Here is a 57,671-nt window from a genome sequence, read left to right on the forward strand (position 1 = left end):
TCCGTCTCGTCGGCGGGCACCACCAGCAGCCAGGTGCCGGACAGGTTCCCGGCAGGTGTCTCCACCCGCTGCCAGGTGACCCGGTAGCGCCACGAGTCGACGGTGGCCTTGTCGGTGCTGCCCCTGCGCCAGGCGGTGAGGGCGGGCAGCACGGCGTCCAGGCCGTGGTCGGCGGGCAGGCCGAGGGTGTCCGCGACGGCCGCCAGGTCCGCCGCCTCCACGGCCGCCCAGAAGCTCTCCTCCGCGGAGCTCCGCACGGCGGGGACGCGCGTGCCCTCCGCCGCGGCGGCGTCGGGCAGCCAGTACGGCTCGCGCTGGAAGGCGAGGGTGGGCAGCGCGACGCGGCGGCCGCCCCACGGGCCGAAGACGGCCTGCCAGTCGACGGGCCGGCCGGCCAGGTGCACGCCCGCGAGCGCCTCCAGCAGGGCGCGCGGCTCGCTGCGGTCGGCGCGCAGCGACGGCACGGCGCGGAGGGTTTCCAGCGGGGCGGTCTCCTTGGCCAGCGCGGTGAGTTCGGTGCCGGGCCCCAGCTCCACGAAGGTGGTGACGCCCGCGGCGCGCAGGGCGCCGACGCCGTCCGCGAACCGGACCGCCTCGCGGACGTGCCGCACCCAGTACTCGGGGGTGCACAGTTCGGCGGGGTCGGCGAGCTCGCCCGTGACGTCGGAGACGATCGGGATCCGCGGCTCGTGGAAGGTCAGCTTCCGTGCGACAGAGGCGAATCCGTCGAGCATCGGAGTCATCAGCGGCGAGTGGAAGGCGTGCGAGACCGTCAGCCACTTGACCTTGCGGCCCCGGCCGAGCCAGTGCTCGCGCAGTTTCGCGGCGGCGTCCTCGGTGCCGGACAGCACGACCGAGCGGGGGCCGTTGACGGCGGCGATGTCGATCTGTGCCACAAGGCCGGCCAGTGATTCCCGGGCCTCCGCCTCGCCCGCCTCGACGGCCAGCATCGCGCCGCCGGACGGCAGCTCCTGCATCAGCCGGCCACGGGCGGCGACCAGCGTGCAGGCGTCCTCCAGCGAGAGCACGCCCGCCACGTGGGCGGCGGCCAGTTCACCGACGGAGTGGCCGAGGAGCAGGTCCGGGGTGACGCCCCAGGACTCCCAGAGCCGGAACAGGGCGACTTCGAGGGCGAACAGCGCGGGCTGGGTGTAGACGGTGCGGTCGACCGGCTTCTCGCCGTCACGCGGCACTCCGCCGTCGAACAGAATCTCATTGAGCGGGCGGTCCAGCTCCGGGTCGAGCAGAGCGGCGACGTCGTCCAGCGCCCGGGCGAACGCCGGGAAGGTCTCGTACAGTTCCCGGCCCATGCCCGCGCGCTGCGCGCCCTGGCCGGAGAAGAGGAAGGCCAGGCCGCCGTCGGCCCGCTCGCCGCGCAGCGCGTCCGCGCCGGTGCGGCCCGCCGCGAGGTCGCGCAGGCCCTGCAGGAGGGTCTCGCGGTCACCGGCGAGCACGACGGCCCGGTGCTCCAGGGCGGCGCGGGTGGTGGCGAGGGAGAGGCCGGTGTCCAGCAGTGCGGGCGCGTCGTCGGCCCGTACGAACTCCAGGAGCATCACGGCCTGTTCGGCCAGTCCCCGCGGTGTGCGGCCGGAGACCAGGAACGGCAGCAGGCCGGGGGCGGTCCCGGTGGGGACGCCCTGCGCGGGCTCCTGCCGCGGGGCCTGCTCCAGGATGGCGTGTACGTTGGTGCCGCTCATGCCGAACGAGGACACACCGGCTCGGCGGGGACGCCCCGTCTCGGGCCACGGCCGCTCCTCGGTGAGGAGTTCGACGGCGCCGGACGCCCAGTCGATGTGAGGGGAGGCCTCTTCGGCGTGGAGGGTCCGCGGCAGTGCGCCGTGGCGCATCGCCATGACCATCTTGATGACGCCGGCCATGCCGGCGGCGGCCTGAGTGTGCCCGATGTTGGACTTGACCGAGCCCAGCCACAGCGGACGGTCCTCGTCCCGCTCCTGGCCGTACGTGGCGAGCAGCGCCTGCGCCTCGATCGGGTCACCGAGGGTCGTGCCGGTGCCGTGCGCCTCGACGGCGTCGACCTCGGCCGCCGACAGCCGCGCGTTGGCGAGTGCCTGGCGGATGACCCGCTCCTGGGACGGCCCGTTGGGGGCGGTGAGGCCATTGGAGGCGCCATCGGAGTTGACGGCGGTGCCGCGGATCACGGCCAGGATCTCGTGGCCGTTGCGCTGTGCGTCGGAGAGCCGCTCCAGGAGCAGTACGCCGACGCCCTCGCCCCAGCCGGTGCCGTCGGCGGCGGCGGAGAACGCCTTGCAGCGGCCGTCGGAGGCGAGTCCGCCCTGTCGGCCGAACTCGCTGAACAGGCCGAGGCCGGCCATCACGCTCACGCCGCCGGCCAGTGCCATCGTGCACTCGCCGCCGCGCAGTGCCTGCGCGGCCAGGTGCAGGGCAACCAGCGAGGACGAGCAGGCGGTGTCCGTGGTGATGGCGGGGCCCTTGAGACCGAAGGTGTAGGCCGCGCGCCCGGACAGCACGCTGCCGGCGCTGCCGGTGAGCAGGTGCCCCTCGGCTTCCTCCGGAAGGTCCGCGCCGAGCGCGTAGTTGGAGGCGCCCGCGCCGATGAAGACGCCGGTGTCGCTGCCCCGGGTGGAGCGCGGGTCGATACCGGCCCGCTCGAACGCCTCCCAGGACGCCTCCAGCACGAGCCGCTGCTGCGGGTCCATGGTCAGCGCCTCGCGGGGGCTGACCCCGAACAGCGGGGCGTCGAACCGGTCGGCGTCCGGGACGAAGCCGCCCCTGAGGCCGAGCGCGTCGCCGCGAGCGGTGTCCCAGCCGCGGCCCTCGGGCAGGCCGCCGATGGCGTCCCTGCCCTCCTTGACGAGGTTCCACAGCTCTTCCGGCGACTTTGCCCCTCCGGGGAAGCGACAGCTCATGCCGATGATCGCGATGCTCTCCGGCGCCCCCTCCTCGGCTTCGCGCAGCCGCTGCCTGGTTTCCGACAGGTCGGCCGTCACGCGCTTGAGGTATTCGAGGAGCTTGTCTTCGTTGGCCATCGGGTCCTGTCCTTCAATCCGTCCGTCGCCGCGGCTGTCGTGGCCGGCTCTCACGAGACACCGAGCTCGTTGTCGATGAAGTCGAAAAGGTCGTCGGCAGACGCACGGTCGATCCGGTCCGCCACAGGGCTGTCCGTGGTGCCGCTGTCCACGGTGCTGTCGTTCTTGCTGCTGGCGGCTGTTCTGCCGCCGAGTGCGCCGAGGCGCCGGACGAGGGCCTGGAGGCGTTCACCGAGCAGTGCGGGATCGCCCTCCTCCTCGATGAGCGAGTCGAGCCGTTCGGTGAGCCGCTCGACCTGGGTGAGTACGTCTCGTACGTCCCGGGCGGGTGCGGCCGATGGTGCGACGGGCAGCCTGGTCAGCAGGTACTCCGCCAGCTCGCCCGGCGTCGGGTGGTCGAACGCCAGGGTGGCCGGGAGCCGTAGTCCGGTCGCCGAGGCGAGTCGGTTGCGCAGCTCGACCGCGGTGAGCGAGTCGAAGCCGACTTCCCTGAAGGGCCGTTCGGCGCCGATCGCCGCAGGCGTGGAGTGCCCGAGGACTCCGGCGGCATGGGCCCTGACCAGCTCGGTCAGTGCGCGGCGCCGCTCGCGCTCGGGCAGCCGGGCCAGCCGGTCGGCCGTCGATTCCCGGGTCCCGGGTGCCTTCTCCGCCGTCCGGCGGACGGGGGGCCCGACCAGGCCGCGCAGCAGCGCCGGGATCGCGTCCGCCCCGTCGGCCCCGGCGCGCAGGGCGGCCAGGTCCAGGTGGGTCGGCAGCAGGTGCGAGGCGCCGTGCGCGAGGGCGCGGTCGAAGAGCGCCAGCCCGTGTTCCGTGGTGAGCGAGCGTCCGGCCCGGCCCGCCCGGGCGAGGTCTCCGCCGGTCAGGTGCCCGGTCATGGCGCTGGCCTGTTCCCACAGCCCCCAGCCGAGCGAGGTGGCGGGAAGTCCCCAGTGCCTGCGGTGCTGGGCGAGGGCGTCCAGGAAGGCGTTGGCGGCGGCGTAGTTGGCCTGTCCCGGCGAGCCGAGAGTGGCCGAGAAGGAGGAGTACAGCACGAACATCGCCAGATCCGCGTCGAGCGTCAGCTCGTGCAGGGCCAGCGCGGCATCGGCCTTGGGGCGCAGCACCCTGTCGATCCGGTCGGGGCTCATGGCATCGAAGACACCGTCGTCGAGCGCTCCCGCCGCGTGGACCACACCGGTCAGCGGGTGCTCCGTCGGGACGGCCGCGAGGAGGTCCCGCAGCGCCTCCCGGTCCGCGACATCGCACGCCACCACGCGGACCTCGACCCCCATCTCGCCCAGTTCGGCGGCGAGTTCGTCAGCACCCGGGGAGGCGGGCCCCTGCCTGCTGACGAGCAGCAGATGCCGTACCCCGTACGCGTTCGCCAGGTGCCGTGCGAGCGCTCCGCCCAGCACCCCGGTGCCACCGGTGATCAGCACGGTGCCGTCGGCGTCCACCGGGGGCGGCAGGATCAGCACGTTCTTGCCGATGTGCCGGCCCCGGCTGATGAAGCGGAACGCCTCCGGCGCCTCCCGCAGGTCCCAGCCGGTCACCGGCAGGGTCCGCAGTGCGCCCCTGTCCAACAGGGCGAGGATCTCGTCCAGCATCGCGCCGATCCGCTCCGGCCCGGCCTCGCTCAGGTCGAACGCCCGGTAGGAGACCCCGGGGTACTCCTCGGCCAGTTCGGTCGCGTCGCGGATGTCCGTCTTGCCCATTTCGATGAGCCGCCCGCCGGGGGCCAGCAGCCGCATCGAGGCGTCCACGAACTCCCCGGACAGCGAGTTCAGCACGAGGTCCACGCCGCGTCCGCCGGTGGTGACTCGGAAGTGCGGTTCGAAGTCGGTGGTCCGGGAGGAGGCGATGTGCTCGTCGTCCAGGCCCCAGGAGCGCAGGACGTGCTCCTTGCCGGGGCTCGCCGTGCCGAAGACCTCCAGTCCGAGGTGGCGGCCGATCTGTACGGCGGCCATGCCGACCCCGCCCGCCGCCGCGTGGACGAGCAGGGACTCGCCCGCCTTGGCCCGGCCCAGGTCGACCAGCCCGTAGTACGCGGTGAGGAACACCGTCGGCACCGACGCCGCCTCCGCGAACGTCCACTCGGGGCGCATCCGCACCAGGGCCCGGCGCTGGGCCACGGTCACCGGGGCGAAGCAGCCCGCCAGCAGGCCGAACACCCGGTCACCGACGGCGAGGTCGGTGACCGCCGAGCCGGTCTCCACGACCACGCCCGCGCCCTCGGTGCCCATGACCGTCTGGTCCGGCACGATGCCGAGGGCGATCGCGACGTCCCGGAAGTTCACCCCGGCCGCGCGGATCGCGACCCGTACCTCGTCGGGGGCGAGCGGGGCTTCGGCGGCGGGCGCGGGCAGCAGCGCCAGGTCGTCGATGCCGCCTCCGCCCGTGGTGTCGAGGCGCCAGGCGTCGTCGCCGGCGGGCTGGACGAGCGGAGGCTCACCGGCCCGCGCGAGCCGGGGTGCCAGCACCTCCCCCGCGCGGACGGCCAGCTGGGGCTCGTCCAGGGCGAGGGCGGCGGGCAGCGCCCGCCAGGACTCCGGGCGCTGGTCGATGTCGACGAGGCGGAGGCGGCCGGGGTGTTCCGACTGGGCGGACCCGAGCAGGCCACGGGCCGCCGCGGCCGCCAGGCCGGGTACGTCCTCGCCCGCGCCGACGGCGACCGCGCCGCTGGTCAGCACGGTGAGCCGGGAGTCGGCCAGCCGCTCGTCCCGCAGCCATTCCTGGGCGGCGCCCAGGGTGTCGTACAGGGTGCTCCGCAGGTCACCGCCGGCCGTCTCGGGCAGGCACCACACCACGTCGCCGGGTGCGGGCGTCCCCGTCTCCAGCGCGGTGCGCAGAGCGTCCCGGTCGGCGTACCAGGACACCAGGAGGTCCGCCGGGAGCTCGCGGCGGACACCGACGACGGTCAGGAGGGAGGCGGCGGGCGCGTCGGCGGCCAGTGGCGTCCACTCGACGCGGAAGAGTGAGCCCGCCACGTCGCCGCCCCTGGCCTGCCGCAGCTGTCCGGCGGTGACCGGACGCAGGGTCAGCGACCTGGCCTCGGCCACCGGTGCCCCGGTGGCGTCCGCTACGGCGACGGCGACGGTGTCGGCACCGACGGCGGTCAGCCGTACGCGCAGGGTCTGTGCCCCGGTCGCGTACAGCGACACTCCGCTCCAGGCGAAGGGCAGTCCGGCCCGGCCGTCGGCGCCGAGCAGTCCGCCGAGTCCGGCGGCGTGCAGGGCGGCGTCCAGCAGCGCCGGGTGGAGCGCGAACGGTGCGGCGTCGGCGCGCGCTTCCTCGGGCAGGGCGACATCGGCGTACACCTCGTCGCCGTGCCGCCAGGCGGCGTGCAGGCCCTGGAAGGCGGGGCCGTACGCGTAACCCGCTGCGGCGAGCGCCTCGTAGAAGCCCTCGACGGGCAGCGGCTCCGCGCCCGAGGGGGGCCAGGCGGCCAGGTCGAAGGCGGGCCGCACGGCTTCCGCGGTGAGGGTGCCGCGGGCGTGCCGGGTCCACGGCCGTCCCGCCTCGGCCCCTTCGGCGCGCGAGTGGACGCTGACGGTGCGGCGTCCCTCGGCGTCCGGCGCGCCGACGGCGAGCTGGAGCTGCACGCCGGTGTGCTCGGCCAGGGTCAGCGGTGCTTCGAGGGTCAGTTCCTCCAGCACGGGGCAGCCGGCCTGTTCGCCCGCCTGCAGGGCGAGTTCCACGAACGCGGTGCCGGGCAGCAGGACGGTGTCCAGGACCGTATGGTCCGCGAGCCAGGGCTGGGCGGCGAGGGAGAGACGGCCGGTCCACAGTGCGCCGTCACCGTCCGCGAGCTCCACGGCGGCGGAGAGCAGCGGGTGGTGCACGGCGACCAGTCCGGCCGAGGCCGGGTCGCCGGCGCCCGTACCGGCCTTGGGCCAGTAGGTCCGGTGCTGGAAGGGGTAGGTGGGGAGGTCCACCGGACGGCCACGGTAGGGGGCGAGGACGGTGGTCCAGTCCACCGGGAGGCCTTGGACATGTGCCTGGGCGAGGGCGGTGAGCCACTGCCGCTGATCGCCATGGCCGCGGCGCAAGGTGGCCAGGACAGTGGCGGCACGCCCGGTGTCGTCGACGATCTCCTCAAGACCCATGGTCAGGACGGGGTGGGCGCTGACCTCGATGAAGGTGGTCAGCCCCGCGTCGAGGAGGGCGCGAGCGGTGTCCTCGAAGCGGACGGTGCGACGCAGGTTCTCATACCAGTAGCGGGCGTCGAGGGCGCTGGTGTCGATCGGTTCGGCGGTGACCGCCGAATAGAAGGGAACACGGGCCGAACCCGGGGCCAGCTCGGAAAGCTCGGCCAGTACGCGGGCCTCGATCTGCTCGACGTGGTGGGAATGGGAGGCGTAATCGACCGGAATGCGACGAGCCCGGATCCCACCCTGCTCACAAGAGGCCAGGAGGTGTTCCAGAGCACCCGCACTGCCGGAGACCACCGTAGCGGTGGGGCCATTGACCGCCGCGACCGAGATTTCACCACCCCAGGACGCGATCAACTCCTCGGCATCCGAACAGGAGAGAGCGAGAGAGACCATGCCACCCTGCCCCGCCAACACCTCCGCGATGGCCCGACTACGCAGGGCCACCACCCGGGCACCGTCCTGAACGGACAGGCCACCCGCAACGACCGCAGCCGCTATCTCACCCTGCGAATGCCCGACAACAGCGGCCGGAGCGACTCCCGCCGCACGCCAGGTCTCCGCCAGCGCCACCATCACCGCCCACAACACCGGCTGAACGACATCCACCCGCTCGAACCAGCCCACCCCCGCCTCAGCCCGCAGAACATCGGTCAGCGACCAGTCCACGAACCCCGACAGAGCACGCTCGCACTCCTCGATCCACCACGCGAACACCGGCGAGGACTCCAGCAACCCGACCGCCATGCCCACCCACTGCGACCCCTGCCCCGGGAAGACGAACACAGCACCCGAAACCGGCCGGGCCACTCCGCTCACGACACCCGGCGCCGGGTCAGCACCCTGCGCCAGAGCCGTCAGTCCGGCCTTCAGCTCCGCAGCGTCCCCGCCCAGCACCACCGCGCGGTACTCCAGCGTCGCCCGCGACTTCACCAGTGACCACGCCACGTCGGCAGGCCGGACGTCCGTCTCCGGCATCTGGAGGAGCTGCTCGGCCTGCGCGCTCAGGGCCTCGGCCGAGGCGCCCGACAGCGTCCAGGGCACGGGGCCGGAGTCCTGAGCGACTGCCGGCTCCGCCGGCTCCTCGGAGCGTTCGATGCCTTCGAGGATGATGTGGGCGTTGGTTCCGCTGACGCCGAAGGACGAGACACCGGCGCGGCGCGGGCGGTCGGCTCCGGGCCAGTCACGGGCCTCGGTCAGCAGCTCGACCGTGCCCGCGGACCAGTCCACGTGCGGGGTCGGGGCGTCCACGTGCAGCGTCTTGGGCAGGACGCCGTGCCGCATCGCCATGACCATCTTGATCACGCCCGCGACGCCCGAAGCTCCCTGGGTGTGACCGATGTTCGACTTCAGCGAGCCGAGCCACAGCGGCCGGTCGGCCGGGCGGTCCTGACCGTACGTGGCGAGCAGCGCCTGCGCCTCGATCGGGTCACCGAGGGTGGTGCCGGTGCCGTGCGCCTCGACGGCGTCGACGTCGGCGGTGGTCAGACCCGCGTTGGCGAGCGCTTGGCGGATGACGCGTTCCTGGGAGGGTCCGTTGGGGGCGGTGAGCCCGTTGGACGCGCCGTCCTGGTTGACGGCGGAGCCCCGCACGACCGCCAGGACCTCGTGACCGTTGCGCCGGGCATCCGACAGGCGCTCCACGAGCAGCACGCCGACACCCTCGCCCCAGCCGGTCCCGTCGGCCGCCGCGGCGAACGCCTTGCAGCGGCCATCGGTCGCCATGCCGTTCTGGCGACTGAACTCGCTGAAGATGCCCGAGGACGCCATGACGGTGACGCCGCCGGCGAGTGCCATGTCGCACTCGCCGTTGCGGAGGGCCTGCACGGCGAGGTGCAGCGCCACCAGCGACGACGAGCAGGCGGTGTCGACGGTGACGGCCGGGCCCTCCAAGCCGAAGGTATACGACACGCGGCCGGACACCACGCTGCCGGAGCTGCCGGTGGCGATGTAGCCCTCGGTCCCCGCCGGGGCTTCCGCGATGAGGGAGAGGTAGTCGTGGCTGTTGAGGCCGGCGAAGACGCCGGTGTTGCTGCCGCGCAGCGACAGCGGATCCAGTCCGGCGCGTTCGAAGGCCTCCCAGCTGGCCTCCAGCATGAGGCGCTGCTGCGGGTCCATGGCGAGGGCCTCGCGGGGCGAGATGCCGAAGAGCTCACTGTCGAAGCCGGTGGCGTCGTGGACGAAGCCGCCCTCGCGGGAGTCGGAGCCCGCCAGGTTGTCGGGGTCCGTGTCGTACAGGGCCGCCAGGTTCCAGCCGCGGTCCTCGGGGAAGCGGCCTATGCCGTCGCCACCGGTGGCGACGAGCTGCCACAGGTCCTCGGGGGAACGGACGTCACCGGGGTAGCGGCAGCTCATGCCGACGATGGCGATGGGGTCGTCCTGAGCCGCCGGGCCGCCGGCCCGGGGTGCGGTGTCCCGCGTCGCGGCGTCGTCGAGGCCGAGCCGGTCGGCGAGGTGCCGGGCCAGGGTCGCGGCGTTCGGGTGGTCGAAGGTGAGGGTGGCGGGCAGGGTGAGGCCGGTCACTCCGGTGAGGTGGTCCCGCAGTTCGACGGCGGTGAGCGAGTCGAAGCCCAGGTCCTTGAACGGCCGCTCCGGCTCCACGGCTTCTGCCGTGCCGTGGCCGAGAACGGTGGCGGCGCCGGTCCTGACCAGGTCGAGCAGGATGCGGTGCCGGTCGTCGACGGTGGTCGCGGCGAGTTGCTGCCGCAGCCGCGAGGTGCCGGTCCGCTCCTCGTGAGCCTCGGGCTCGGGTGCGACGGCGCCGGGGAGCTCGGCGAGGAGGGGGCTGGGCCGTGCCGAGGTGAACGCGGCGGCGAAGCGCGGCCAGTCCACGTCCGCGACCGTCACGCACCCGGTGTCGTGGTCGATGGCGTCGCCCAGCGCCCGCAGTGCGAGCTCCGGGTCCATGGCGGCCAGGCCGCGCCGCCGCAGGTAGTCCTCGCCGTCCTCCGCGGCCAGCATGCCGCCGCCCGCCCAGGGGCCCCAGGCGACGGAGGTGCCGGTCAGGCCGCGGGCCCGCCGGTTCTCCACGAGGGCGTCGAGGTGGGCGTTGGCCGCGGCGTACGCGGCCTGGCTGCCGCTGCCCCAGACGCCGGCGATCGAGGAGAACGTCACGAACGCTTCGAGGGGGGCACCGTCGAGCAGTTCGTCCAGGTGGGTCGCGCTGTCCGCCTTGGCCCGCAGGACGTCCGCGAGTTCGGCGAGGCCCGTGTCGCGCAGGGAGACGGCGTCGATGACACCGGCGGTGTGCACGACGGCGGTGACGGGGTGTGCGGCGAGCAGTGCCGCGAGCGCGTCCCGGTCCGAGACGTCGCAGGCCACCACGGTGGCTTCCGCGCCCAGTCCGGCCAGTTCCGCCGCGAGTTCCGCCGCCCCTGGGGCGTCCGGGCCGCGGCGGCTGGTCAGCACCAGGTGCCGGGCGCCGCGTCCGGCGAGCATGCGGGCCACCCGGGCGCCGAGTGCGCCGGTGCCGCCGGTGACGAGGACCGGTCCCTCGGGGCGCCACTCGGTGGCCATGTGGGGGCCGAGGGGTGCGGGGGTCAGGCGTCGCACGAAGGCCCCGGAGCCCCGTACCACGATCTGGTCCTCCGTGCCGTCGGCGAGCAGCGCGGCGAGCCGGGTGCCGGCCCGTCGGTCGAACCGCTCGGGGAGGTCGATCAATCCGCCCCAGTTGCGCGGGAATTCGAGTGCCGCGGTGCGGCCGAGGCCCCACAGCTGTGCCTGGGCCGGGGAGACGGTCCGGTCGGCGCGACTGACCGATGCGGCGCCGCGGGTGGCCGCCCACAGCGGTGCGTCGATTCCGGCCGCGTGCAGCGCCTTGACGAGCACGACCGTGGCGGCGAGGCCGGAGGTGAGTCCCGGGTAACCGGGGTGAGGGTGTTCGTCGAGTCCGGCCAGCGACAGCACTCCGGCGAGTCCGTCGGCGGCGGCCTGGTGCAGCCGGTCCGCGACGGGCCAGGGGTCGGTGTCGTCCGTCGTGTCGAGGACGAGGACGCTCACGTCGGCGCCGGCCGCGCGCAGGGCCGCCTGGACGGAGGTGGCGTCGTCGCCGCCGTCCTGTCCGGTGGCCAGCACCAGCAGCCAGGTGCCGTGGAGGGCACCGTGCGGGAGGTCGGTGAGGGGCTGCCAGGTGGTGCGGTAGCGCCAGCCGTCCACGACGTGCCGGTCCCGCCCCTTGCGGCGCCAGGTGGAGAGCGAGGGCAGGACGGCCTGTACGGCGTCGGGGGCCAGGTCCAGCGCGTCCGCGACGGCCGTCAGGTTCTCGCCCTCGACGGCGGCCCAGAAGGCGGCGTCGTCGGCGCTTCCGGCGTCGGCCGCCACGGCGAAGGTGTCGAGCCAGTAGCGTTCCCGCTGGAAGGCGTAGGGCGGCAGGTCGGTGCGTACGCCGCCCAGCCCGTCCAGCATCCCGGCCCAGTCGACGGGGGTACCGTGCGCATGGGCGGTGGCCGCCAGGCGCAGCAGGGTGTCGGGCTCGGCGCGGCCCGGGCGCAGGGCGGGGAGGAGGGTGACGCCCTCGCCGTCGGCCAGGCAGTCCTTCGCCATGGCGGTGAGGACGCCGTCGGGGCCGAGTTCGAGATACGTCGTGACGCCCTGGGCGTCGAGGGTGGCGATGCCGTCGGCGAACCGTACGGCCTGGCGGACGTGCCGCACCCAGTACTCGGGGGTCCGGATCTCGTCGGCGTCCGCGAGCCGTCCGGTCACGTTGGAGACGACCGGGACGCCGGGTGAGTGGAAGGTCAGCCCGGCCGCCACAGCGGCGAACTCGTCGAGCATGGCGTCCATGCGCGGCGAGTGGAAGGCGTGCGAGACGGTGAGGCGCCGGGTCTTGCGCCCGGCACGACGCCAGCCGGCCTCCAGGGCGGTGACGGCATCGGCGTCGCCGGAGACGACGACCGAGGAGGGGCCGTTCACGGCGGCGACGGCGACCTGGGTCCCATACGGTGCGAGGGCCTCGGCGACCTCCTGCTCGGTGGCGGCGACAGCGAGCATGGCACCGCCGGCGGGCAGTGCCTGCATGAGCCTGCCGCGGGCGGCGACGAGGGTGCAGGCGTCGTCGAGCGAGAGGACCCCCGCGACGTGCGCGGCGGCGAGTTCTCCGACGGAGTGGCCGAGGAGGAAGTCGGGCGTCAGGCCCCAGGATTCCAGCAGCTGGAAGAGGGCCACTTCGAGAGCGAAGAGCGCCGCCTGGGTGTACAGGGTCTGGTCGAGCGGCTCCCCCTCACCGAAGAGCACGTCGCGCAGCGGCCGGTCCAGCTCGCCGTCCATACGCGCGCACACCGCGTCGAGCGCGTCCGCGAAGACGGGGTGGGTGTCGTACAGCTCCCTTCCCATTCCGGCGCGTTGTGCGCCCTGGCCGGTGAAGAGGAAGGCGACGCGGCTGTCGCGGACGGAGCCCCGCACCGCGTGCGGGGGCAGTTCGCCGACGGCGAGGGCGTCCAGGGCGGCGACGCAGTCGGCGGTTCCGGCGGCCAGGACGACCGCCCGGTGTTCGAGGTCGGCTCGCGACACGGCCAGGGAGTGGGCCACATCCACCGGTCGCAGCCCGGGGGGGGACGTCAGGTGGGCGCTGAGGGCGGCGGCCTGGGCCCGGAGTCCGGCGGGGGTCTTGGCGGAGACGGTCCAGGGGAGGATGCGGTCGGCGGCGGGCTCGACGGGCGCGGGGACTTCGGACGCCTGCTCGGGTGCCTGCCCGGGTGCCTGCTCGATGATGACGTGGGCGTTGGTGCCGCTGACGCCGAAGGAGGAGACGCCCGCACGACGCGGGCGGCCTTGCTCGGGCCAGTCCCGGGCCTCGGTCAGCAGCTCGACCGCACCGGCCGTCCAGTCGACGTGCGCCGACGGCTCGTCCACGTGCAGCGTCTTGGGCAGTACGCCGTGACGCATCGCCTGCACCATCTTGATGACACCGGCGACGCCCGAAGCGGCCTGCGTGTGGCCGATGTTGGACTTCAGCGAACCGAGCCACAGGGGCCGGTCCGCCTCCCGCTGCTGCCCGTACGTGGCGAGAAGGGCCTGTGCCTCGATCGGGTCACCGAGGGTGGTCGCGGTTCCGTGGCCCTCGACGGCGTCGACGTCGGCGGTGGTCAGCCCGGCGTTCTCGAGGGCCTGACGGATGACGCGCTGCTGGGAGGGACCGTTGGGCGCGGTCAGCCCGTTCGACGCGCCGTCCTGGTTGACGGCGGAGCCCCGTACGACCGCCAGGACCTGGTGGCCGTTGCGCCGGGCGTCCGAGAGCCGTTCCACGAGGAGCATGCCGACACCCTCGCCCCAGCCGGTGCCGTCGGCGGCGGTGGCGAAGGACTTGCAACGGCCGTCGGCGGAGAGACCGTTCTGGGTGCTGAACTCGGCGAAGATGTCCGGGCTCGTCATCAGGGCGACACCGGCGACCAGCGCCATGGAGCACTCGCCGCCGCGCAGCGCCTGTCCGGCGAGGTGCAGGGCGACCAGGGAGGAGGAGCAGGCCGTGTCGACGGTGACCGCCGGGCCCTCCAGGCCGAAGGAGTAGGCGACGCGGCCGGACATCACACTGGCGGAGGTGCCGGTGATGTAGTGGCCGCTCAGCCCGGCGGAGAGCCGCATGCCGACGCCGTACCCGGAGGTGGAGGCGCCGACGAAGACACCGGTCCGGGTGCCGCGCAGCGACTGCGGGTCGATGCCCGCCCGTTCCAGGACCTCCCAGGACGCCTCGAGGAGCAGGCGCTGCTGCGGGTCCATGGCGACGGCTTCGCGCGGGGAGATGCCGAACAGTCCGGCGTCGAAGGTGGTGGCGTCGTGGACGAAGCCGCCCTCGGGGGTGTACTCGCCCTCGGCGGCCGTCAGGTCCCAGCCACGGTCGGTGGGGAAGCCCGCGATGCCGTCGGCGCCGGTGGCGACGAGGTCCCACAGGTCGTCGGCGGAGCGGACGCCGCCCGGGTAGCGACAGCTCATCGCGACGATGGCGAGGGGCTCTCCGGGGCCGGCGGCGGTGGACGCGGCCGGATCCCCGGACCCGGTCGTCGCACCGGAGGCCCCGAAGTCCGCGTTCGCGTCGGACGCGCCGGATCCGCCGGTGAGCTCGCCGGTCAGGAACCGGCCCAGCCCACGCGGCGTCGGGTGGTCGAAGAGCAGGGTGACGGGCAGCCGGAGCCCGGTCGCGGCCCGCAGTCGCTTACAGACCTCCATCGCGGTCAGCGAGTCGAGGCCGAGCTCCTTGAACGGGCGGTCGGAGTCCACGTCGTCCGGGCCTTGGTAGCCCAGCACCGAGGCGGTCTCCGCACGGACCAGCTCCAGCACGCGGTGGGTGCGTTCGCCCGCGCTCGCGACGGCCAGCTCCCGCCGCAGCGCCGCCGGCGCCGCATCCCCCTCACCCGGCTCCTCGGCCGCGTACAGCTCCAACGCGGCCTGGACTTCGGGCAGTTCACCGATGAACGGGCTGGGCCGAGCAGCAGTGAACGAGGTGGCGAACCGGGCCCACTCCACGTCCGCGACCGTGACGGCGGCCTCGCCGCTGTCGATCGCCGCACCGAGCGCGGCCGTGCAGAGCGCGGGCGGCATCGGGTTCAGGCCCCGGCTGCGCAGATAGTCCTCGGCGTTGCCGCGGGTGGCCATACCGGCCCCGCCCCAGGCGCCCCAGGCCACCGAGGTGGCGGGGAGTCCGGCGGCGCGGCGCTGTTCGGAGAGGGCGTCGAGATAGGCGTTGGCCGCCGCGTACGCGGCCTGGCCGCCGCTGCCCCAGACACCGGCGATGGAGGAGAAGAGGACGAACGCTTCCAGTGGGGTGTCCGCGAGCAGTTCGTGGAGGTGGGAGGCGCCGGTGACCTTGGCTCGGAAGACCTCCGCGAGGTCGCCGGTCTCCACATCGGAGAGCCGCATGGACGCGTCGACGCCGGCGGCGTGCACGACACCGGTGACCGGGTGTTCCTCGAGTACGGCGGCGAGCGCGTCGCGGTCCGCGACGTCGCAGGCCACGACGGTCGCCTCGGCGCCCATCCCCCGCAGCTGGGAGACGAGCGCGGCGGCACCGGGTGCGTCCGGGCCGCCCCTGCTGGTCAGGACGAGACGCTCGGCGCCCCGCCCCGCCAGCCAGCGGGCCACCTCGGAGCCGAGCGCGCCGGTGCCACCGGTGATCAGCACGGCGCCGGACGGCACCCACTGCGCGGAGTCCGCGCCCCGGGCGAGCGTGGCCCGCCTCAGGCGGCGCGCGAAGACACCGGAGGCGCGTACGGCCAACTGGTCCTCGGTCGCACCGGAACCGGTCAGCGCCGTCGCGAAACGACCCGCCGACCGCTCGTCCAGGCTCTCCGGCAGGTCCACCAGCCCGCCCCAGCGACCCTGGAGTTCCAGCCCCGCGACCCGCCCGAGCCCCCACACCTGTGCCTGCACGGCACTGCGCAGCACATCGGACCGGCCGACCGAGACGGCCCCGGTTGTCACGCACCACAGCGGGGCGTCGAGTTCCGCGTCGGCCGCCGCCTGGAGCAGTGCCACAGTGGCACTGACGCCCAGGGGCACATCGGGGTCGTCGAAGTGCGGCCCCTCGGCAAGCGCCAGGAACGACAGCACACCCGTCACAGCGCCCTCGGCCGCCAGGGCGTCCTCGAGGTGCTGGGACAGTGCCCAGCGGTCCGACTCCTCGTCGGCCACCTCGATCACGGCCACCTCGGCGCCGAGCGCGCGCAGCGCCCGTAGGCTCCGCTCCACCAGTTCGCTGTCCGCGCGGCTCTGCGGCAGGACGGCCAGCCAAGTGCCGCTCCGCGCGGCGGCGGAGGCCTCCTCGACCGGCTTCCAGGCGACCCGGTAGCGCAGGGAGTCCACGGCGGACAGGTCGCGTCGCCGCCGGTGCCAGATGGACAGGGCAGGCAGTACGGCTTCGAGCTCCTCCGCGCTGTCCAGGCGCAGCGTCCCGGCGACCTCGTCCAGGTCCTCGCGCTCGACGGCTGCCCAGAACCGCGCCTCGACCGGGTCCGCCGTGGCGACCGGCTCGCCGGCCTCCTCGGAGGTCAGCCAGTAGTGGCGCTGTTGGAAGGGGTAGGTGGGGAGGTCCACCGGACGGCCACGGTAGGGGGCGAGGACGGTGGTCCAGTCCACCGGGAGGCCTTGGACGTGGGCCTGGGCGAGGGCGGTGAGCCACTGCCGCTGATCGCCGTGGTCACGGCGCAAGGTGGCCAGGACGGTGGTGGGGTGCCCGGTGTCGTCGACGATCTCCTCGAGACCCATGGTCAGGACGGGGTGGGCGCTGACCTCGATGAAGGTGGTCAGCCCCGCCTCGAGGAGGGCGCGAGCGGTGTCCTCGAAGCGCACGGTGCGACGCAGGTTCTCATACCAGTAGCGGGCGTCGAGGGCGCTGGTGTCGAGCGGTTCGGCGGTGACCGCCGAGTAGTAGGGGGTGTCGGTGGGCCGAGGAGCGAGCGGGGCCAGATCGGTCAGCAGTCGCTGTTCGATCTGCTCGACGTGGTGGGAATGGGAAGCGTAATCGACCGGAATGCGACGAGCCCGGATCCCACCCTGCTCACAAGAGGCCAGGAGGTGTTCCAGAGCACCCGCACTGCCGGAGACCACCGTAGCGGTGGGGCCATTGACCGCCGCGACCGAGATTTCACCACCCCAGGACGCGATCAACTCCTCGGCATCCGAACAGGAGAGAGCGAGAGAGACCATGCCACCCTGCCCCGCCAACACCTCCGCGATGGCCCGACTACGCAGGGCCACCACCCGGGCACCGTCCTGAACGGACAGGCCACCCGCAACGACCGCAGCCGCTATCTCACCCTGCGAATGCCCGACAACAGCGGCCGGAGCGACTCCCGCCGCACGCCAGGTCTCCGCCAGCGCCACCATCACCGCCCACAACACCGGCTGAACGACATCCACCCGCTCGAACCAGCCCACCCCCGCCTCAGCCCGCAGAACATCGGTCAGCGACCAGTCCACGAACCCCGACAGAGCACGCTCGCACTCCTCGATCCACCACGCGAACACCGGCGAGGACTCCAGCAACCCGACCGCCATGCCCACCCACTGCGACCCCTGCCCCGGGAAGACGAACACAGCACCCGAAACCGGCCGGGCCACTCCGCTCACGACACCCGGCGCCGGGTCAGCACCCTGCGCCAGAGCCGTCAGTCCGGCCTTCAGCTCCGCCGCGTCCCCGCCCAGCACCACCGCGCGGTACTCCAGCGTCGCCCGCGACTTCACCAGCGAGACAGCGACGTCCGCGGGCGTGACGTCCGTGTCCGTCACCGGCAGCAGCCGCTCCGCCTGGGCCACCAGGGCCCCCTCCGTACGGCCGGACAGGATCCACGGCACCATGCCGGGAACGACACCGTCGCCGACCTCCAGCTCGGCAACCTCGGCCTGCTCGGAGTCCTGCTCGGTGTCCTGCTCGGTGTCCTGCTCTGCTTCCTGCGCTGTGTCCTGCTCGAACCGCTCGAGAATCACATGGGCGTTGGTGCCGCTGACCCCGAACGAGGAGACACCGGCCCGCCACGGGCGGCCCTGCGCCTCCGGCCACTCCCGCGCCTCGGTCAGCAGCTCCACCGCACCGCGGCTCCAGTCGACCTCACGCGTGGGCGCGTCCACATGCAGGGTCTTGGGCAGCACTCCGTGCCGCATCGCCATGACCATCTTGATCACACCGGCCACACCGGCGGCCGACTGGGTGTGGCCGATGTTCGACTTGATCGAGCCGAGCCACAGCGGCCGGTCCTCGTCGCGGTCCCGCCCGTACGTCGCGAGCAGGGCCCGCGCCTCGATCGGGTCACCGAGGGTGGTGCCGGTGCCGTGCGCCTCGACGACGTCCACGTCCGGCGCGTCCAGACGCGCGTTGGCCAGGGCGGCACGGATGACACGCTCCTGGGAGGGGCCGTTGGGGGCGGTCAGTCCGTTGGATGCGCCGTCCTGGTTGACGGCCGAACCCCGCACGACCGCGAGCACCTGATGGCCGTTGCGACGAGCGTCCGACAGCCGCTCCACGAGCAGCACGCCGACACCCTCGCCCCAGCCGGTCCCGTCGGCGCCGGCCGCGAACGACTTGCAGCGGCCGTCCCGGGCGAGCCCGCCCTGGCGACTGAACTCGGTGAAGATGCCGGGAATCGCCATCACCGTGACGCCGCCCGCGAGCGCCATGTCGCACTCGTCGTTGCGGAGCGCCTGCACCGCGAGGTGCAGCGCCACCAGCGATGAGGAGCACGCTGTGTCCACCGTGACCGCCGGGCCCTCCAGACCGAAGGAGTACGCCACCCGCCCCGACACCACGCTGGGCGCGTTGCCGGTCAGCAGGTGGCCTTCGACCTCCTCGGGCAGCTTGCCGATGCCGGCCCCGTACGCGGACGAGGACGATCCGATGAAGACTCCGGCGCGGGTGCCGCGCAGCGACAGCGGGTCCATCCCCGCACGCTCGAAGACCTCCCAGCTCGTCTCCAGCATGAGCCGCTGCTGCGGGTCCATCGCGAGGGCCTCGCGCGGCGAGATCCCGAACAGCCCTGCGTCGAACCGACCCGCCTCGTGGACGAACCCGCCCTCGCGCACATAGGAGGTGCCGGAGTGCTCCGGGTCCGGGTCGTAGAGGGCCTCCAGGTCCCAGCCGCGGTCGTCCGGGAGGCCGGTGATGCCGTCACGGCCGGAGGCCACCAGCTGCCACAGGTCCTCGGGAGAAGCGACACCGCCGGGGTAGCGGCAACTCATGGCGACGATGGCAACGGGCTCGTGCTCGCGCGCCTCGGCGGCGGACAGCCGGCGCCTGGTCTGCCGGAGGTCGACGGTCAGACGCTTCAGGTAGTCGAGGTATTTCTGATCGTCCGCCACTCGATGCCACCTTCTCCGGACCGGCGAGCTCGAAAATTAAATGCACCGCATATGAATGACGCGCCACCGGACCGGAATTCCCGGCCCGGTGGACACGTCGAATTGAAGATCCATGGATCGAACAATCGAGACCGTACGAAAACCGGCGAGGTGCGGACAACCCCTAGCCACCCCTAGGGGATCCCCTCACAAGTGAGGGCGATGTCGCACAGGAGGTGCTGAGGCTGCCGCCCTCGGAGGTAACGTCTCGAATTACCAAGAGGAGTACCCGTGGCCAAGCTCATTGAACTCACCGATGACCTTCAGGTCCACTCCCACAGCCTGATGGAAACACGCTCCATGTACGACGAGATATTCAATGAAGGCTGCTACGACATGGAGTTGCCCGACTGTCCGTTCATCGTGGATGTGGGCGAGAACATCGGCGGGCGTCTCAGGAAAGCCCCAGTTCGCGCTGGATGAGCTGGATCATCTCGTCGTCCGTGGCCTCGTCGAAGGCGTCCTCGAAGGCCTCGTCGACAGGGGATTCCTCCTCTCCCCCCGCCCCCTGCGCGCCACTCGTCCACTTGGACAGGAAGGCCTGGAGCCGGACGGCGACCCGGGCGCGGGTCAGCCCGTCGGGGGCGTTGTGGGCGAACTCGGATTCCAGCGCGTCGAGTTCGGACAGCAGGCCGCCGACTCCGGTTCGGGTGCGGGGGGCCAGCTCCTCCATGAGATGGCGGGTGACGTCCAGCGGTGTGGGGTGGTCGAACACGAGCGTCGCGGGGAGGGAGAGTCCGGTCGCCCCGGTCAGGCGGTCGCGGAACTCGACGGCGGTCAGCGAGTCGAAGCCGAGCTCCTTGAACGCCTGTTCCGGTTCGACCGTGTCGGCCGGGGTGTGCCGGAGCACTTCACCGACGGCGGTGGCCACCAGAGCGGAGAGAGTCTCCTCCTGCCCTTCCGGAGTGAGGGTGGCGAGCCTTTCCCGCAGGGGGTGGGGCTGGGCGGGGTGTGTCCCGGGGTCGCCGGGTCCCGCTCCGGTACCGCCTGCCGCACCAGGCCCGCCAGCAGGGGGCTGGGGCGGGTGACGGTGAAGGCGTCCACGAAGCGGTTCCAGTCGACGTCCGCCACCGTGGTGCAGGGGGCGCTTCCGGCGACGGCCCGGGCGAGGGCCTCGACCGCCCGCTCGGGGTGCAGGGCGTGCAGGCCTCGGCGGGCCAGGTACTCCGCGCTGTCACCGTCGGCCACCATGCCCGCACCGGCCCACGGGCCCCAGGCGATCGACGTGGCCGCCAGGCCGCGGGCGCGCCGCTGTTCGGCAAGCGCGTCCAGGGCCGCGTTGCCCGCCGCGTACGCGGCCTGGCCGCCGCTTCCCCATACTCCGGCGATCGAGGAGAAGAGGACGAAGGCGTCCAGGGGGGTGTCACCGAGCAGTTCGTCGAGGTGGTGAGCACCGAGCACCTTCGCCCGGGTCGCCTCCGCCAGTTGGTCGGTGCCGGTTTCGCCCAGTGGCGCCGCCGAGGACACTCCTGCGGCGTGCACCACTGCGGTGAGGGGCCGGTCGACGGGAAGGGACGCGAGGGCGGCGGCCAGGGACCGTCGGTCGCTCACGTCGCAGGCGACGGCGGTGGCCGTGGCGCCCGACTCGGCCAGCTCCGCGATCAGTTCGGTGACTCCGGGCGCGTCGGCGCCGCGCCGTCCGGCGAGGACGAGGTGGGCCGCGCCGTGCGCGGCGAGCCAGCGTGCGACCTCCGCGCCCAGCGCCCCGGTGCCGCCGGTGATCAGCACGGTACCGGACGGCTCCCAGCGGGAAGCGGGAGCGGCCGGGGCCGGTGCGGGGGTCAGACGGCGGGCGAGTGCCCCTGTGGCCCGGAGGGCCACCTGGTCCTCGCCGCCGGTGGTGGCGAGGACCTGGGCGAGTGCCTGTTCGGTGCGCTCGTCCCATGTCGGCGGCAGGTCGACGAGTCCGCCCCAGCGGTGGGGTGCTTCGAGCGCGGCGACCCGGCCGAGTGCCCATGCCTGGGCCTGGGCGTCGCTGGGCGGAGCGTCCGACCCGGTGGCCGTGACGGCTCCCCGGGTCAGGCACCACAGCCGTGCGTCCGGCTCCAGCTCTTCGAGGGACCGCGTCAGTTCGACGGTCGCGGCGAGGCCGCGGGTCAGGTGCGGATGCACGGGATGCGGCCGCTCGTCCAGGGCGAGGAGGGACACCACGCCTGCCGCCGGGCCCGCCTGCGCCAGCAGGTCCCGCGCTGATTCCGGGGTGGTGGTGTCGACCGCCAGCGCGGTCGGTACCGCCCCCTGGGAGCGGAGTGCCGCCAGGGTCGAAACGACCGTCGGGTCCTCCTCGTGGCCGGCCGGCAGGAGAGCGAGCCAGGTGCCGTCGAGAGCGGCGGACGGGGAGTCGAATCGTTGCCACGACACCTGGTAGCGCCAGCCGTCCTCGGCCGGTCCGGTCTGCTGCGCGGCGGGCGCCTGCGGCCAGAAGCGCGTCCGGTCGAAGGCGTACGTCGGCAGCTCCACGTGAGAGGCGGCCCGGTCACCGACGAGGGGACGCCAGTCGACCGCCCCTCCGTGGACGTGGAGTTCGGCGAGTGCCCGCAGCAGGGTGCCGGCCTCGTCCCGGCCCTTGCGCAGGACGGGGATCGCGGTGGCGTCGGTGCTCTCGCGGGCCATGGCGGTGAGGACACCGTCGGGGCCCAGTTCCAGGAGCGTGGTGACGCCGGCCTCCTGGAGGGTGGTGATGCCGTCGGCGAACCGTACGGCCTCGCGCACGTGGCGCACCCAGTAGCCGGGCGTACGGATTTCGTCCGGGTCGGCCGGCTTGCCGGTGACGTTGGAGACGATCGGAATGCGGGGGACCCGGAAGGTCAACGTCTCTGCTAGGGCCCCGAATTCCTCGAGCATGGCATCCATGCGGGGCGAGTGGAAGGCGTGCGAGACGGTGAGCCGCTTGACCCGCCGGCCCTCCTCCCGCCACCGCGCCGCCAGCTCCGCGACGACGTCCGCGTCGCCCGAGATCACCAGGGAGGCCGGACCGTTGACGGCCGCGATGCCGGCCTTCGTCCGGTACGGGGCGAGGGCTTCGGCGATGTCGGACTCGTCGCCCTCGACGGCCAGCATCGCGCCACCGGTCGGCAGCGCCTGCATCAGGCGGCCGCGGGCGGCGACCAGCGTGCACGCGTCGCCCAACGAGAGAACGCCGGCGACGTGGGCGGCGGCCAGCTCTCCTATGGAGTGCCCGAGCAGGTAGTCGGGCGTGACGCCCCACGACTCCAGCAACCGGAAGAGGGCGACTTCGAGGGCGAACAGCGCTGCTTGGGTGTAGCGGGTCTGGTCGAGCATCTCCCCTTCGCCGAAGAGGACCTCACGCAGCGGGCGGTCCAAGGAACCGTCCATCCGTGCGCACACCTCGTCCAGCGCGTCCGCGAACACCGGGAAGGACGCGTACAGCTCCTTGCCCGCCCCGGGCCGCTGCGACCCCTGTCCGGAGAGCAGGAAGGCGAGCCGCCCGCGCTCGCGTCGGCCCCGGACCACGTCTGGCGCGTCCTCGTCGGCGGCCACCGCTGCCAGGCCGGCCAGCAGTGCGGGTCGGTCGGCGGCGAGGACGACGGCCCGGTGGTTGAGCGTGGCGCGGGACGCGGCCAGGGCGGGTGCCAGGTCGTCGTCGCGTACGGACTCGTCCGCGCCGAGTGCCGTCAGCAACCGCTCGGCCTGGGCCCGCAGGGAGGCCGGGGAGTGCGCGGACAGCAGGAACGGGCGCGGTGCGGACGCGGCGGGCGCCGCGGGCCGGGCGGTCGTGCCCTGGTCCACGTGCTCCACGTCCGCGACGTACTCCTCGATGACCGTGTGAGCGTTGGTGCCGCTCACGCCGAACCCCGAGATGCCTGCCCGGCGCGGTCGCCCGTCGGTCTCCCAGGGGCGGTTCTCGGTCAGCAGCCCGAGTGCGCCGGTCGACCAGCCGATGTGCGGTGCCGGTTCGTCGGCGTGCAGGGTGCGGGGCAGAACGCCGTGGCGCATGGCCATGACCATCTTGATGATGCCCGCGACACCGGCGGCGGCCTGGGTGTGCCCGATGTTGGACTTGACCGAGCCGAGCCACAGCGGCCGGTCGGCCGGGCGGTCCTGACCGTACGTGGCGAGCAGCGCCTGCGCCTCGATCGGGTCGCCCAGCTTCGTACCCGTGCCGTGCGCCTCGACCACGTCCACATCGGACGGGGCCAGCCCGGCACCGGACAGGGCGCGGCGGATGACGCGCTGCTGGGAGGGACCGTTGGGGGCGGTCAGCCCGTTCGACGCGCCGTCCTGGTTGACGGCGGAGCCCCGTACGACCGCGAGAACCCGGTGGCCGTTGCGTACCGCGTCGGACAGGCGCTCCACGAGCAGCATGCCCACGCCCTCGCCCCAGCCGGTGCCGTCGGCATCGGCGGAGAACGCCTTGCATCGCCCGTCCGCGGCCAGCCCGCGCTGCTTGCCGAACTCGACGAAGGCGCTCGGCGTCGACATCACCGTCGCGCCGCCGGCCAGAGCCAGCGAGCATTCGCCGTTCCGCAGTGCCTGCACCGCGAGGTGCAGGGCGACCAGGGAGGAGGAGCAGGCCGTGTCGACGGTGACCGCCGGGCCCTCCAGGCCGAAGGAGTACGCCAGCCGGCCGGACAGGACGCTGGCCGCGCTGCCGGTGCCGAGATGTCCCTCGAGATCGGGTTCGCCCGCCAGGAGCAGGCCGAGGTAGTCCTGGCCGTTGGTTCCGGCGAAGACCCCGGTGTCGCTGCCCTTGAGCGACCGCGGGTCGATTCCGGCGCGTTCGAAGGCCTCCCACGCCGTTTCCAGGAGGAGCCGCTGCTGCGGGTCCATGGCGAGGGCCTCGCGCGGCGAGATCCCGAACAGTGCGGCGTCGAAGCTGCCCACGTCGTCAAGGAAGCCGCCTTCGCGGGCGTAGGTCGTGCCCGTCCGGTCGGGATCGGGGCTGAAGAGGGTGCCGAGGTCCCAGCCACGGTCGGTCGGGAACGCCGACACGGCGTCGGTGCCCGACTCGATCAGGTGCCAGAGCTGCTCGGGGGAGGAGACCCCGCCCGGGAAGCGGCAGCTCATCGCGACGATCGCGACGGGTTCGTCGGCGGAGGCGGCGGAAGGGGCGGCTGCTGCGGGGAGGAGGGCTGCTTCCGGCCGGCGAGCGGTGTCCGCCAGCTCCGCCAGCAGGTGGCGGGCGAGTGCGGCCGGGGTCGGGTAGTCGAAGACCAGCCCGGCGGGGAGAGTCAGTCCGGTCGAGGCGCCCAGCAGGTTCCGCAGCTCGACCGCCGTCAGCGAGTCGAAGCCCAGTTCGCGGAAGGCACGCTCGGGGTCCAGCTCGCCCGCCCGCGCGTGTCCGAGCACCAATGCGGCTTGCCCGCACACGAGTTCCAGCAGCAGCCGTTCACCCCCGGCCCCGTCCTCTTGGGCGAGGCGCGTGAGCAGTTCGGCCCTGCGGGCCTCGGCAGCCGTCTGCCGCGTCGTCGCCTGCCGGACTTCGGTACCGATCGCGGCGAGTTCCGCGATCAGCGGACTCGGCCGTACCGCCGTGAAGCCCGCCGCGAAACGCGGCCAGGCCACGTCCGCCACCAGGGTGCGCACGGCACCGCCGTCCAGCACCCGGGCCAGGGCTTCGAGTGCCCTCTCCGGGGCCATCGCCGGTACGCCGACCCGGGCCATGCGTGCGGCGACCCGGCCGTCCGTGCCCATGCCGGACCGGTCCCAGATGCCCCACGCGACGGAGGTACCGGCCAGTCCACGGGCCCGGCGCCGCTCCATCAGGGCGTCCACGTAGGCGTTCGCGGCGGCGTAGTTGGCCTGCCCGGTGCTGCCGAGCACCCCGGCGAGCGAGGTGAACGAGAGGAAGAGGGACAGGTCCAAGCCGGCGGTCAGTTCGTCCAGGTGATCGGCGGCGAGCGCCTTGGCCCGCCACACCGAGTCCAGTTGCTCCGGGCCCATCGAGTCCAGTACGCCGTCCTCGATCACCCCGGCCGCGTGGACGACGGCGGTGACCGGGTGCTGTGCGAGGACGACCGCGAGCGCTTCCCGGTCGGAGACGTCACAAGCGACCACCACGGCCTCCGTACCCGACTCGGCCAACTCCGCGACCAGCTCGGCCACGCCGGGAGCATCCGGACCACGACGACTGGCAAGCACCAGACGCCGCGCGCCCCGACCGGCCAGCCAACGAGCAACCTCCCCACCAAGCCCACCCGTACCACCAGTGATCAACACCGGACCTGAAGGCACCCAGGCATCCCCCGCACCCGACACGACCGGAACCGCCGGCCGCAGCCGACGCCCGAAGACACCGGAACCACGGACCGCCACCTGGTCCTCGCCGGATCGTCCGGCCAGCACCTGTGCCAGCCGTGCGCCCGCCCGTTCGTCCAGCTCCTCGGGGAGGTCGACGAGTCCGCCCCACAAGTCCGGCGCCTCCAGCGCCGCCACCCGGCCGAGGCCCCATGCGGCAGCCTGGCCCGGATCGGCCGGGCCGTCCGCCGGCAGTACCGAGACCGCGCCCCGGGTCGCCCGCCACAGGGGCGCGTCGATCGCGGCGTCGGCCAGGGCCTGGAGCAGCAGAACGGTCCCGGAGAGAGCGCTCTGTGCCGGCTCTTCATCGGGAGAGGAAAGGTGTACGACGCCACGCAGGCCACTGGCCTCCACGGCTCCGGCCACCTCACGCAGCCGCGCGGCGAGGGTGCCCCGGTCGAGTCCGGCGGTCTCCAGTTCGACGACGTGCGCACCGCCCTTGCGCAGCGCGGAGACCACGTCCGCGTCGGGCGTGCCGTCCCGCACTGCCAGCAGCCATGTGCCCGAGAGGTCCCCGCCCGAGCGGCCCGAGGGGACGGTCAGCGGCTGCCAGGCTTCCTGGTAGCACCAGCCGTCCACCCCGGACGCGTCACCGCGCGGGGTGGTGGCCGGGGTCGGCCAGTAGCGCTTGCGCTGGAACGGGTAGACCGGAAGGTCCACCCGGCGTCCGCCGCCGAGCACGGCCGCCCAGTCGACGGACACGCCTTGCGTGTACGCGTGCGCCAACGCGGTGAGGACCGACTCGGTCTCGTCGCGGCCGGAGCGCAGCACCGGCACGGCGGCGGCGTCGATGCTCTGCTGGGCCATGGCGGTGAGGACACCGTCGGGGCCCAGCTCGATGAGCGTGGTGACGCCCTGCGATCGAAGGGTGGTGACCCCGTCGGCGAAGCGGACGGCCTCGCGGACGTGCCGCACCCAGTATCCCGGGGTCCGGATCTCCTCCGGGTCGGCGAGCTCGCCGGTGACGTTGGAGACGAGGGGGATCCGCGGGGCATGGAAGCTCAGCCCACCTGCCACGTCGGCGAACTCGTCGAGCATCGCGTCCATACGCGGCGAGTGGAAAGCATGCGAGACCGTCAGCCGCTTGACCCGACGACCCGCCTCACGCCACACAGCCTCCAGCTCCGCGACCGCATCCGCGTCACCGGACACCACCACCGAGGTAGGCCCGTTGACCGCCGCGATGCCGACACGGTTCTCATACGAGGCCAGAACCTCCGCGACCTCGGACTCCACACCCTCGACAGCAAGCATCGCCCCACCGGACGGCAACGCCTGCATCAACCGACCCCGCGCCGCCACCAACACGCACGCGTCATCCAACGACAACACACCCGCCACATGCGCGGCAGCCAACTCACCAATCGAATGCCCGAGGAGATGGTCGGGCGTGACACCCCACGACTCGAGGAGCCGGAACAGCGCCACTTCCAGCGCGAACAGCGCCGCCTGCGTGTAAACGGTCTGATCGATCGCGTCCCCGTCACCGAAGACCGCATCACGCAACGGACGGTCCAGGGAGCCGTCCATCCGCGCGCACACCGCGTCCAGCGCATCCGCGAACACCGGGAACGTCTCGTACAGCTCCCGGCCGGCCCCGGCCCGCTGCGATCCCTGCCCGGAGAACAGGAACGCCAGCCTGCCGTCCCGTACGCTCCCCCGGATCGCTCCGGGTGCCGGGTGCCCGTCGGCCACGGCGGCGAGCGCGTCGGCCAGTGCGGTCCGGTCGCGGCCGAGCACCACGGCCCGGTGTTCGAGGCCGGCGCGCGTGGTGGCGAGGGACCAGCCGATGTCGCGGGCGGCGGGGGCGCCATCGGCCTCCGCGAAGGTCCGCAGCCGGGCCGCCTGGGCGCGCAGCGCCTCGTCACCGCGGGCCGAGAGCGGCCAGGGCAGCACCGGCGGGGCGGCCTCGCGCACGACGGTCTCCGCCGCGTCGTGGGCGGGCGGCGCCTCGATGATGAGGTGGGCGTTCGTACCGCTGACGCCGAAGGACGACACGCCCGCGCGGCGCGGGCGGTCGGACCCTGGCCAGTCCCGGGCCTCGGTCAGCAGCTCGACCGCACCCGCCGACCAGTCCACGTGCGACGACGGCTCGTCCACGTGCAGCGTCTTGGGGAGCACTCCGTGGTACATCGCCTGCACCATCTTGATGACGCCCGCGACACCCGAAGCGGCCTGGGTGTGCCCGATATTGGACTTCAGCGAGCCGATCCACAGCGGGCGGTCCACCTCCCGCTCCTGGCCGTAGGTGGCGAGAAGGGCCTGTGCCTCGATCGGGTCACCGAGCGCGGTTCCGGTGCCGTGCGCCTCCACCGCGTCGACGTCGGCCGTGGTAAGCCCGGCGTTCTCCAGGGCCTGACGGATGACACGCTGCTGGGACGGACCGTTGGGAGCCGTCAGCCCGTTGGACGCGCCGTCCTGGTTGACGGCCGAACCCCGCACGACCGCCAGCACCTGGTGACCGTTGCGGCGCGCGTCCGACAGGCGCTCCACAAGGAGCATGCCGACGCCTTCGGACCAGCCGGTGCCGTCGGCGGCATCCGAGAACGCCTTGCAGCGGCCGTCGGAAGCCAGCCCGCCCTGCCGGTCGAACTCCGCGAAGATGCCGGGCGACGGCATCACCGTCACACCTCCCGCGAGCGCCATGTCGCACTCGCCGGAGCGCAGCGCCTGGACGGCCCAGTGCAGGGCGACCAGCGACGACGAGCACGCGGTGTCCACGGTGACCGCAGGCCCCTCGAGGCCGAGGGTGTAGGAGATACGGCCGGACATCACGCTGTTGGCGGTGCCGGTCAGGAAGTGGCCGGTCAGCTCGTCGGAGTCCGGGTCGGCGTCCGCACCGTAGAAGGAGTTCGACGCGCCGACGAAGACGCCGGTGCGGCTGCCGCGCAGCGCGTACGGGCTGATTCCGGCCCGCTCCAGCAACTCCCACGACGCTTCGAGGAGGAGGCGCTGCTGCGGATCCATTCCCAGGGCCTCGCGGGGCGAGATCCCGAAGAGAGCGGCGTCGAACTCGGTGGCGTCCGGCAGGAAGCCGCCCGCCCGGGTGTACGACGCGTCCGTGGCGGACAGGTCCCAGCCCCGGTCGGTGGGGAATGCCGAGATGCCGTCCCTGCCGGAGGCGACCAGGTCCCAGAGGGCTTCGGGCGAGGCCGCGCCTCCCGGGTAGCGGCAGCTCATGCCGACGATCACGATCGGGTCGTCGGTGGCAACGGGGCGGCCCGCGAGGCCCGCGCCCGGGCGGGCGGAGTCCTCCGCCGGGCCGAGCCGCGCGAGCAGGTGCCGGCTGAGGGCCGCCGCGGTCGGGTGGTCGAAGACCAGGGTGCCGGGCAGGCGCAGTCCGGTGGCCTCGCTGAGCCGGTTGCGCAGTTCCACCGCCGTGAGCGAGTCGAAGCCGAGGTCGGTGAAGGCGCGGCCGCTCTCGACGGCGGCCGGGTCCGCGTACCCGAGCACGCTCGCGACCTGCGTGCGAACCAGGTCGAGGACGGTGTGCGGGCGCTGGCCCGCGGGCAGCGCCGCGAGCCGGCCGGCCCACCGCGCGCGGGCGTCGCCCGCTGCCGAGGCATGGCCGTCCGTGTCGCCGTCCCTGCCGTTCGTACGGTCGGACAGGACGTCCCGGGCTTCCGGCACGTCCGCGAGCAGCGGGCTGGGGCGGGTGGCGGTGAAAGCCGGGGCGAAGCGCGCCCAGTCGACGTCGGCCACGGTGACCGTGGTGGCCGGTGCGCCGTCGAGGGCTTCGCCGAGGGCGGCGAGCGCCAGTTCCGGTGCCAGTGTCCGCAGGCCGATGCGGCGCAGGTACGCGTCGGTTTCCCCGGCCGCCGCCATGCCGCCCGAGGCCCACGGGCCGAAGGCCACCGCAGTGGCGGCGGCTCCGCGCTGCCTGCGGTGCTCGGCCAGGGCGTCCAGGTGGGCGTTGGCCGCCGAGTACGCGGCCTGTCCCGCGCTGCCCCAGGTTCCGGAGATCGAGGAGAACATCACGAACCGTTCCAGCGGGGTGTCCGCGAGCAGCTCGTCCAAGTACTGCGCGCCGTTCGCCTTCGCGCTGAGCACGTCGGCCAGTTCGGCCCGGTCGAGTGCGTCCAGCCGTGCCGAGCGGTCCGTGCCGGCCGCGTGGACGACGGCGGTGACCGGGTGCTGTGCGAGGACGACCGCGAGCGCTTCCCGGTCGGAGACGTCACAAGCGACCACCACGGCCTCCGTACCCGACTCGGCCAACTCCGCGACCAGCTCGGCCACGCCGGGAGCATCCGGACCACGACGACTGGCAAGCACCAGACGCCGCGCGCCCCGACCGGCCAGCCAACGAGCAACCTCCCCACCAAGCCCACCCGTACCACCAGTGATCAACACCGGACCTGAAGGCACCCAGGCATCCCCCGCACCCGACACGACCGGAACCGCCGGCCGCAGCCGACGCCCGAAGACACCGGAACCACGGACCGCCACCTGGTCCTCGGCACCCTCGGTGCGGTCCGCGAGGACCGTCACCAGCCGGGCGGCGGCCCGGTCGTCGAGCCCGTCCTCGTCGGGCAGGTCGATCAGACCACCCCACAGGTGCGGGTACTCCAGCGCGGCCACCCGGCCAACGCCCCAGACCTGCGCCCGTGCCGGGTCCGTCAGCCGGTCCGAGCGGCCGACGGAGACCGCGCCCCGGGTCACGCACCAGAGGGGGACTCCGTCGGTGGCGGCGGCGAGTGCCGGAACCAGGGCCGCCGTCCAGGCGGCACCGTCCGCGCGCGGCGCCAGGACGGCACCGGACACCTCATCGACTCCGTCAAGGAGTTCAGCGAGTGCGGACCGGTCGGCCGCCTGCTCCGCGGTGACCGTCAGCTCGACCACGGCGGTCGCGCCGCCGTCGCGCAGCGCGCGCGCCAGCGCCTCGTCGGTCCCGTCGCCCGGCGTGATCAACAGCCAGCGGCCCTCCAGCGTGCCGCCGGCCCTCGCGGGCAGCGGCTGCCAGGCGACCTGGTAGCGCCAGCTGTCCACCGTGGTGCGGTCCTTACGCTTTCGGCGCCAGGCCGTCAGCGCGGGCAGCACACTGCCGAGCCCGTCGCTCGCCCCGTCGCCGGTCGCCAGCTCCAGGGTGTGCGAGACCTCTTCGAGGTTCCCGCTGTCGACCGCCGACCAGAACCGTTCCTCGGCCGGGTCCGACGTCCTCTGCTCGCCCGCCGCCGGCTGCTCCGGCGACAGCCAGTAGCGCTCCCGCTGGAACGCGTACGTCGGCAGGACGGTCTTCCGGCCGCCCCAGGGCCCGTACACCTCCGCCCAGTGCACGTCCGCGCCGTGCACATATACGGCAGCGACCGCGAGCAGGAGCGACTGCGTCTCGTCGCGGCCCGCGCGCAGTGCCGCGACCGCGACACGGGTCACGAACTCGTCGTCGGACCCGATCTCGTCCAGGCCCCGCTGGGCCATGGTGGCCAGTACGGCGTCGGGGCCGAGCTCCAGGAAGCGAGTGACTCCCTCGGCACGCAGGTACCGCACTCCGTCGGCGAAGCGGACGGCCTCGCGGACGTGGCGGACCCAGTATTCGGGAGTCCGGATCTCGTCGGGGTCGGCGAGCTCGCCGGTGACGTTGGAGACGAGGGGGATCCGCGGGGCGCGGAAGGCCAGCTTCCCTGCCACGTCGGCGAACTCGTCGAGCATCGCGTCCATACGCGGCGAGTGGAAAGCATGCGAGACCGTCAGCCGCTTGACCCGACGACCCGCCTCACGCCACACAGCCTCCAGCTCCGCGACAGCATCCGCGTCCCCGGACACCACCACCGAGGTGGGCCCGTTGACCGCCGCGATGCCGACACGGTTCTCATACGAGGCCAGAACCTCCGCGACCTCGGACTCGTCCCCCTCGACCGCGAGCATCGCCCCACCGGGCGGCAGCGCCTGCATCAGCCGGCCACGAGCCGCCACCAGCGTGCACGCGTCGTCCAACGACAACACACCCGCCACATGCGCGGCAGCCAACTCACCGATCGAATGCCCGAGAAGGAAGTCGGGGCGCATGCCCCACGACTCCATCAACCGGAACAGGGAAACCTCCAGCGCAAAGAGCGCCGCCTGCGTGTACACGGTCTGATCGATCGCGTCCCCCTCGCCGAAGAGGACTTCGCGGATCGGCCGGTCCAGCCGGGCATCCAGCCGCTCCGCGATGGAGTCCAGCGCCTCCGCGAAGGCGGGGAAGGTCTCGTACAGCTCGCGTCCCATCCCGGCGCGCTGCGCGCCTTGCCCCGTGAAGAGGAACGCGGTCCGGCCCTGCTCGGCGGTGCCTCGCACCGTGTGCGTGCCCGGTCGCCCGTGAGCGAGGTCGGTGAGCCCCGACAGGTAGGTGTCGTGGCCGGAGCCGACGACGACTGCTCGGTGTTCCAGCGGGGTTCGACCGCACGACAGGGACGTGCCGATATCGACGGCGGCGTAGTCGTCGGCTCCGTCGAGGAACGAGGCCAGGCGCTCGGCCTGAGCGCGCAGGGCGGTCTCGGTCTTGGCGGAGAGCAGCCACGGCAGGTGCGCCGGGGCCGTGCGTGCCGGGTCTCGGTCGGCGGCGGGCTCTTCTTCGGGAGCGCTCTCCAGGATGATGTGGGCGTTGGTGCCACTGACGCCGAACGACGACACACCTGCCCGGCGCGGGCGGCCGTCGGTCTCCCACGGGCGGTTCTCGGTGAGCAGTTCGACCGCGCCGTCGGCCCAGTCGACGTGCGGCGACGGCTGGTCTACGTGCAGGGTCCTGGGCAGGACGCCGTGCCGCATCGCCATGACCATCTTGACCACGCCCGCCACACCGGCGGCGGGCTGCGCGTGCCCGATGTTGGACTTGATCGAGCCGAGCCACAGGGGGTTGCCCTCGGTCCGGTCCTGGCCGTAGGTGGCGAGGAGCGCCTGTGCCTCGATCGGGTCACCGAGCGCGGTTCCGGTGCCGTGCGCCTCGACGGCGTCGACGTCGGCCGTGGTAAGCCCGGCGTTCTCCAGGGCCTGACGGATGACACGCTGCTGGGACGGACCGTTGGGGGCCGTCAGCCCGTTGGACGCGCCGTCCTGGTTGACGGCCGAACCCCGCACGACCGCCAGCACTTCGTGTCCGCGGCGCCGGGCCTCGGAAAGACGCTCCACAATGAGGACGCCCGCGCCTTCGGCCCAGCCGGTGCCGTCGGCGTCGGCCGAGAAGGACTTGCAGCGGCCGTTCGCCGCGACACCGTTCTGCCGGCTGAACTCGGTGAAGATACCCGGCGTCGCCATGACCGTGGCACCACCGGCGAGAGCCATGTCGCACTCACCGGAGCGCAGCGCCTGCACAGCGAGGTGCAGGGCGACCAGGGAGGACGAGCACGCGGTGTCGACCGTCATCGCCGGGCCCTCCAGCCCGAAGGTGTACGCGATCCGACCCGACGCCACGCTGGTCGACGTACCGGTCAGGGACAGGCCCTCGACCTCCGGCGGGAGCGGGCCGCCGAGCCCGTACAGCGAGCTGGCCACGCCCATGAACACGCCGACCTGCTCGCCGCGCAGGGACATCGGGGCGATTCCGGCACCCTCCAGGGCCTCCCATGCGCTCTCCATGAGCAACCGCTGCTGCGGGTCCATGGCGAGGGCCTCGCGCGGCGAGATCCCGAAGAGGCCCGCGTCGAACTCGTCGGCGTCGTAGACGAAGCCGCCCTCGCGCGCCGCACTGCTGCCCGGGGCCTGCGGATCGGGGTGGTGGAGCGCGTCGAGGTCCCAGCCGCGGTCGGTGGGGAAGGCGGAGATGGCGTCAGTGCCGGACTCCACGAGCCGCCACAGGCCTTCGGGGGAGCTGGCTCCGCCGGGGAACCGGCAGCTCATGCCGACGATGACGATCGGGTCGTCGGCCTTCGCGCCACTTCGGGGGGCGGCCTGGGAGCGTACGGCCACGGGTGCGGGGGCGCCCGCGAGGTCTTCGTGCAGGCGCTCCGCGAGCGCGGTGGGGCTGGGGTGGTCGAAGACGAGGGTGGCGGGCAGGCGCAGGCCGGTCGCGGCGTTGATGCGGTTGCGGAGTTCGACGGAGGTGAGCGAGTCGAAGCCCAGCTCCTTGAAGGCCCGCCCGGGTTCGACGGCGGAGGCCGAGGCGTGGCCCAGTACGGCGGCCACTTCGGCCAGCACCAGGGCGGTCAGCTGCTGCTTCCGCTCCGTCGGGGACAGGCCCTCGAGGCGCCCGGTGAGCGAGGTGGCGTCGGCGGCGGCGAGCGCGCGCCGGGCGCGCGGGCTCACGAGTGCGCGCAGCAGTGCCGGTACGGGCTGTTGCCCGGCCGTCTCCTCGCGCAGTGCGGCGAGGTCGAGCTTCATCGGGAGGAGGTGCGGCAGGCCGTGGGCGACCGCGCGGTCGAACAGGGCCAGGCCCTCCTCGTCGGACATGCCGGTGCCCGCCCATCCGATGCGAGCCCGGTCCACCTCACCGAGGCCGACGCTCAGCGTGCCGGCCTGGGCCCACATGCCCCAGCCGAGCGAGACGCCGGGCAGCCCGGCCGTCCGTCGCCGACGGGCCAGCGCGTCCAGGGCGGCGTTCGCCGCCGCGTAGTTGGCCTGTCCCGGGGTGCCGAACGTCGCGGACGCGGAGGAGTACATCACGAACATCGCCAGGTCGAGGCCCGCGGTCAGTTCGTGCAGGTGCAGCGCCGCGTCCGCCTTCGGGGCGAGTACGGCGTCGAGGCGTTCCGGCGTCATCGCCCCGATCACGCCGTCGTCGATGACGCCGGCGGTGTGCACGACTCCGGTCAGCGGATGCGCGTCCGGGATCGCCGCGATGACGGCGGCGAGGGCGGCGCGGTCCGACACGTCGCAGGCCACCGCCGTCGCCTCGGCCCCCAGGTCCCGGAGCTCGGCGAGAAGTTCGCAGGCGCCCGGAGCGTCGGGGCCCCTGCGGCTGGTGAGGACGAGGTGGCGGATGCCGTACGCGTTCACCAGGTGCCGGGCGAGCAGGCTGCCGAGGGCGCCGGTGCCGCCGGTGACGAGGACGGTGCCGAGGGGGTGCGGGGCCCGGGGGCCGGGCTTGTCGTCCGCTGCGGGGCGCAGGGCCGAGGCGCGGGTCAGGCGCGGTACGAAGACCTTGCCGTCCCGGACGGCCACCTGCGGCTCGTCCAGGCCCATCACGTCAGCGAGGGCGTCCGCCGAGGCGTCGGTGTCGTCCAGGTCGGCCAGGACCAGGCGGCCTGGCTGTTCCGACTGCGCGGAACGGACGAGTCCCCAGGCGGCGGCCGCGGCGAGGTCGATGTCCTCGCCGTCGACGGACACCGCGCCCCGCGAGACCACCGCGAGCGTGGCGGACGCGAACCGCTCGTCGTCCAGCCAGGAGCGGACCAGGGCGAGGAGCTCGTGGGCGGTCCCGTGCAGGTCGCCCTCCGGCATGCGTACCGCCACGACGTCGGGCACGGGCTGCCCGGGCTCCGCGAGGGCGTCCCAGTCCCCCGGCGCCGACAGCGGCAGCGGGGCGGGGCGGCGCTCGGCGGTCGGTGCCGGGGTCCAGCTCACCGCGAACAGCGAGTCGTCGCGACCGGTTTCCGCGGCGTGTCGGATCTGCTCCCGGGAGACCTGGCGCAGGACGAGTGACCGGATCGCGGCGACGGGCTCGCCCGTGGTGTCGTACACCTCCACGCAGACCGTGTCGGGTCCGGTGGGGGTCAGGCGCGCCCGCAGCACGGAGGCGCCGACGGCGTGCAGGGAGACTCCCTGCCAGGCGAAGGGCAGGTGGACGTTCGAGGGGTCCTCGATCAGGCCGCCGGGGCCGATCGTCTGGAGCACGGCGTCGAGCAGCGCCGGATGAACGCCGAACGCGGCGGCGTCCGCGTGCGCCTGCTCGGGCAGGGCCACCTCCGCGTACACCTCGTGGCCGGTGTCCGGGACGCGGACGGTCCGGATGCCGCGGAACACGGGGCCGTACGCGAGTCCCGCGTCGGAGAGGGTCTCGTACATCCCCGTCAGGTCGGCCTCGCGGGTGCCGGACGGCGGCCACTCCAGGCGGGCGGGCGGCGCCGTGTCGTAGCCGGCGGGGGCGAGGACGCCGGTGGCGTGCCGGGTCCACTCGGCGGTGCCGTCGGGGGCGTCCGGGCGCGAGTAGATCTCGATCTGCCGCTCTCCGGCGACGGTGAGCACGCTGACCTGGATCTGGACGGCGCCCTGGGCGGGCAGCACCAGGGGGGCCTCGAGAGTGAGTTCTTCGAGGGTGGGGCATTTGATCTGCTTGCCCGCGCGCAGCGCGAGCTCGACGAAGCCGGTGCCGGGGAAGACGATGCTGTCGAGGACGACGTGTTCGGCCAGCCAGGGCTGTGCGGTGGCGGACAACCGCCCGGTGAGGACGACGCCCTCGCCGCCGGGCAGCGGGAGCGCGGCACCGAGCAGCGGATGGCCGGCGGAGCCGAGGCCCACGGCGGCCAGGTCTCCGGTGAAGTGCCGGGTCTCGGGCCAGAAGCGGCGGCGTTGGAAGGCGTACGTGGGCAGGTCGACGGTCCGTGCGCCGTACGGGGCGAAGAACGCGGCCCAGTCGACGGCCGTGCCGTGGACGTGTGCCCGGGACAGGGCGGTGAGCAGCGCCTCGGCATCGTCGCGGTCGCCGCGCAGGGCGGGGACCGCGAGCGCGCCGTCGACGCTCTGCTGGGCCATGGCGGTGAGGACACCGTCGGGGCCCAGCTCGATGAGCGTGGTGACGCCCTTGTGGTGGAGGGTGGTGACCCCGTCGGCGAAGCGGACGGCTTCGCGAACGTGGCGGACCCAGTATCCCGGGGTCCGGATCTCCTCCGGGTCGGCGAGCTCGCCGGTGACGTTGGAGACGATCGGCAACTGCGGGGCATGGAAGCTCAGCCCACCTGCCACGTCGGCGAACTCGTCGAGCATCGCGTCCATACGCGGCGAGTGGAAAGCATGCGAGACCGTCAGCCGCTTGACCCGACGACCCGCCTCACGCCACATCGCCTCCAGCTCCGCGACAACATCGGCGTCACCGGAGATGACCACGGAGGTGGGCCCGTTGATCGCGGCGATGCCGACACGGTTCTCATACGAGGCCAGCGCCTCCGCGATCTCGGACTCGCCCCCCTCGACCGCCAGCATCGCCCCACCGGCAGGCAACGCCTGCATCAGCCGACCGCGCGCCGCCACCAGCGTGCACGCGTCATCCAACGACAACACACCCGCCACATGCGCGGCAGCCAACTCACCGATCGAATGCCCGAGAAGGTAGTCGGGCTTGACGCCCCACGACTCCAGCAACCGGAACAGGGCGACTTCGAGAGCGAAGAGCGCCGGCTGCGCGTAGACGGTTTGGTCGATCACCCCACCGTCGCCGAAAAGGACTTCACGCAACGGACGGTCCAGGGAGCCGTCCATCCGCGCGCACACCTCGTCCAGCGCATCCGCGAACACCGGGAACGCCGCGTACAACCCGCGGCCCATCCCGGCGCGCTGCGCGCCCTGCCCCGGGAACAGGAACGCCAGTCGGCCGCCGTCCCCGGAACCGGTGACGGCGTTCGGCGCGGACCGGCCGCCCGCCGCCAGGGCTGCCAGTCCCTGGCGCAGGGTGTCGCGGTCGGCGCCGAGCACGACGGCCCGGTGGTCGAGGGTGGCCCGGCCGAGGACGAGGGAGCGGCCGATGTCGGCGGGGTGCGGTGCGGGGTCGGCGTCGATCAGGGCAAGCAGCGTCTCCGCCTGGGCGGTGAGCGCCTCGTCGGAACGGCCGGACAGCAGCCACGGCACGACGGCCGGGGAGACGGAGGCGGGTTCCGCCTCGGCCGGGGCCGGGGCGGACGGCTCGTCGACAATCGACTCGATGATGGCGTGGACGTTGGTGCCGCTCACGCCGAACGATGACACTCCGGCCCGGCGCGGGCCGTCCGTTCCGGGCCACGGCCGATCCTCGGTGAGAAGCTCGACCGCGCCCTCCGTCCAGTCGACGTGCGGGGTCGGCCGGTCGATGTGCAGGGTCTTGGGCAGGACGCCGTGGCGCATGGCCATGACCATCTTGATGACGCCCGCGACACCCGAAGCGGCCTGGGTGTGCCCAATGTTGGACTTCAGCGAGCCCAGCCAAAGGGGCCGGTCCGCGTCCCGCTCGCGGCCGTACGTGGCGAGGAGCGCCTGTGCCTCGATCGGGTCGCCCAGCGTCGTGCCGGTGCCGTGCGCCTCGACCACGTCCACGTCGGACGCCACGAGTCCGGAGTTGGCGAGGGCCTGGCGGATGACGCGCTGCTGGGAGGGGCCGTTCGGAGCGGTGAGCCCGTTGGAGGCACCGTCCTGGTTGACGGCGGAGCCCCGTACCACGGCAAGAACCTGGTGACCGTTGCGGCGGGCGTCCGACAGCCGCTCCAAGAGCAGCAGGCCGACGCCCTCGCCCCAGCCTGTGCCGTCGGCGGCGGCGGCGAACGGCTTGCAGCGGCCGTCGCCCGCGAGCCCGCCCTGCCGGCTGAACTCGGTGAAGGCGCCCGGCGTGGCCATCACGGCGACACCGCCGGCCAGTGCCATGGAGCACTCGCCGTTGCGCAGCGCCTGCGTGGCGAGGTGCAGGGCCACCAGGGAGGAGGAGCAGGCGGTGTCGACGGTGACCGCCGGGCCCTCGAGGCCGAAGGTGTACGCGACCCGGCCGGAGATCACGCTGTTGGCGGTGCCCGCGAGGGCGTGGCCGGTGACCTCCTCCGGCACCGGGATGCCCGCCCCGTATCCGGACGCGGAGGCTCCGACGAAGACGCCTGCGGGGATGCCTCGCAGCCCGTGCGGGTTGATGCCCGCGCGTTCGAACAGCTCCCAGGACGCTTCGAGGAGGAGGCGCTGCTGAGGGTCCATCGCGACGCTCTCGCGCGGGGAGATGCCGAAGAGGTCGGGGTCGAACTCGGTGGCGTCGTAGACGAATCCGCCCTTGCGCGCGAACGTCACGTCGGCGTCGTCCAGGTCCCAGCCGCGGTCGGCGGGGAAGTCGGACAGGGCGTCGGTGCCGGCGGCGACCAGGTTCCACAGCTGCTCGGGTGAGCGCACGTCTCCGGGGAAGCGGCAGCTCATCGACACGATCGCTATGGGATCGTCGTCCTGGGCGATGGCGGCGCAGGCGCCAGCGGCCGCGCCACTGTCCGTACCGGCGAGGCGGTCGGACAGGAAGCGGCTGACGGCGCGCGGGTTGGGCTGGTCGAAGAGCAGGGTGACGGGCAGGCTCAGTCCGGTGGCCCGGGCCAGCCGGTTGCGGACGCCGACCGCCGTGAGCGAGTCGATGCCGAGGTCCTTGAACGAGCGCTCCGCCTCGACGGCCGCCAGGTCCTGGTAGCCGAGCACGGAGGCCGTCTCGGCGCGCACCAGTTCCAGGAGTACGTGGGCGTGCTCGTGCTCCGCGACACCGTCGAGCAGCGTGGGCAGGGCCGGGGTTCGGTCCGTGGCCTGTTCCGGTGCGGTGGCCGCCTCCGGGCGCAGCGCCTCGCGGACCTCGGGCAGCTCGCCGATGAGGGGGCTGGGGCGGGTGGCGGTGAACGTCTCGGCGAACCGTACCCAGTCGACGTCGGCCACGGTGAGACAGGTCTCGTCCTGGTCGACGGCGGTGGCGAGCGCGGCGAGGCACAGTTCGTGCGGCATCGGGGCGAGGCCGCGTCGGCGCAGGGTGTCCATGGCGCCGTCGCGGGTGGCCATGCCGCCTTCGGCCCAGGCGCCCCAGGCCACCGAGGTGGCGGGGAGCCCTGCGGCGCGGCGCTGTTCGGCGAGCGCGTCGAGGTAGGCGTTGGCGCCCGCGTAGACGGATTGGTGGCCGCTGCCCCAGACGGCGGCGATGGAGGAGAAGAGGACGAACGCGTCGAGCGGGGTGTCCGCGAGCAGTTCGTGGAGGTGGGCGGCGCCGGTGACCTTGGCGCGGAACTCCTCCGCGAGGTCCGCCGGTCCGGCTTCGGTCACGGGCACCGTACGGACGATGCCCGCGGCGTGCACGACGGCGGTGACCGGGTGGTCGCGGAGCACGGCGGTGAGCGCGTCGCGGTCGGCGACGTCGCAGGCGACGACCGTCGCCTCGGCTCCCAGCGCCCTGATTTCTTCGACGAGTTCGTACGCGCCGGGTGCGTCCGGGCCGCCGCGGCTGGTCAGGACGAGGTGCTCGGCGCCGCGTCCCGCCAGCCAGCGGGCCACTTCGGCGCCGAGGGCGCCGGTGCCGCCGGTGATCAGGACGGTGCCGCGCGGTTCCCAGCCGGTGATGGACGGCTCGCGGCCGGCGCCCGTGGGCAGGGCCGGGGCGGCTCGTACGAGCCGGCGGGCGAAAATGCCGGAGCCGCGCACGGCGACCTGGTCCTCGTCGCCGGTGAGCACGGCGGCCAGGCGGGCCGCCGCGCGGGCGTCGGGGCCGTCGCCGTCGAGGGTCTGGAGGGATTCGGGAAGGTCCACCAACCCGCCCCAGCGGCCCGGCAGTTCGAGTGCGGCCACCCGGCCGACCCCCCACACGGCGGCCTGCACGGGGCGGGGTGCCGGGTCGGAACGGCCGACGGAGACGGCGCCGCGGGTGGCGCACCACAGCGGGGCCTCCACGCCGAGGTCACCGAGCGCCTGCAGCAGGGCGAGGGTCGATGCCGCGCCCGCCGGGACGTCCGGCGCCAGCTCGGTTTCGTCGGTGGCCAGCAAGGACAGCACGCCGCCGAACTCGTCGCCGGCCGGCTCCATCGCCGTACGGACGAGGTCGACCAGGGACGCCCGGTCCAGGCCGGTGGCGGCGGGCCGTACCTCCACGACATCGGCGCCGTGCCGGCGCAGCGCGGCAGTCAGGTGCGCGGGAGCGGAGCCGTCCGGGGGCAGTACGAGGAGCCAGCGGCCCGAGAGGCGGGCGGTGCCCTGTCCGGTGACGGGGCACCAGTGCACCCGGTAGCGCCAGGAGTCCATGACGGACTGCTCACGGCGGCCCCGCCGCCACGCGGACAGTGCGGGCAGCAGGGTGCCGAGCCCGCTGTCCGCACCTTCGTCGGCTCCGGCGCCGGCGCCGGTGCCGGCGCCCAGGCCGAGGGTGGCCGCCACCGCCTCCACGTCCTCCGATTCGACGGCGGCCCAGAACTTCGCCTCGGCCGGGTCGACGGGCGCTGCGGCCCGGGGCGCCGCCGGGACGCCCGCCTCGGGCCAGAAGCGCTGCCGCTGGAAGGCGTAGGTGGGCAGGCCGACGGTCCGGCCGCCGTACGGGGCGAGCACGGCGCGCCAGTCCACCCGTACCCCGTGGACGTGGGCCTGGGCGAGGGCGGTGAGCCACTGCCGCTGATCGCCGTGGTCACGGCGCAAGGTGGCCAGGACGGTGGTGGGGTGCCCGGTGTCGTCGACGACCTCCTCGAGACCCATGGTCAGGACGGGGTGGGCGCTGACCTCGATGAAGGTGGTCAGCCCCGCCTCGAGAAGAGCGCGAGCGGTGTCCTCGAAGCGCACGGTGCGACGCAGATTCTCATACCAGTAGCGGGCGTCGAGGGCGCTGGTGTCGAGCGGTTCGGCGGTGACCGCCGAGTAGTAGGGGGTGTCGGTGGGCCGAGGAGCGAGCGGGGCCAGATCGGTCAGCAGTCGCTGTTCGATCTGCTCGACGTGGTGGGAATGGGAAGCGTAATCGACCGGAATGCGACGAGCCCGGATCCCACCCTGCTCACAAGAGGCCAGGAGGTGTTCCAGAGCACCCGCACTGCCGGAGACCACCGTAGCGGTGGGGCCATTGACCGCCGCGACCGAGATTTCACCACCCCAGGACGCGATCAACTCCTCGGCATCCGAACAGGAGAGAGCGAGAGAGACCATGCCACCCTGCCCCGCCAACACCTCCGCGATGGCCCGACTACGCAGGGCCACCACCCGGGCACCGTCCTGAACGGACAGGCCACCCGCAACGACCGCAGCCGCTATCTCACCCTGCGAATGCCCGACAACAGCGGCCGGAGCGACTCCCGCCGCACGCCAGGTCTCCGCCAGCGCCACCATCACCGCCCACAACACCGGCTGAACGACATCCACCCGCTCGAACCAGCCCACCCCCGCCTCAGCCCGCAGAACATCGGTCAGCGACCAGTCCACGAACCCCGACAGAGCACGCTCGCACTCCTCGATCCACCACGCGAACACCGGCGAGGACTCCAGCAACCCGACCGCCATGCCCACCCACTGCGACCCCTGCCCCGGGAAGACGAAGACCGCTCCGTCCTGTCCCGGCCCCGACGCACTGCGGCGCACCACTTCGTCCGCGTCCCGGCCCTCGGCCAGCTCCGTCAGCCCACGGACGAACTCCGCCGTATCCGCACCGATCACCACGGCCCGGTGGTCAAGGGTGGTGCGGGTGGTGACGAGCGAGGTCGCGATGTCCGCCGGGTCGAAGCCGGTGATGCCTGTGGTACCGGTGAGGTGGGTGAGCAGGCGGGCCGCCTGGGCGGCCAGCGCTTCCCGCGTACGGCCGGACAGTATCCACGGGAGGACGCCGGGTCTCCGTACGGTCGTCGCCTCGGCGGGCTCCGCGCTGTCCGCGTTGTCTGCGGACGGCACCCGCTCCGACGGAGCCTGTTCCACGATGATGTGCGCATTGGTGCCGCTCACTCCGAACGAGGACACCCCCGCCCGGCGGGGCCGTCCGGGCTCCGGCCAGTCGCGGGCCTCGGAGAGCAGCTCGACCGCGCCCCGGCTCCAGTCGACGTGCGGGGTCGGGGCGTCCACGTGCAGCGTCTTGGGCAGGACGCCGTGCCGCATCGCCATGACCATCTTGATCACGCCCGCGACACCGGAAGCGGCCTGGGTGTGGCCGATGTTGGACTTCAACGAGCCCAGCCACAAGGGTGTTTCGGCGGGGCGGCCCTTGCCGTACGTGGTGAGCAGCGCCTGCGCCTCGATCGGGTCGCCGAGCTTCGTGCCCGTGCCGTGGCCCTCGACCACGTCCACGTCGGCTGGGGTGAGCTTGGCGTTGGCGAGGGCCTGGCGGATGACGCGGCGCTGGGAGGGTCCGTTGGGGGCGGTGAGCCCGTTGGACGCGCCGTCCTGGTTGACGGCCGAACCCCGCACGACCGCGAGCACCTGATGGCCGTTGCGACGAGCGTCCGACAGCCGCTCCACGAGCAGCACGCCGACACCCTCGCCCCAGCCGGTCCCGTCGGCGCCGGCCGCGTAGGACTTGCAGCGGCCGGACGCGGAAAGTCCGTCCTGCTTGCTGAATTCCGCGAAGGTGGCCGGGGTGGGCATCACGGCCACACCGCCGACGAGGGCGAGGGAGCAATCGCCGTTGCGCAGCGCCTGCACCGCGAGGTGCAGGGCCACCAAAGAGGACGAGCAGGCGGTGTCGACGGTGACCGCAGGGCCCTCGAGGCCGAAGGCGTACGCGACCCGGCCGGAGATCACACTGTTCGCGGTGCCGGTCAGGGCATGGCCCGCGATCTCCTCGGGCAGCTCGACGGCGCCCGCCCCGTAACCCGAGTTGGACGCGCCGACGAAGACACCGACGCGGCGGTCCTGCAGTTGCTCCGGCGGCAGCCCGGCCCGCTCGAACGCCTCCCAGCTCGCCTCCATGACGAGCCGCTGCTGCGGGTCCATGGCCATCGCCTCGCGCGGCGATATCCCGAACAGGCCTGCGTCGAAGGTGGTCGCGTCGTCCACGAATCCGCCCTGGCGCACGTACGGGACGTCCGGGTCGGACAGGTCCCAGCCGCGGTCGGTGGGGAAGTCGCCCACCCCGTCGCCGCCGGAGGCGACCAGTTCCCACAGGTCCTCCGGCGAGCGGACCCCGCCCGGCAAGCGGCAGCTCATGCCGACGATGGCGATGGGCTCCCGGCTGGCCTCCAGGAGGTCCCGGTTCTGCTCGCGCAGCCTCTCGGTCTCCTTGAGCGCCGCCCGCAGCGCCGCTACGACTTTTTCCTCGCGATTAGCCATTGTTCAGCTCCAATGCGCGCTCAAGCGCTCTCAGAAGTCCGTGTTGTTGCCGAGAGCGGTCTCGATGAGCGCGTCGACATCCATGCCGTCGATGTCGTCGATCGATTCCGGGTCGGTTTCGAGGTCCTGCTCAGTACGGGGATCCGCTGCTTCGGCGAGCTGGAGCAGCACGTCCAGCACACCGGCCTCACGCAGCCGGGACAGGGGCAGCGAAGCCAGGGTCCGGCGGATCCGGGCGTCGTCCTCCGGCTCGGCGGCGGAGTCCGCGTCGCCCTCCCCGCCGAGTTCTGTGCTCAGGTACGCGGCCAGGGCGGCCGGTGTCGGGTAGTCGAAGACCAAGGTGGACGGCTGGGCGAGGCCGGTGGCCTCCGTCAGCCGGTTGCGGATCTCCACGGCGGTGAGCGAGTCCAGGCCGAGGTCGCTGAACGCGACCGTGGCCGGGAGCGCTGCCGCGCTGTCGTGGCCGAGCACCGACGCCGCCTCGCCGCGTACGAGCTCGAGAAGCATCCGCTCGCGGGCGGCGCCGGTCGCCGAGGCCAGGCGCTGGCCCTGCTCCGTCAGGCCCCGGCCGCCATCCGCGCCGGGCGACCGCGTTCCGGCGTGAGCGGTTCCCGCGTGCGTGCCGGGCGGTGCCGTCAGCGCGCGCGCCTCGGGCAGTTCACCGAGGAACGGGCTGGGGCGGGCTGAGGTGAACAGCGGGAAGAACCGCTCCCAGTCTACGTCGGCCACCGTCACGCAGGGGTCCTGTGCCGCGACCGCCAGCTCGAACGCCCTGATCCCCAGCCGGGGCTCGAGCGCGCCGAGCCCGCGCCGCCGCAGATACGCGGCGGCCTCCTCCGAGGTGGCCATGCCCGCGTCGGCCCAGGGGCCCCAGGCCACCGAAGTCGCGGGCAGGCCCTCGGCGCGGCGCTGCGCGGCGAGCGCGTCGAGGTAGGCGTTGGAGGCGGCGTAGGCGGCCTGACCGCCGCTGCCCCACACGCCGGCGATCGACGAGAACAGCACGAACGCGTCCAGGTCCGCGCCGGCCAGCAGCTCGTGCAGGTTCCGGGCACCCGCCACCTTGGCGCGCAGCGTCCCGGCCAGCTCGTCGGCGGTCAGCTCGGCCAGCGGCGTCGAACCGGTCGCACCAGCCGTATGGATCACGGCGGTGACCGGATGCCGCGCGAGTACGCCGGCGAGCGCGTCCCGGTCGGAGACATCGCAGGCGACCACGGTTACTTCGGCCCCCAACCCCCTGAGCTCAGCGACGAGTTCGGTCGCACCCGGAGCATCCGGGCCCCGCCGGCTGGTGAGTACGAGGTGTACGGCGCCCCGCGCCGCGAGCCGTCGGGCCACCTGTCCACCGAGCCCGCCGGTGCCGCCGGTGATCAGGACGGTACCGCCCGGACGCCATGGGGCATCCTGGGCCGTGGCCTCGGCCGGGGCGGCATGCTCCAGCCTCCGCGCGAAGACTCCGGCGTCCCGCACCGCGACCTGGTCCTCGCCCGTGCCTGCGGTGAGGACCGCGACCAGCCGGGCGGCAGTACGCCCGTCCAGTGCGGCGGGTACGTCCACGAGGCCGCCCCAGCGGTCGGGGTGCTCCAGTGCCACGACCCTGCCGAGTCCCCAGAGCTGGGCACTGTCGGGAGAGGTCGGGGCCTCGGCCGGGCCGACGGCGACCGCGCCGCTGGTCAGGCACCACAGAGGGGCGCCGAGCGCAGCGTCACCGAGAGCCTGCACCAGGAGCAGCGACCTGTCGAGGGGGGTGGCCGTGGTGAGGACGGACGTCGTGGCGGCGGGCGTCGCGGTGGAGGCGAGCAAGGACAGTACGCCGGTGACGTCTCCCCCGGCCCGGTCCGCCGTTTCCTTCAGCAGACCCGTGAGGGTGGCACGGTCCGCATCGGCGCCGACCGTCACCTCGAAGACCCGGCCGCCGTGTTCACGCAGGGCGGCGACGACCCCGGACCCGGCGTCCGGCCCGTGTTCCGCCGAGGTAACGGCGATCCAGGTGCCGGGTGCCGACACCTCCGGTGCCGGGGTCACCGACGTCCAGGTGACGCGGTAGCGCCACGCGTCGACGGCCGTCAGATCCTGCCGTTCCCTGCGCCACGCCGACAGGGCGGGCAACACGCTGCTCAGCCCCGCACCGTCGCCGGGGCCCTCGCCGAGGCCGATCTTCAATGTGCTCGCGACGGACGCCAGGTCCTCGCTCTCGACGGCGGCCCAGAACGCGGCTTCGGCACTGTCCACCACCGTCGGACCCGCCCCCGTACGGCCACCCGTTTCGGCCGTCATGGCGTCCGTGGCGAGCCAGAAGCGCCGTCGCTGGAAGGGGTACGTCGGCAGGGCGACCTTGCGCCCGCTGTACGGGGCGAGGACGGCGGCCCAGTCGACCCCGGCACCGTGGACGTGCACGGTAGCGAGGGCGGTGAACAGCGTCCGGACCTCGTCGCGGTCGCCGCGCAGCACGGGAATCGCGGTGACGTCGATGCTCTGCTGGGCCATGGCGGACAGCACGCCGTCCGGGCCGAGCTCCAGGAGGCGGGTGACACCCTGGGCGTGCAGGTACCGGATGCCGTCGGCGAAACGTACGGCCTCGCGAACGTGCCTCACCCAGTACTCCGGGGTCTGGATCCGGTCCGCGTCGGCGAGCTTGCCCGTGGCGTTGGAGACGATCGGCAGCTGCGGGGCGTGGAAGGTCACCTTGCGGGCCACAGCAGCGAATTCGTCGAGCATGGCGTCCATGCGCGGCGAGTGGAAGGCGTGCGAGACGGTCAGCCGCTTGACCCGCCGACCCGCCTCGCGCCAGGTGGATTCCAGCTCCGCGACGGCATCCGCGTCACCGGACACCACCACAGAGGTCGGCCCGTTGACCGCCGCGATGCTCACCCGGCCCTCGTACGAGGCCAGGACCTCCACGACCTCGGACTCCTCACCCTCGACGGCGAGCATGGCCCCACCGGACGGCAGCGCCTGCATCAGCCGGCCCCGCGCGGCGACCAGGGTGCACGCGTCGTCCAGCGACAGCACCCCGGCGACGTGCGCGGCCGCCAGCTCACCTATCGAATGCCCGAGGAGGAAGTCAGGGGTGACTCCCCACGACTCCAGCAACCGGAAGAGAGCAACCTCCAGCGCGAACAACCCTGCCTGCGTGTATACGGTCTGGTCGATCCACTCCCCGTCGCCGAAGAGCACATCACGCAACGGACGCTCCAGCCGCCCGTCCAGCCGCTCCAGGACCGCGTCCAGCGCCTGAGCGAAGGCGGGGAAGGTCTCGTACAGCTCGCGTCCCATCCCGGCCCGCTGCGCCCCCTGTCCCGTGAACAGGAACGCGATACCACCGGGCTCGGCCGTACCGAGGGCGACGGTGTCCTCCCGTCGGCCCTGCGCCAGTGCGGCCAGCGCGTGGGCGAAGCCGTCCGCATCGGGGGCCAGGACGACGGCCCGGTGCGACAGCGCGGTGCGCGTGGTGGCCAGGGACAGCGCCACGCCCTCGACGGACAGGGCGGGATCACGGGCGAGCAGCGCATGGAGACGACCGGCCTGGGCACGCAGGGCGTCCTCGGACCTGGCAGAGAGCAGCCACGGCAGGTACGCCGGAGCGGTGCGAGCGGGCTGCTCCTCGGCCGGTGCGTACTGTCGCTCGGGCGCGCCTTCCAGAAGGACGTGGGCGTTGGTTCCGCTGACGCCGAACGAGGAGACGCCGGCCCGACGCGGGCGCGCAGTCCGGGGCCACGGGCGGTTCTCGGTGAGGAGTTCCACGGCACCCGACGCCCAGTCGATGTGCGGGGACGGTTCGTCCACATGCAGGGTCCGCGGCAGGACGCCGTGGCGCATCGCCATGACCATCTTGATCACACTGGCCATGCCCGCGGCCGACTGCGCGTGCCCGATGTTGGACTTGATCGAGCCGAGCCACAGGGGGTTGCCCTCGGTCCGGTCCTGGCCGTAGGTGGCGAGGAGCGCCTGTGCCTCGATCGGGTCACCGAGCGCGGTTCCGGTGCCGTGCGCCTCGACGGCGTCGACGTCGGCCGTGGTAAGCCCGGCGTTCTCCAGGGCCTGACGGATGACACGCTGCTGGGACGGACCGTTGGGAGCCGTCAGCCCGTTGGACGCGCCGTCCTGGTTGACGGCCGAACCCCGCACGACCGCCAGCACTTCGTGTCCGCGGCGCCGGGCCTCGGAAAGACGCTCCACAATGAGGACGCCCGCGCCTTCGGCCCAGCCGGTGCCGTCGGCGTCGGCCGAGAAGGACTTGCAGCGGCCGTTCGCCGCGACACCGTTCTGCCGGCTGAACTCGGTGAAGATACCCGGCGTCGCCATGACCGTGGCACCACCGGCGAGAGCCATGTCGCACTCACCGGAGCGCAGCGCCTGCACAGCGAGGTGCAGGGCGACCAGGGAGGACGAGCACGCGGTGTCGACCGTCATCGCCGGGCCCTCCAGCCCGAAGGTGTACGCGATCCGACCCGACGCCACGCTCGACGCGGTGCCGGTGAGCAGGTGTCCCTCGACCTCACCCCGGGCATCGGCGGAAGCCGGCCCCACGCCGTAGTTCGAGGCGGCGGCGCCGATGAAGACGCCGACCTGTTCGCCGCGCAGGGACAGCGGGGCGATACCCGCCTGCTCGAACGCCTCCCAGGAGGACTCCAGCAGCAGCCGCTGCTGCGGGTCCATCGCCAGAGCCTCACGCGGCGAGATCCCGAACAGACCCGCGTCGAACTCGTCCACGTCGTGGACGAAGCCGCCCTGCCGCGTGGCTGAGGTACCGGCCTGGCCGGTCTCCGTGTCGAAGAGTGCGGTGAGGTCCCAGCCGCGGTCGGTGGGGAAGTCCCCGACGGCGTCCACGCCGGACTCCACGAGGCGCCACAGGTCGTCCGGGGAAGCGACGCCGCCCGGGAAGCGGCAGCTCATGCCGACTATGACGATCGGGTCGTCCTCGACCGGCATCTGTGTGCGCACGACCGCCGGAACCGACGCCGTTTCCGTACCGACGAGGTCGTCGTGCAGCCGCTCGGCCAGTGCGGCGGGGGTGGGGTGGTCGAAGACGAGGGTGGCGGGCAGCCGCAGGCCGGTGGCGGCATTGATGCGGTTGCGCAACTCCACCGAGGTCAGCGAATCGAAGCCCAGCTCCTTGAACGCACGGCCCGCCTCGATGGCCTCCCCCGACACATGGCCGAGCACGCCCGCGACCTCGCCCAGCACCAGAGCTGTCAGCTGCCGCTCCTGCTCCGCAGCCGAGAGGCCCGCCAGACGACCGGCAAGTGACGAACGGTCTAGGGCGGCGGCCGTCGCACGCCGCTTCGGTACCCGGACCAGGCCGCGCAGCAGTGCCGGTACGTCGCCCCTGCGCTTCAGCTCGGACAGGTGCAGCCGGACCGGCAGTACGTGCGCGGGGGCCGAGGCCAGCGCGGCGTCGAACAGTGCCATGCCCTGCTCGTCGGAAAGAGCCCCTCCGATGCGGGCGAGGTCGGTGGCGCTGAGGTGACCACTGATGTCGCTGGCACGGCCCCACAGGCCCCAGCCCAGCGACTGACCCGCGAGGCCCCGGGCCCGACGGTGGTGAGCGAGGGCGTCCAGGACGGCGTTGGCGGCGGCATAGTTGGCCTGCCCCGGCGAACCATAGGTCGCCGCGACCGACGAGTACGACGTGAACATCGCCAGGTCCAGCGATGCGGTCAGCTCGTGCAGATGCAGTGCCGCGTCGGCCTTCGGCGCGAACACAGCGCCGACCCGCTCGGGCGTCATCGACGCGAACACACCGTCGTCGACTACACCGGCAGTGTGCACGATGCCTGTGAGGGCGTGCTCGGCCGGAATGCCGTCGAGCACAGCCGCCAGGGCGTCGCGGTCCGAGACGTCACACGCCACCGCGACCGCCTCAGCCCCCAACTCCCGCAGCTCGGCGAGGAGGCCGGTGGCGCCCGGGGCATCCGCGCCCCGGCGGCTGGTCAGCACCAGATGGCGCACCCCGTACTCGGACACCAGGTGCCGGGCCAGCAGACCACCCAGCGCACCCGTACCGCCCGTGATCAGAACCGTGCCATCACGGTCGAGAGGACGGGGGAAGGTGAGGACGTTCTTGCCGACGTGTCCGCCCCGGCTCATCAACCGGAACGCGGACACCGCCTCCCGCACATCCCACGCCCGAACCGGCAACAGGGACAACTCACCCCGCTCGAACAAACCCACAATGATGGTGAGGATCTCGCCCAACCGGTCCAGACCCGCATCGAAGAGGTCGAACGCCTTATACGTGACCCCATCGGCGAAGGAACCTTCCTCGCGAAGGTCGGCCTTGCCCATCTCCACGAACCGACCACCCTCACCCAACAACCGGGCACTCGCGTCGATGTACTCCCCCGCCAAAGCATTGAGAACGACATCAACACCACCCGGAGCCGCCTCACGGAAGGCGTCCTCGAACGACAGATCACGCGAGGAAGCGATCCGCTCACGCGGGACCCCAAGACCCTCCACGACCGGCCACTTCGACACACTCGCCGTCGCAAACACCTCAGCACCAAGATGACGCGCGACCTGGACAGCAGCCATACCCACACCACCAGCAGCCGCGTGCACCAGCACCGACTCACCCGAGCGCAGACCACCGAGGTCAACCAGCCCGTAGTACGCCGTCAAAAACGCCATCGGCACCGACGCAGCCTGCGCGAACGACCACCCCACCGGCACCCGCGCCACCAAACGCCGGTCGACCACCGTCACCGGGCCGAAACCACCGTCAAAGAGACCGAAGACCCGGTCCCCGACCGCCAATCCCTCGACACCGGAACCGACCTCGAGGACCACACCCGCACCCTCAGAACCCATCAACGCAGTGGCATCCGGATACGAGCCGAGAGCGATCAGCACGTCACGGAAGTTCACTCCCGTCGCACGCACACCGACCCGCACCTCACCAGGCGCCAGCGCAGAAAGCGTCACCGCAACCGGCGCAACATCCTCCAAAGCACCCCGGCCAGAACCCTCCAAACGCCAGTGCTGGTCCTCGTCCGGCAACGTCAGCACCGGAAGCGAGGATGCCCTCGCCAAACGCGGCGCCCACAACACACCATCACGCAACGCAAGCTGGGGCTCATCGACACTCAACACAGCAGCCAGCTGCTCCGCCGAAGGCTCCGCACCGTCCACGTCCACCAGCACCAGACGCCCCGGATGCTCCGACTGCGCCGAACGCACCAAACCCCACACACCAGCAGCAGCCAGATCCGTCACCGCACGGCCATCACCCACATCCACCGCACCACGCGACAACAACACCAACCGCGAACCCTCAAAACACTCCTGACCCAACCACCACTGAACAACCCCAAGAACACCACCCACACACTCACCAAACCCACCGGACGACGACAACGACGGCAACCACACCGCCACATCCCCACCCGGCACACCCACCAACTCACCCAGCGCGCACAGCCCAACAGTCCCAGCAAAATCAGCGCTCTCGGGCACCACAACCCGAGCCCACTCCACCCCATACAACCCATCGACGTCCGCCTTCGCAGCCAGCTGCTGCGCCGACACCGACCGCAGCGTGAGCGAGTCCACCGAGACCACCAGGGCGCCCGAAGCGTCGTACCCCTGAAGCGAGATCGCCTCCGGTCCGACGGCGGTCAGCCGCACCCGAAGTTCGGTGGCGGCTGCCGCGTACAGGGACACGCCCTGCCATGCGAACGGCAGCCGCACCGCTGCGGCGTCGTCAAACAGCCCGCCCACCACCAAGGCGTGCAGAGCAGCGTCGAACAGCGCCGGGTGCAGACCGAAGGAACCCGCCTGCGCCTGCTCGCCCCCTGGAAGGACGACCTCGGCCAGCACCGACTCACCGGACCGCCAGGCGGCACGCACACCCTGGAACACCGGGCCATAATCCAGCCCAGCCGCCGCCAGCTCCTCGTACAGCCCCTCCACGGTGACCGATTCGGCCTGCGCCGGCGGCCACGTCAGCGCCTCGGCCCCTTCGGGCAAAGCGGTCTCGTGCGTGAGCACACCGGCGGCGTGTCGGGTCCAGCCGGAATCGGCGGCACCGTCGGGTCGGGAATGGATCTCCACCGTGCGGTCCTCCGCGCCGACCTCGCCGGCCACGCTCACCTGGACCTGGACGGCTCCGCGCCCGGGTCCGGGAAGTACGAGCGGTGCCTCCAGGGTGAGTTCGGCCAACCGGCCGCAGCCAACCTGTTCGCCCGCGCGCAGGGCGAGCTCGACGAACGCGGTGCCCGGGAAGACGACCTGGCCGTGCACGGCGTGATCGGCCAGCCACGACTGGTCCGCGACGGAGAGCCGCCCCGTCAACACCACTCCCGCGCCCGACGCGAGCGACACCTCGGCGCCCAGCAGCGGGTGCCCGGTGGCGGTGAGCCCGGCCCCTGCGACATCGCCCGGTCCGCTCGGGCCGCTCGCCCAGTAGCGCTCGCGCTGGAAGCTGTAGGTCGGCAGTTCCACCGTACGAGCGCCCCACGTGGCGTACACCTCCGCCCAGTTGAGGGCGGTTCCATGTGCGTAAGCGGCGGCCAGCGCCGTGAACAGCGCTTCGGTCTCGTCGCGGTCACCCCGCAGGACGGGGACACCGAGGAGATCGACGGACTGCTGAGCCATTGCCGTCAGCACCCCATCAGGGCCCAGTTCCAGGAGCGTGGTGACACCTCGGTCGTGCAGGCACTGAACACCATCGGCGAAGCGGACGGCTTCGCGGACGTGACGGACCCAGTAGCCGGAGGTCTGGATCTCCTCCGGATCGGCGAGCCGCCCCGTCACATTGGAAATGACCGGAATCCGAGGCGCCTGGAAGGTCAGCTCTGCTGCCACGTCGGCGAACTCGTCGAGCATCGCGTCCATACGCGGCGAGTGGAAAGCATGCGAGACCGTCAGCCGCTTGACCCGACGACCCGCCTCACGCCACATCGCCTCCAGCTCCGCGACAGCATCCGCGTCCCCGGACACCACCACCGAGGTGGGCCCGTTGACCGAGGCAATGCCGACACGGTTCTCGTACGAGGCCAGAGCCTCCGCGATCTCGGACTCGTCCCCCTCGACGGCCAGCATCGCCCCACCAGCAGGCAACGCCTGCATCAGCCGACCCCGCGCGGCGACCAGCGTGCACGCGTCATCCAACGACAACACACCCGCCACATGCGCGGCAGCCAACTCACCGATCGAATGCCCGAGGAGATAGTCGGGCTTGACGCCCCACGACTCCAGCAACCGGAACAGGGCGACTTCGAGAGCGAACAGCGCCGCCTGCGTGTACACGGTCTGATCGATCGCGTCCCCGTCACCGAAGAGCACATCACGCAACGGACGCTCCAACGAGCCATCCATCCGCGCACACACCGCATCCAACGCATCCGCGAACACCGGGAACGCCCCATACAGCCCCCGGCCCATCCCGGCCCGCTGCGCCCCCTGCCCCGTGAACAAGAACGCCGACTTCCCCGGGCTCGCCACCCCTCTGACCACACCTGCGCCCGGCTCCCCCAGGTTCCGCAGGGCGTCGAGGAAGCCCTCGTGCGTTCCCGCGAGTACGACGGCGCGGTGTTCGAGCGCCGCGCGGGTCGTGGCGAGTGACAGACCGATGTCCTGGGGGCGCAGCGCCGGGTCGGCGGCGACGAACGCCGCCAGTCGTTCGGCGCGGGCCCGGAGTGCGACCTCGGAGTGGCCGGTGAGGACCCACGGCACCACGCTCGGCGGCGAGTTGAAGGTGTCCTGTGCCTCGACGGTCTCCGGCGTGGCCGGGGCCTGTTCCAGGATCACGTGCGCGTTGGTGCCGCTCACGCCGAACGCCGACACGCCGGCCCGGCGCGGCGCGGTGCCCTTCGGCCAGTCGCGGGCCTCCGTCAGCAGCTCGACCGCACCCGCCGCCCAGTCCACATACGGGGACGGCTCGTCCACGTGCAGCGTCCGGGGCAGCACTCCATGCCGCATCGCCATGACCATCTTGATCACACCGGCAACCCCGGAAGCGGCCTGCGTATGCCCGATGTTCGACTTGACCGAGCCCAGCCACAGCGGCCGGTCCGCCTCCCGCTCCTGACCGTACGTGGCAAGAAGTGCCTGCGCCTCGATCGGGTCACCCAGCTTCGTACCCGTACCATGCGCCTCGACCACGTCCACATCGGACGGGGCCAGCCCGGAATTGGCAAGGGCCTGACGGATGACGCGCTGCTGCGACGGACCATTGGGAGCGGTGAGCCCGTTGGACGCACCATCCTGGTTGACGGCCGAACCCCGCACGACCGCGAGCACCTGATGACCATTGCGACGGGCATCCGACAACCGCTCCACAAGCAGCACACCAACGCCCTCGGACCACCCGGTCCCATCGGCCGCCGCGGCGAACGCCTTGCAACGGCCATCGCCCGCGAGCCCACCCTGCCGGCTGAACTCGACGAACGCACCCGGAGTCGCCATCACCGTCACGCCTCCGGCGAGTGCGAGCGCGCACTCACCGTTTCGCAGTGCCTGCACCGCGAGGTGCAGGGCGACCAGGGAGGAGGAGCAAGCCGTGTCGACGGTGACAGCCGGGCCCTCCAGGCCGAAGGAGTAGGCGAGGCGGCCGGACATGACGCTCGCCGCACTACCGGTGGCGAGATGGCCCTCGCTGGCGTCCGAGGCGAAGGCGGTGAGGCGGTTGTAGTCCTGGCCGTTGGTGCCCGCGAAGACACCGGTGCGGCTGCCGCGCAGCGAGCGCGGGTCGATACCGGCCCGTTCGAAGACCTCCCAGCCGGTCTCCAGGAGCAGCCGCTGCTGCGGGTCCATCGCGACGGCCTCGCGCGGCGAGATGCCGAACAGGGCCGCGTCGAAGTCGGCGGCGTCCGTCAGGAATCCGCCCTCGCGGACGTAGGAGGTGCCGACCTTGTCCGGGTCGTCGTCGGTGTCGAAGAGCGTGGCCAGGTCCCAGCCGCGGTCGGTCGGGAAGCCGCCGAGGGCGTCCGTACCGGAGTCGAGCAGCCGCCACAGGTCCTCCGGCGAGGCGACCCCGCCGGGGAAGCGGCAGCTCATGCCGATGATGGCGATCGGCTCGTCGGCGCCGACGGCCGGCGGGCCCGCCGGAGCTGCCTCCGTGGCGTGCGTCGAGCTGGAGTCCTCGGCCAGCCGCCCGGCCAGGTGCGCGGCGAGCGCGGCGGCGGTCGGGTAGTCGAAGACGAGGCTCGCGGCCAGTCGCAGGCCGGTCGCGGCGGTCAGCCGGTCGCGGAGTTCGACGGCGGTCAGCGAGTCGAAGCCGAGGTCCTTGAAGGGGCGTTCGCCGTCCACGGCGCCGGGGTCGGTGTGCCGCAGCACGGCCATGGTCTCGGCCCGCACGAGTGCGGACGTCTCGTGCAGCCGCTCGGCCGGGGAGAGCCCGGCGAGGCGGCGTTCGAACTCGGAGTCCGGCACCTGACCCGGGCCGTCCTGGGCGGCGGTGTGCGCGGCCGCTTCGGGGAGGGCCGAGAGGAAGGAGCTGGGCCGGGCGGAGGTGTAGGCAGGGGCGAAGCGGGTCCAGTCGACCCCGGCCACGGTGAGCGTGGTCTCGTCGCCGTCCAGGGCCCGGGCGAGCGCGGACACGGCCAGTTCGGGGCGCATGGGGAGCAGGCCGCGGCGGGTGAGGTAGTCCTCGGCCTCGGCGGTGTCGGCCAGCATGCCGGCCTCCGCCCAGGGACCCCAGGCCACGGAGGTGGCGGTGAGACCACGGGCGCGGCGGGCCTGTGCCAGCGCGTCGAGGGCGGCGTTGGCGGCGGCGTAGGCGGCCTGGCCAGCGCTCCCCCAGATGCCGGAGATGGAGGCGAACAGCACGAACGCGTCCAGCTCGGTGTCGGCCAGCAGCTCGTCCAGGTGTACGGCTCCGGCCGCCTTCGCCCGTACCACTTGCGCGAACTGCTCGGGCGTGGTGTGCGCGAGCGGCCGGGTGTCGACGAGACCGGCGGCGTGCACCACGGCGGTGACCGGGTGCTGCCGGAGCAGGGCGGCGAGCGCTTCGCGGTCGGACACGTCACAAGCCACTGCGAGGGCCTCGGTACCGGCCTCGGCCAGCTCCGCCACCAGGTCGGCGGCGCCCGGCGCAGCGGGGCCGCGGCGGCTGGTGAGCAGCAGTCGGCGCACGCCCTGTCCGGCGAGCCAGCGGGCCACGTGGCCGCCCAGCGCACCGGTGCCACCGGTGATGAGTACGGTGCCGTCGGCCCGCCAGACCGGCTGCGCGGCCTTCGTGCGGGCGGAGGCGCCTGGCACGGCGCGGCGCAGCCTGCGGCCGAAACTGCCGGAGCCGCGGATCGCGACCTGGTCCTCAATGGTGTCGGCGGCCAGCGCGGCCACGAACCTGGGAGCGGTGCGGTCGTCCAGCAGTGCGGGCAGGTCGATCAGTCCGCCCCAGCGCTGGGGGTACTCCAGCGCGGCGACCCGGCCGAGACCCCATACCTGGGCGCCTGCGGGGTGCGTCAGCCGGTCGGAGCAGCCGACGGACACCGCGCCCCGGGTGAGGCCCCGGACGGGGGCGTCGATCCCGGCGTCCTCCAGGGCCTGGAGGAGCACGAGCAGGTCGGCGGCGCCCAGGAGCGAAAGCACTCCGGTCGGCTCTGCTCCGGGCCGCTCGCCCACGATGCCGGCCAGTGCGTCCCGGCCGATGCCTTCCGGAACGGTCAGGACCTCGGTCCCGGCCCCGCCTTCGCGCAACGCGTCGACGACGTCCGCCGCATCGGCCCCTTCCGGGACCACCATCAGCCAGTGGCCGTCCACAGTTGCCCGGCCTTGGGCGGGCAGCGCCTGCCAGCCCACCCGGTAGCTCCAGCCGTCCACGGCCGCCTCGTCACGACGGCCGCGCCGCCACGCGGACAGCGCGGGCAGCAGGGCGCCGAGTCCGTTGCCGGCCTCGTTCGCGTCGAGCCGCAGCTCCGCTGCGAGTGCCGTCAGGTCCTCGTTCTCGACCGCGGCCCAGAACCCTTCCTCGGATTCGTAGGCGCTGCTCTCCGCCCCTGCCGCCATGGAAGGTGTGGACGGGTCGAGCCAGTACCGCCGACGCTGGAACGGGTACGTCGGCAGATCGATCCTGCGTCCCTGCCAGTCCGCGAACACCGCCTTCCACTCCACCGGCACACCGCGCACGTGTGCCCCGCCGACCGCCTCGACGAGCGCACGCACCTCGTCGCGGTCGCCGCGCAGCACGGGAAGCGCCGCGGTGTCGACGCTCTGCCGGGCCATGGCGGAAAGGACGCCGTCCGGGCCGAGCTCGACGAGCGTGGTCACGCCCTGATCGGTCAGGTAGCGGACACCATCGGCGAAGCGGACGGCCTCGCGGACGTGACGCACCCAGTAACCCGGGGTCCGGATCTCGTCCGCGTCGGCAAGCTTCCCGCTCACGTTGGAAACAATCGGAATACGCGGGGCATGGAAGACCAGCTCTCCCGCCACAGCAGCGAATTCGTCGAGCATCGCGTCCATACGCGGCGAGTGGAAAGCATGCGAGACCGTCAGCCGCTTGACCCGACGACCCGCCTCACGCCACACAGCCTCCAGCTCCGCGACCGCATCCGCGTCACCGGACACCACCACCGAGGTGGGCCCGTTGACCGCCGCAATGCTGATGCGGTTCTCGTACGGGACGAGGGCCTCGGCGATCTCGGACTCCTCGCCCTCGACGGCCAGCATCGCCCCACCAGCAGGCAACGCCTGCATCAGCCGACCCCGCGCCGCCACCAGCGTGCACGCATCATCCAACGACAACACACCCGCCACATGCGCGGCAGCCAACTCACCGATCGAATGCCCCAGCAGGAAATCAGGGGTGACACCCCACGACTCCATGAGCCGGAACAGCGCCACTTCCAGCGCAAAAAGCCCCGCCTGCGTGTAAACGGTCTGATCGATCCACTCCCCGTCACCGAAGAGCACATCACGCAACGGACGCTCCAACGAGCCATCCATCCGCGCACACACCGCATCCAACGCATCCGCGAACACCGGGAACGCCTCATACAGCCCCCGGCCCATCCCGGCCCGCTGCGCCCCCTGCCCCGTGAACAAGAACGCCGTCTTCCCCGGGCTCGCGAGCCCACTCACCACACCGCCACCGGTACGCCCGGCCGCGACGTCCGCGAGGCCCCTGCGGAAGTCGTCGGCGTCCGAACCCAGCACCACCGCCCGGTGTTCGAGCGTGGCACGCGTGGTGGCCAGGGAGACCGCGACGTCGGCAAGCGGCCACTCCGGCACCCCGCTCAGCAGGGCCCTCAGGCGCTCCGCCTGCTGCCGCAGCGCGGCCTGCGACCGGCCCGAGAGCAGCCACGGCAGTACGGGGGCGGCCCGAACGACGTCCGTCCTCGGCGCGACCGGCTCGTCCGCCGGTGCCTCTTCCAGGATCGTGTGCACGTTGGTTCCGCTGATACCGAACGACGACACACCTGCCCGACGCGGCCGGCCACCGGCCTCCCAGGCTCGGTTCTCCGTAATCAGTTCGACCGCACCCGCCAACCAGTCCACGTGCGACGACGGCGCGTCCACATGCAGGGTCCTGGGCAGCACGTCGTTCCGCATCGCCATGACCATCTTGATCACACCGGCAACCCCGGAAGCGGCCTGCGTGTGGCCGATGTTGGACTTCAGCGAGCCCAGCCACAGCGGCCGGTCCGCGTCCCGCTCCCGGCCGTACGTGGCGAGGAGAGCCTGAGCCTCG

The 57,671-nt window shown here is 72.9% G+C and carries 6 protein-coding genes (2 of these 6 cut by a window edge); 1 reads left to right on the top strand and 5 read right to left on the bottom strand.

All coding sequences use genetic code 11. The features are described from left to right. Both J1792_RS27305 and J1792_RS34595 read right to left on the bottom strand, forming a co-directional pair. Nucleotides 1–3,008: the 5' portion of a type I polyketide synthase gene (locus tag J1792_RS27305; RefSeq protein ID WP_207248400.1), read on the bottom strand. Its footprint begins 6,514 nt before the window's first position; the window shows 3,008 of its 9,522 coding nt (coding positions 1–3,008); its start codon is at nt 3,006–3,008; its stop codon lies off the left edge, out of view. Between the two features lie 50 nt (nt 3,009–3,058). Beyond that, on the bottom strand, nt 3,059–18,919 hold the full coding sequence (locus tag J1792_RS34595; RefSeq protein WP_307843106.1) for a type I polyketide synthase: 15,861 nt from the start codon (nt 18,917–18,919) through the stop codon (nt 3,059–3,061). A gap of 270 nt (nt 18,920–19,189) precedes the next feature. Here J1792_RS34595 and J1792_RS27350 point away from each other — a divergent pair, with 270 nt between their 5' ends. After that, the gene (locus J1792_RS27350; protein ID WP_207248401.1) at nt 19,190–19,381 is read left to right on the top strand and encodes a hypothetical protein; all 192 of its coding nucleotides are present in this window, start codon (nt 19,190–19,192) and stop codon (nt 19,379–19,381) included. On the opposite strand, the gene J1792_RS27355 is transcribed toward J1792_RS27350, so the two are convergent. The 3 genes in view from J1792_RS27355 to J1792_RS35495 are tightly spaced (at most 30 nt apart) and all read right to left on the bottom strand, a layout consistent with a single transcriptional unit that may run on beyond the window. Then, on the bottom strand, nt 19,353–19,808 hold the full coding sequence (locus tag J1792_RS27355; protein ID WP_207248402.1) for an acyl carrier protein: 456 nt from the start codon (nt 19,806–19,808) through the stop codon (nt 19,353–19,355). The two genes, J1792_RS27350 and J1792_RS27355, sit on opposite strands and share 29 nt — an antisense overlap. Further along, the gene (locus tag J1792_RS27360) at nt 19,736–43,036 is read right to left on the bottom strand and encodes a type I polyketide synthase (protein ID WP_207248403.1); all 23,301 of its coding nucleotides are present in this window, start codon (nt 43,034–43,036) and stop codon (nt 19,736–19,738) included. Before J1792_RS27360 ends, J1792_RS27355 begins: the two co-directional genes overlap by 73 nt. A gap of 30 nt (nt 43,037–43,066) precedes the next feature. Then, nucleotides 43,067–57,671, bottom strand: partial view of a type I polyketide synthase gene (locus J1792_RS35495; protein ID WP_505391855.1) — the 3' portion only. Its footprint extends 7,286 nt past the window's final position; the window shows 14,605 of its 21,891 coding nt (coding positions 7,287–21,891); its start codon lies beyond the right edge, outside the window; the stop codon is at nt 43,067–43,069.

The sequence above is a fragment of the Streptomyces triculaminicus genome (genome assembly GCF_017349075.1).
GTDB classification, from domain to species: Bacteria; Actinomycetota; Actinomycetes; order Streptomycetales; family Streptomycetaceae; genus Streptomyces; species Streptomyces triculaminicus.

Excerpts from the sequence above, each read along its gene's own strand:
- J1792_RS27360 (WP_207248403.1), bottom strand. The coding sequence starts at position 43,036 with ATGGCTAATCGCGAGGAAAAAGTCGTAGCGGCGCTGCGGGCGGCGCTC.